The following is a 56027-nucleotide window of genomic DNA, read 5'->3' on the forward strand; positions in this document are numbered from 1 at the left end:
CCGCGTTGGTCGTGTGCACGCGCCACCTCGATGAGGTGCCTGGCACGACGCGGCACGGACGCGATGGTGTCCGGGTTGATCTGGTCGGCCGAGCGCAGTGCCTCCGCCGGGCGTCGCAACTCCACACCAAGCGTCGTGGCGTGCGCCGACATCACAGGACGGCTGAACGACGATTGCGTGTGCCGGTAGCCCACCGGGAGTTCCCGAGCGACCCGATCCGCGAGTCCCCATGCTTCCCAGGACTGCCCGTACCTGCCGCGGCGAGCATGCACGTAGGCGACCTCGGCTTGCAACGCGCCCCACATGCCTCGCCAGTCGTCGCCGCTGTGGAGGTAGGGCTCGATTTCCCGGGCACCGAAAGCAGCGACGTCCAGCGCTTCATCCCAGCGGCCGGCGTCACGCAACACCTGGACCTTCGCCCAAGCACCCCCGGCGATCGCAAGCGGGTCATCAGCCTCCATCGCCTCGTGCATCGCCCTGTCGGTGACGAGCCACACCAACTCCGGGGCAGGTTGGTACGCGCAGTAGAAGTCGGCGAGCCGGTACACCCCGGCGAGCACCCGCCGGGCATCTCGACGTTCCTCGCCACGGATCACACGCACTGCGCGCTGAGCATCCCGGATCAGGTCAGGGAGGAGCAGACCCAGCTGTGTGCGGTGATCAGGACTCGCGTGCCGGACCTGCCAAGCCTGCTCAAGACGAACCACGAGATGCGTGACGTCGGGCGGCGGGACCTCGCCCGGCAGGCGGTAGTCAGTCAGCGCGGCCTGCACGGCGGTGAGAGCCATGTGTCGCTCGCCCGCGAACACGGAGACCGGCACGGCGTGGCCGTCTCCGGTGAAGTCAGCGAGGTCCTGCACACCGAGGGCATGCGCGATACGGAGCAGCATCGGCAGGCGTGGCGCTTGCAGACGGCCGTTCTCGACCGCCTTCACCCACTCCGCGCTCCTGTCGACCAGGCCGCCGAGGACTGGGCGTGACATGCCGACGCGTTCACGCGCCGACTTGATGCGCTGCCCGGTCGTGGTGTGCGCAGGATCGGGAAAGTTCGAGGTCACCACAGGTCCACCTCATCGCCGGATGTGCCCTCACCGATGCGCCCTGTGGCCGAACTGGGCTCGCATCCGATGAGGATGTTGAGTTCCAAGGTAGCGCTGAGGGTTTCCCCGGAAGAGATGTGCAGAGCCTTCGCTGAGGAGTCCTGGACCAGGTGGACGACAGAGGCGAAGGTCCTCGACTCGTGAGAAGAACTCCTCACGAACCCACCCGATCGTGTGATGCGTCTCGACACGGGCAGCCGCAGACTTCACCGTGTTTGCAGGACGCAGGGCCATCATCCTGCTCCGAACAATGTCGGCGACGACGGCCCACTAACCCTTACGAGTGAAGGTCGGGCCCGTAAGTCACGGAAGGTAACGGCTGTCTTGATCCAAACGACGAAGGCAGTGGTTCAGCCCTCGTTGAACGACCGGGAGAAGCTTGTGATGGACTCCACCCGCGCTGTAATCCCAGCTCAGAGGCAGTGGATAGGGACAGCGGCCAAGATCGTCGTCGTGTTGCAGGTCGTCGCGATCGTCTACCTGCTCACGTCGGTCTGGGTCGCTGCCGGTGTCGCCGCCGCGATCGTCGTCGTCGCGTTCGCCGTCAGGTCGCTGTCCAGGGCGTCGGAGAAGGTCGACCAGATCTTCGACGAGGAACTGCACCGGCGCTAAGCGCCCGCCGGCCGTTCGCAGCCGAAGAAGCCCCGTGCGGGCAGGCCCTCGGGGAAGCGTTCGAGCGCCTCGCCTGCCGCCAGTGCCAGTGATTCCAGCGTCTGGGTCTCGGCCGGGGTGGCGGTGTGCGGAACGGCCCAGTAGCACCCGATCGCGCCGAGTGGTTCCGGCCGCAGGATCGGAGCCATCACGAGGCTCCGCACGAAAGTCGGGCGGTACGCCTCCTGCGGGATGCGCGCGTCGAACCTGATGTCCCTGATCGCCACCGTCTGCCGGTGGATCATCGCCCAGCCGCTGATGCAGTTCACCGCCGGGAAGCGCTGCCCCTTCCACAACGGGCTCATCGAGTCCTCGTCGGCGTAGTAGCAGAGTTCACCGTCCAGCAGCACCAACGTCGCGCCGTGGGCCGCGAGCGACACACGGGCCGTCGTGCGGACGATCCGTTGCACTTCCTCCAACGTGGTCGCCTCCGCGAGGCGGCCCATCGTTTCGGACATGCGTCAACGTTAAACCCGCGACCGTGGTGCACGGCAACTCATTCCTCCTGGTGAGGACCTAGGGTTGGGGTTGTGACGACGCACCCTTCTCCCACCGTTCCGGAACAGCTCTTCGACGACCCCGCCGCCGAGACCCGGTGGCGCGAGCGGTTCACCGCTCCCCGGATGAGCCTGCCGGGCTGGGCCGACGACGCACCGGACCGCACGCTCTACGTCTCCAACGCGAGCGGCGTCTGGGAGATCTACACCTGGGACCGCGCGACGGGTGAGCACCGCCGCGTCACCGACCGGCCGAACGGCACCTCGCACGGCACGCTGAACCCCGACGGCACCGAGATCTGGTGGTTCGACGACCACGACGGCGACGAGTTCGGCGTCTGGGTGCGTGAGCCGTTCACCCCCGACGGCAGCAAGGCCGAGCCCGCGCTCCCCGGCGTGACGCCCGGCTACCCGGCCGGTCTGGAGATCGGGCCGAACGTCACCGCCGTGGCCGCGTCCACCGACGACGGCACGACGGTGTGGCTGTCCCGCGAGGGCCGGTCCGAGGTGATCTACCAGCACGTCAACGACGCCGGTGTGGCCGCGATGGCGAAGGACGAGTCGCTGGTCGTGATCGCGCACTCCGAGCACGGCGACAACCGGCACATGGCGTTGCGCGTGCTCGACGCCGCCACCGGCGAGAAGGTCGCGGAGAAGTGGGACGGCAAGGGCAAGGGGCTCGACGCCATCTCGTTCAGCCCGGTGCGCGGTGACCAGCGGCTGCTGGTGCTGCACGAGCGCCGAGGCCGCGAGGAGCTGCTGATCTGGGACGTCGCCGCGGACACCGAGACCGAGATCGTCCTCGACCTGCCGGGCGAGGTCGCCGCCGACTGGTACCCGGACGCGTCGGCGTTGCTGATCGTGCACACCCACCACGCCCGCAACACCGTGCACCGCTACGACCTCACAACCGGCGAACTGTCCACTCTGGACACCGCTCCCGGCGTGATCGGCTCGGCGGGCGTGCGGCCGGACGGGACGATCGAGTACTCGTGGTCGTCGGCCGAGAAGTCCACGGTGATCCGCGCGCTGGCCACCGACGGCACGGAGAGCGTGCTGGTCGAGCCGCAGGGCGCGAAGCCGGCGTCGTCGCGCAAGCTGGAGGACGTGTTCGTCGGCGACGTGCACGCGCTCGTCTCCAAGCCCGAGGGCGAGGGTCCGTTCCCGACGGTCTTCCTCATCCACGGCGGCCCGCACTCCTCCGACGAGGACCGCTTCTCCGCCTACCGCGCGGTGTGGCTGGACGCCGGGTTCGCCACGGTGCACGTCAACTACCGCGGTTCCAGCGGCTACGGCTCGAAGTGGCGTGACGCCATCGAGGGCAGGCCGGGCCTGGTCGAGCTGGAGGACATCGCCGCCGTGCACGACTGGGCGGTCTCGTCCGGTCTCACCGACCCCTCGAAGTCCGTGCTGAACGGCGCGTCGTGGGGCGGCTACCTGACGCTGCTCGGCATCGGCACGCAGCCGGACCGCTGGGCCGTCGGCATCGCGGGCGTGCCGGTGGCGGACTACCTCGCCGCCTACGAGGACGAGATGGAGCCGCTGCGCGCGTTCGACCGGGCGCTGTTCGGCGGCTCACCGGAGGAGCTGCCGGAGCTGTACCGGGAGTGCTCGCCGCTCACGTACGTCGACCAGGTCACGGCGCCGGTGCTGATCCTCGCGGGCGAGAACGACCCGCGCTGCCCGATCCGGCAGATCGACAACTACCTCGACGCGCTCGCGGCCCGCGGCCACACCTACGAGATGTACCGCTACGACGCGGGACACGGCTCGCTGGTCGTCGCCGAGACGATCAGGCAGACGGCGGCGGAGATCGACTTCGCCCGCCGCCACCTCGCGAGGTAGTTCCGCGCGTGACAGCGCCGGACCCTCGCGGGTTCCGGCGCTGTCACGGTCGGTCAGCCGGCCCAGACCCTGCCCTCCCCGTAGACGCGGGACGGGCCCCACTCCTTCACGAGCAGGAGGTAATGCTCGTGGTTCTGCACGAGCGCCTCCCAGCAGAAGACCTTGTCGGTGCCGTCCAGCCGGTACCGGACCCGCGGACCGACCCGTTCGTCGATTCCGTCCGCGTCCCACATCTCGACCAGGATTTCCTTGCCTCGCCAGCCGGGGTCGGTGCTCCCCGTGCCGCGCAGCGTCACGCAGGCCCGGCCGGAGGCGGGCGGCGAGAAGTTGCGAGACCTGAGCGTGGTCTCGAAGTCGAACGTGAAGGTGAACGGCAGGGTCGCCGCCCGCACGGTCACCGCGGACGCGGTCCTGTCGGAAGCGGCCACCTCGGAAGCCGAGGCCGCCGGAACCACTGACATCACGGCCGCCGCGGCGACCGCCCCCAGAACAATCTTGTGCACGACTCCTCCTGAATCTTCGAAAAGACACAGGGGTCCCCAGACATCGCGTGACTCACTGCTGCGAACGGCGGCGCGACACCGCGATCCGAACTCATTCCCCCAGGTCCCCCAACCGGAACCATAACGAGATCACTCACGCCCGGCCGGGAATCCGGGGCGAATTCACCCGGTACAGCGACGAAGGCCCGCCCCTCGTGGGGCGGGCCTTTCGTGTCTTCCCGGCGTCAGGCCGACTGCGCCTGCCACATCCAGTGCGACTGCTCCAGCTCCTGCGTGATGCCGATGAGCAGGTCCTGGGTGACCAGGTCGTGCTTGTCGGTCTCCTCGATGCGCGTGCGCATGCGGGCGATGAGCGACGCCAGCGACGTCGTGATCGACTTGACGACCTCGTCCTCCTTGAGCCAGCCGGTCTCGATCTCGGGCACGCCGGACGACGCGGCGATGGTCTTCGCCGTGCCGTTCGGCGTGACGCCGATCGCGGCCGCTCGCTCGGCCACCTGGTCCGCGCCGTTGCGCGCCAGGACGACCAGCTCGTCGAGCTGCAGGTGGACGCTGCGGAAGTTCTTGCCGATCACGTTCCAGTGCGCCTGCTTCCCGATCAGGGACAGGTCGACCAGGTCGACCAGGGTCGCCTGCAGCACGGCTCCGACCGCGTCTCGGTCCTCGTCGGCCAGCGGGCTGGTGATCGGGTACTTGGCCATGGTGAACGCGCCTCCCTACACGGTGACGCTGAGCGCCACCTCGATGTTGCCGCGCGTCGCGTTGGAGTACGGGCAGACCTGGTGGGCCTGCTCGACGAGCTTCTCCGCGACCGCCTGGTCGAGTCCTGGGATCTTCACCGCGAGTTCGACGGCGAGCTGGAAGCCGCCTGCACCGTTGGGTCCGATACCCACCTTGGCGGTTACCTCGGAAGACGCAACTTGAACCTTCCCCGCGCGCGCGACGGCGGCGAGGGCGGAGTTGAAGCACGCCGAGTACCCGGCCGCGAAGAGCTGCTCCGGGTTGGTCGCGTCGCCGCCGGGGCCGCCCATCTCCTTCGGGACCGACAGGACCTCGTCGATCACACCGTCGGACGAGCGCACCTCGCCGTTGCGGCCTTCGCCGTAAGCAGTCGCCTCGGCCGTGTACAGCGTTTCCATTCCGCTCTCCCTGGTGTCGGTGAATGACCTTCACCCAGGAGAACGAATCGTGCGCGATTTAAATGCCCGAGCGTGAGCCAGTTCACGCGTTCGGGTGGGAGACCCCTAGCGCGAGCCCTGGCTCTGGGCGAACTCGACGACCTGGCGGCCGATCGTGCGCAGGTTGCGGTCGACGTCGCTGTCCGAGCAGCCGCCGTCGCCGTCGAACTTGACCTGGGCGGAGTTGATCGCGGCGCCGAGCGGGGTCGGCCAGCCGCGCAGGGCGTGCACGATCGAGCGGACGGCCGCGAGCGTGTTCACCGCGGCCTGCCAGCCGTACGCGGCGGTGATCGTGCCGATGGCGCGGCCGTCGAGGTACGGGCGTTCGTCGTCGCGCAGGTCCTCGATGTAGTCGAGGGCGTTCTTGACCAGGCCGGAGACGGTGCCGTGGTAGCCGGGCGACACGACGATCACGCCGTCGGCCCCGCGCAGGTCCTCGACCATCTTCATCGCGACGTCCGTGCGGTCGGGCACGGACGGGTCGTAGAACGGGAGCACCAGGTCGGGGCCGCTGTACTGGATCGTCCGCGCACCGAGCTCACGCGCGCCCGACAGGGCCACGCGCAGCGCCCGCTCGGACTGCGAGTCGGGCCTGATCGAGCCGCCGATGCCCACCACCGTCACCGTCATGACGCCGATCCTTCCACCTCCAGCTATCTGGAGATCCAGCACTACTCGCGAGTAACCTGCACCACATGTCGAACTTCCAGGCGGCCGTGCTGGCCCGCGCCCTGCGCTTCGCGTTCGGTCTTCCCGGTCCCGTGCGCCGCCTGATCGCCGGCACGCCCATCCGCCTGGACGGCCAGGACCTGCACCCCGAGGCGCAGCTGCTGCTCCGGCTGCAGGAGCTGTCGGGAACGGGCTGGCGCACGAGGACAGCTTCCGAGAGCCGCCTCGACCTGGAGTTGAGTTCGAAGCTCGTGGCGGGCCCGAAGATCACCGGGGTGGGTGCCCGCGACCTCTCGATCGGGGAGTTCGCCGGCCGTCTCTACACGCCGGACGGCCTCGCCCCCGGCTCGGCGCTGCTGATCTTCTACCACGGTGGCGGGTGGGTCACCGGCAGCCTGGACAGCCACGACAACCTGTGCCGGTTCCTCGCCAGGGAGGCGGTCGTGCGGGTGCTGGCCGCCGACTACCGGCTCGCGCCGGAGGCGCCGTTCCCCGCCGCGGCCGACGACGCCGCCGAGGTGCTGCGCTTCGCCGTCGCGAAGGCGGACGAGCTGGGCATCGACCCGAAGCGGATCGCGCTCGGCGGCGACAGCGCGGGTGGCAACCTGGCCGCGGTGACCGCGCACGGCGCCGAGGTCGGCCTCGCGTTCCTGCTGCTCTTCTACCCCGGCGTGGACGCGTCGGTGCGCCGCCGGTCGCGCGAGATCTTCGGCAACGGGTTCTTCCTCACCGACGAGAAGATGGACTGGTTCCTCGACCAGTACACCGCCGGTGGCAAGGACCGGCACGACCCGCGGCTGTCGATCATGCTGGCCGAGGACCTGTCGAACCTGCCGCCGACGTACGTCGCGACCGCGGGCTACGACCCGTTGCGCGACGAGGGCGAGGCGTTCGCCCACCGGCTGGCCGCCGAGGGCGTGCCGGTCGTGCTGCGCAGGCACGAGGGCCTGTTCCACGGCTTCGCGAACGTGCTCGGGGTCGGCGGGATCTTCCGCGAGGCCGTGTCCGAGGCCGTCGGGGCGCTGCGGACCGGCCTCGCGCTGGCGAACTCGGCTCAGGACGTGACCGGGACCGCCTGACGCTGCCGGCTGAACGTCCAGCCCAGACCGGCGATCACGAGCCCGGCGAGCCCGGCGGCGACGAACCCGAGCGGAGGTCCGCTGTTGTCGACGGCGAACCCCGTGAGCGGCTGGCCCACCGCGACACCGAACGTGAACGCCGAGCCTTGCAGGCCGAGCGCGAGACCGCGGGCGGCGGCGGGCGCGTGCCTGCTGATCAGCTCGGTCGACGCGGTGATGGTCGGCGCGCACACGAGGTTCATCGGGACCAGCGCGAGGGCGAGCAGCGCCACGCTGCCGTCCCCGAGGCCGACCGGGATCACCAGCAACGCCATGCAGGTCAGCAGGACCACGCCACCGGGCACCCGCCGCAGGCTGCCGTAGACGAGCCCGCCGAGGGCCGACGCGGCGCACATCACCACGAAGATCAGGCCGAGCCAGCCCTGCTTGCCCGCCTTCTCCAGCGAGGCGATCGCCGCGAGCTCCATGCCGGACAGCACCATCGTCGCCCCGAACGGGATGATCAACGCCGCCAGCACCGGCCCGCGCAGCCACTCCCGCACGCGCGGCTGCGGTCCGGAGACGTCCTCGTCCTCGTGCACCAGCCCCGGGTTCACGATGAACAGCGCGGCGCTCGCCGCCAGGATCGCGACGCCGATCGTGACCAGCGCCGTCCCGGTGGAGAACTTCGTGGCGAGCAGGACGCCCGCCGCGGGTCCGACCATGAAGGACAGCTCGACGGAGATCGAGTCCAGCGAGAACGCCGGGCGTCGTTGCGGCACGGGCACGAGCGCGGTCAGCGCCTGCCGCCCGATCGACATCATCGGCACGGCCACCAGCCCGTTGGCGAACGCCAGCACGAGCAGCACGTAGTAGTCCATCAACGGCGCCGTGACCCAGAACAGTCCTTCGAGGACGCTCAGCGCCAGCACGAACCGCAGGCCCTTGCTGTCGACGAGCTTGCCCATCAACGGCGACCCGAGACCGAGACCGATCATCGTCGCGAAGCCGACCGTCCCGGCGGCCGTGTAGCCCTTGTCGAGCGTGGTGACCACGTGCAGCGTCACGGTGACGCCCGCGGCCGTCGGGGGAATCCGGGCGAAGAGCATGAGCAACATCAGCGACCGGACCCCCGGCAGCGCCAGGACGGTTCTGAAGGGGGTGAGGTTCACGATGCCATCGTCACCCGGCTGGCAACCGGTTTGCGGTGCCGCGCGAGCGCCCAGGCGACCCCCGCGACCACCAGCCCGGTCACCCCCGCGACGGCGAACCCCGCGGAGGCACCGCCGCTGTCGATCGCCACACCGGCGATCGGGGCGCCGATCGCCTTGCCGACGGTGAACGCCGAACCCTGCAGACCGAGCGCGAGACCGCGGGCGGCAGGCGGCGCGAGCCTGCTGATGTGCTCACCGGACGCCGCGATCAGCGGCGCGCACATGAGGTTCATCGGCACGAGGAGCACGCACAGCAGCAGCACGTTGCCGTCGCCCAGACCGACCGGGATCTCCAGCGCCGCGAGGAGCACGAGCAGCACCAGCACGCTGGGCACCCGTCGCAGACTTCCGTAGACCAGACCGCCCACGATGGACGCCGCGCACATCGCGAAGAACACCACGCCGAGCCAGCTCTGCATGCCGATGCGTTCGAGTGACGCGACCGCCGCGACCTCCATGCCCGCCAGACACACGGTCGCTCCCACACACACGACCAGCACACCGAACAGACGCCCGCGCATCCACTCGACGAGCCGCGGCTTGGGTCCGTCCAGTACCTCGTCCTGGTGGACCGTCGGCGGGTTCACCCGGTACAGCAGCACACCCGCTGCCAGGATCGTGAAGCCGATGAACATCAGGGCCGCGTTCGTGGAGAACTTCGTCGCGACGAACACGCCCAGCGCCGGACCGGCCATGAACGACAGCTCGACCGAGATCGAGTCGACCGACAGCGCGACCCGGCGCCTGCTCTCGGGCACCAGCGCGGTGATCACCTGGCGGCCGATCGGCATCATCGGCACGCCCAGCAAACCGACCAGGAACGACGTCACCAGCAACGTCCAGTAGCCCATCAACGGCGCGCCGAGCCAGAACGCGGCCGACGCCGTGACGCTGACGGCCAGCACCGGGCGCAGGCCGCGCTCGTCGATCAGCCTGCCCATCAGCGGCGAGCCCAGCCCCATGCCGATCGTGCCCGCCGCCCCGACCAGCCCCGCCGCGCCGTAGCCCTGGCCGAGCGTGACCGCGACGTGCAGGGTGAGGACCACACCCGTCGCCGCGGGAGGCATCCGCGCGAAGAACATCAACAGCGCCAGCGGACGTACTCGGGGCAGCATCAGGACTTGCCGGAAGGGGGCGAGGTGCACCTCGTCATCCTCGCCCGTCCGGCAAAAGGTTTTACTTGCTAACGATGTGATTCGCCGTACAGGTCTTCCAGCGCCCGGTACGCCCTCACCACGAACGGCCGCGCCTTCGCGTACCTCGCCACGGCGTCCTCGTCCGGCACGATCGTCTGGCTCGGCCGCACGAGGTCGACGGTCAGGCTCGGGATCTCGTCCAGCGCCCGCCACGCCAGCAGCGCCGCGCCGACCGCCGAACCACCGCTGTCCTCGGTGAGGTGCAACGGCATCCCCAACGTGTTCGCGAGCGTCTGCGCCCAGATCGGCGCACGGAACGCACCACCCGTGATCCGCAGCGAGTCGACCCGCGGCACGGCTTCCAGCACCAGCGCCAACTGCTGGCACACGCCTTCCACCAGCGCCTTCGTGATCTGCGGCGGAGTGTGCTCGCGGCGCAGGCCGAGCAGCGCGGCGTGCGTCGTCGGGTCCCACCACGGCGCGCGTTCGCCGAGCAGGTACGGCAGCGCGACGAGCCCGTCGGAGTCGGCGCCCTCCGCCTGCGCGAGCAGGTCACCGACCGGAACGCCGAACGTCTCTGCGGCCCACTGCGCCACCACACCGCCGTTGCTGATCGCGCCGCCGCGGACCCACAGGCCCTCGCCGATCGCGTAGCTGAACGTGCGGCCCTCCTCGTCGACACCCGGCCCCTGCTGCGCCACCCGCAGCGCACCGGACGTGCCGAGCGACACCGCGCCCGCACCCGGCGTGGCGGCACCGACGCCGAGGTTGCCCAGCGGACCGTCACCACCGCCGACGACGACCGGAATCCCGCGCGGCAGCCCGGGGATCTCCGCGGTGAGCGGCATGGCGTGCGTGGTCTCGACGAGCGGCGGCAGCTGGTCGGCCGTCACCCCGGCGAACTCCAGCGACGGCTCGTGCCACCGCGACGTGTGGATGTTCATCAGACCCGTGCCGGAGCCCGACGAGTGCTCGGTGATCAGCTGCCCGGTGAGGTGCAGGTGCACGAAGTCCTTGATCCCGCACCACCTCACGGCGCGCACGCCGTTCTCGTGGAACCACGCGAGCTTCATCAGCGGCGTGAACGAGTGGATCGGCGCACCGGTCGCCTGGTGCAGCGCGCGGCCCTCCGCCGTGCCCCGCAACCGTTCCGTCTGCTCGACCGCGCGGTTGTCGGCCCAGCTCAGCACGTCCGTCACCGGGGAGAGCGACTCGTCCAGCCCCATGATCGAGTGCATGGCACCGGTCAGCGAGATCGCCCGCACGTCCTCCGACGCCAGCTCCCGGATCGCGTCGAACGCCGCGTCGAGCACGTGCCGCGGGTCGTGCGTGGCCTCAAGACCACTGGTGTGCATCGGATAGGCGCGTTCGGTCGAGGCGACGACACGGGCCTGCACGTCGACCGCGACGACCTTGGTCGCCGTCGTGCCGAGGTCCACGGCGAGAACGATCACGACTCACCCCGCACGGCGGTGAAGACGGCGAAGCTGGGCGACTTCCGCAGCGGACCCCAGAACTCCTCGCCGCGATCGTCGTCCGGCGTCACGCACGGCTGCCGCGTCACGTCGAGCAGCCCGGCCCTGTCCAACGCGCCGTCGAACACGCCGCCCTCCCAGAAGAACGAGTCGAAGTCGAACGGCGGGTCACCCAGCACGTGCACGCTGACCGGCTGCTTCACGTCCAGCGGCCCGGTGCGGGTGATCTCGTAGCCGTAGCGCCCGTACTGGGCGAGCAGGTCCCAGTCGGCGTCGGGGTTCGGCACCAGCGCGACGAGCCGGCCGCCGGGAGCGAGGTTGGCCTTCAGGTTGCCGATCATGGCGTCGAGCGCGGCCACGTCCTCCGCGTAGCCGAGCAGCCACACCGCCGTCACCACGTCGAACTCGCCCATCACGGGCAACGACGCCGCGTCGTGCTGCTCGTAGCCGATCCCGCGCGGTTCACGTGCCTCGACGTACCGGGCATACCCGATCATCTCGCCCGCCGAGTCGACACCGGCCACCCGCACCGCGCCGAGGTCGTGGAAGAGCCGTGTGTAGAAACCGGTGCCGCAGCCCACGTCCAGCACGCTCTTCCCGCGCAGGTCACCGACCGCGGAGAGCAGCGTGGCGCGCTCGGCCAGTCCGGTCGGGATGTGTTTGGCACGTTCGTAGATCGCGCCCAGCGCGTCGTACTGCTCGTCGCTCTCCGCCATGCGGCTCAGCCTAGGCGGTGCCGGACGAAACGATGTTGATCCGCACAGGGCTCCGATGGCAGGCTGTTGCCGGGTGGTCTTTGTCCCTGCCATATGCAGAGTGTCCGCGAAAGAGGGCGGACGAGGAGCCGGCCACCTCTCCCCCGCACGATCGACAGACCTCAGACCTACCTTTGTCCGCTGAGGAAGTTCGACGGCGCATTCACTTCTTTCACAGCAGCGCTGTGTTCAGCGCGCGCAGACAAAGGGAATTCCACATGCCAGCCCCTTCCTTCGGCGACTTCCAAAAATGGGTCATCGACGAGTTCCGCGCGAACGCGGGAGTCGTCGGCGATCCTTTCGAGGGCTCGTCCCTGCTACTGCTCACCACCACCGGCGCCCGAACCCGCCGCCGCCACACAACCCCGTTGGGCTACCTCGACATCGACGGCGTCCGCGTGGTCGTCGCCTCCGCCGGCGGCGCGGACCACCACCCGGCCTGGCTGCACAACCTCCGCGCCCACCCGATCGTCACCGTCGAGGTGGGCACCGAGAAGTACCCGGCCGTCGCGTCCGTCATGGAAGACCGCGCCCTGTGGGACGAGGTGGTGCGCCAGGCACCGGGCTACGGCGAGTACCAGCGGAAAACGTCCCGCGTGATCCCGCTGGTGGAACTCCGTCCACTCCCGACCGCCGGTGCCGAGCGCGTGAGCGGACTCGGCGACTTCGTGAAGGAGGCCCACGAGTGGCTCGACACCGAACTGGAAGCCGTCCTCGCGCAGGTCGACGAGCTCATCGCGACCGCGGACACCACCACACCGATGACACTGCCGCCGCGCACGCTCCACGACCAGATGCGCGAACGCTGCCTCGCCTTCTGCGGGGCGCTCGAACAACACCACAACGGCGAGGACCGCGGCGCGTTCCCGATGCTGGCGGCGGAGTTCCCCGCTCTCGCCCCGACGTTGGAGAAGCTCCAAGCCGAGCACGTGGTGGTGGCGGAGACGAACGCGTCCATTCGGGAGCTGGTGGAGGGGTACGTGCCCGGGGTCGCTGATCCGCGCGGGTTGCGGGCTGAGTTGCAGGGGCTTGTGAGCCGTCTCCGCGAGCACTTCGCGTACGAGGAGGCCACGATCCTCGACGCACTGAACGCGATCAACAGGTAAGAGAGAAGGGTCAGGCTCTCCGGCCAGGATGAGCCGAGGCTGCTACTTGAAGCTACTTGCAGCCCACGCTTGAGCGACGAGAACAACCTAAGCTGCGAGAACAGCTCACCGAACGCACTACTTGAAACCTACTTGAAGAGATGAGGCCCTTGCCGTGGAACGGCAAGGGCCTCCTCAAAGTCGTCAGCAGTCGTCCTGTTTCCACACCGCGTCTTCGCGAACCCACGGCTCGCTGCGCTGGTCGATCTCCGGTTTCGCGGCGTAGGTGTAGGTCACCCGAGCAAGGTCGCCGGCCTGCTGGTCGATCTTGAACGTCGAGATCTGCTGCGGCCCCAGGGTCTGCTTCGCCAAGGTGACGAGCTCGATGAAGGACAGGCGCGTCATGCGTTCCTTGCAACGCACCGACAGCATGTCGTACGCCTCGCCTTGGCCGTTGAGGTAGGCATCGGAATAGGCGCGTACCGCCGCCTCGATCTCTGCCGACGGATCGGTGGTGGTCGACGCAGCCACCGGCGCGCTGGTCGGCGAGTTCACCGCTGAACTGGTCGGTGAGTTCGCCACCGGTTGATCACTACCGCAGGCCGTGAGACCACCGAGAACACAGAAGACGGCCACCGCGGGCATGTAACGCATCACGCATGATTATCTATCGCGCCTGATTCGCGTTACTTCGCCCGGAAAGCCGTTCGTGCGCAGATATGAGAAAAGGCCCTTGCCGTGGAACGGCAAGGGCCTCCTCATCTCGCTCGTCAGATGCGCTTCGCGAGCACTTCCGCGATCTCGTAGGTGTTCAGCGCCGCGCCCTTGCGCAGGTTGTCACCGCACACGAAGAAGTCCAGCGTGTTCGGGAAGTCGAGCGCCTGGCGCACGCGGCCCACGTACGTCGGGTCCTCGCCCACGACGGCCGCCGGGGTCGGGAACTTCTTCGCGGCCGGGTCGTCGACGAGGACGATGGTCGGCTGCTCGGCGAAGATCTTGTGCGCCGCCTCGACGGTGACCTCGCGGGCGAAGGTCGCGTGGACGGACAGGGAGTGCGTGGTGACGACCGGGACCCGGACGCACGTCGCGGAGACCTTCAGGTCCGGGATGCCGAGGATCTTGCGGGCCTCGTTGCGGACCTTCAGCTCCTCCGACGACCAGCCGTCGTCCTTGAGCGAACCGGCCCACGGCACCACGTTCAGCACCAGCGGCGCCGGGAACGGGGAGTCCTCCGCGGACAGTCCGGCGGCGGTGAGGGCCTGCGCCACGTCGCCCGCGACGGTGCCCGCCTCCTTGCCGGCGACCGCGGCGATCTCCGCGTACAGGCGGTCGATGCCGGACTGGCCTGCGCCCGAGGCGGCCTGGTAGGACGCGACGACAAGCTCCTTGAGCTCGAACTCGCGGTGCAGGGCGCCCAGTGCCGCCATCATCGACAGGGTCGTGCAGTTCGGGTTCGAGATGATGCCGCGCGGGCGGTTGTCGACCTGGTCGGCGTTGACCTCCGGCACGACCAGCGGCACGTCGGCGTCCATCCGGAACGCGCCGGAGTTGTCGATCGCGATGGCGCCGCGTTCGGCGGCGATCGGGGCCCACTCGGCCGAGATCTCGTCCGGCACGTCGAACATGGCGATGTCGACGCCGTCGAACGCCTCGGGCGAGAGGGCGACCACCGTGAGGTCCTGGCCCCGCACGTTGATCTTCTTGCCCGCCGAGCGCGCGGACGCGATCAGGCGGATCTCGCCCCACGGCACGGAGGAGCGGGTGTTCATGATGTCGATCATCACGGTGCCCACGGCACCGGTCGCGCCCACCAGCGCGAGCACGGGGGCGCTCATCGGCCAGTCCCTGCGTAGACGACGGCCTCTTCCTCGCCACCGAGCTCGAACGCGTCGTGCAGGGCACGGACGGCGTCGTCGAGCTGGGTGTCGCGGCAGATGACCGAGATGCGGATCTCGGAGGTCGAGATGATGTCGATGTTGACGCCGGCCGTGGCCAGCGCCTCGCAGAACAGCGCCGTGACGCCGGGGTGCGAGCGCATGCCCGCGCCGATCAGCGACACCTTGCCGACGTGCTCGTCGTAGATGACCTGGTCGAACCCGATCTCGCCGCGGGCCTTCTCCAGCGCGGCCACCGCGCGCGGACCGTCCACCTTGGCGAGCGTGAACGTGATGTCGGTGCGGCCGGACGCCGCCTGCGAGACGTTCTGCACGACCATGTCGATGTCGAGCTCGGCCTGCGCCACGACCCGGAAGATCCTGGCAGCGATGCCGGGGTGGTCGGGCACGGCCGTCACGGTGATCTTGGCCTCGGACCGGTCGTGCGCGACGCCGGTGATCATCGCCTGTTCCACGGGAAGGTCCTCCACTGAACCGGACACGATGGTTCCGGTCTTGTTGCTGAACGAAGAACGGACGTGCACGGGGACGTTGTAGCGCCGGGCGTACTCCACGCAGCGGAGCATCAGCACCTTGGCGCCGCAGGCGGCCATCTCGAGCATTTCCTCGTACGTGATCGTGTCGAGCTTCTTCGCGTTCGGCACGATCCGCGGGTCGGCGGTGTAGACGCCGTCCACGTCGGTGTAGATCTCGCACACGTCGGCCTTGGTCGCCGCCGCGAGCGCCACCGCGGTGGTGTCGCTGCCGCCGCGGCCGAGCGTGGTGATCTCCTTGGAGTCCTGGGAGACGCCCTGGAAGCCCGCGACGATCGCGATGGCCCCCTCCGACGTCGCGTCCTGGATCCGGCTCGGCGTCACGTCGATGATCCGCGCTTTGCCGTGCACCGACGTCGTGATCACACCGGCCTGCGAGCCCGTGTACGAGCGCGCCTCGGCACCGAGCGAGTGGATCGCCATCGCGAGCAGCGACATCGAGATCCGCTCACCGGAGGTGAGCAGCATGTCGAGCTCACGGGCCGGAGGCACGGGCGAGACCTGGCGTGCGAGGTCGAGCAGCTCATCGGTCGTGTCGCCCATCGCGGACACGACGACCACGACGTCGTTGCCCGCTTTCTTGGTCGCGACGATGCGCTCGGCCACACGTTTGATCCGCTCGGCACTTCCCACCGATGAACCGCCGTACTTCTGGACGACGAGCGCCACCGACCTGACCTCCTTCGCGCGTCCTAAAACCCCACGTCGCTGGCAGCCTACCCGGACCACCTGGTGAGAACCTGGAGCCCGTGACGCGCGTGACTACTCTGTCCGGGTGTCGACGAGCACCGATGTCGTGGAGGCCCCAGCAGCCGTGCCTGCCAGCAGTGCGCGCTCGCGGATGGCCGAGGCGCTCAGACACCCGGTCGCCCTGTGGACCGCTCCCGCGCTGGTCTACCTGGCCGTGCGCCAGATCGGTTTGTTCGTCCTCCAACTGGTCGTCGAGTACCAGAACAAGACGACCGGCAGGGCCGACACGTCCGTCGACAACCTGAAGTCGTGGGACGGCGAGTGGTTCCTCGGCATCGCCGAGGGCGGCTACGACGGCGTGCCGATGCGCCTGACCGACGCCGCGGGTCAGCGGACCGACGAGACCCCGCTCGCGTTCTTCCCCGGCTACCCCGCCCTGGTCAGGTGGATCGGCGGCCTGCCGGGCGTGGACGTGGTGGGCGCGGCGTTCGCGGTCAGCATCATCAGCGGCCTGCTCTGCGCGTACGGGCTGTTCGTGCTCGGCCGCGTGGTGCGCGACGGCTCGGTCGCGTCCGGCCTGGTCCTGGTGACGCTGTTCGCCGCCTCGCCGATGGCCGTCGTGCTGTCGATGACGTACTCGGAGGCGACGTTCTGCGCGTTCGCCGCCTGGTCGCTGGTCGGCGTCGTGCGGAAGCGCTGGCTGCTCGCGGGGGTGTGCTGTGCGGCGGCGGGCTTGGTCCGTCCGACGGCGGCGGCCCTGGTCGTGGCCGTCGGCCTGGCCGCGCTGGTCGCGGTGATCGCCGACCGCGGCGACTGGCGCGCGTGGGCGGGTGGCCTCGTCGCCCCGCTGGGCCTGCTCGGCTACCTCGGCTGGGTCGCGGCCCGCACCGGCGACCTCACGGGCTGGTTCGGCGTGCAGCAGCGCGGCTGGGGCTCGAAGTTCGACGGCGGCGTCGCCACCTGGGACTTCGCGATGGGCCACCTCGCCAACCCGCGCTCGGTGCTGGAGACCGGCACGGTGTGGCTGCTGGTCCTCGCGATCGTGCTCGTCTTCTACGCCTTCCAGCGCCGCCTGGAGTGGCCGCTGATCGCCTACGGCATCGGCGTGCTGGTCATGGACCTGGGCTCGAACGGCCTGATGAACTCGAAGGCCCGCCTGCTGCTCCCGGCGTTCACGCTGCTCGTCCCGCTGGCCCTGGTCCTGGCCCGCCGCCGGCTGTCCACCGTGCTGACCGTCCTCGGCGTGGCGACCCTGTTCAGCGCCTGGTTCGGCGCCTACTCCCTCGCCGTTTGGCAGTATGCGATCTGATGAACGAGCTGATCACCAAACGCCGCAGCCCCCGCGCGTTCGCCGCCGACGCCACGATCTCCGACGACGACCTGCGCACCCTCATGGAAGCCGCCCGCTGGGCCCCGTCCCACGGCAACACCCAGCCGTCCCGCTTCATCGTGGGCAAACGCGGCACGCCGACGTTCGACACCATCTTCGAGACGCTGACCAGGGGCAACCGCAACTGGGCCTTCCGCGCCTCCGCCCTGTTGATCGGCTGCGTCGTCACCACCGACGACAGCGGCGAGATCCCGAACATCGAGTTCGGCCTGGGCCTCGCGATGCAGAACATCGCCCTCCAGGCCGTCGACCTGGGCCTGATCACCCACATGATGGCGGGCTTCGACCCCGAAGCGGCCCACACCGCCTTCGCCATGCCCGCGAACGTCCGCCCGCTGGTCGCCATGGCCATCGGCACGCAGGGCGCCCCGGAAGACCTCCCCGAGGATCTCCAGGCCCGTGAACAGCGCGAACGCACCCGTCACCCGCTGTCGGAGACGGTCTTCACCGGCTCCTGGGGCCAGTCACAGTTCAGTTGAGAAGTACTTCGTGGCGACGTCGTTGTGCAACGGGAACGCCAACGGCTCGCACTCGAAGATGATCTTCCGTTCGGACGCCTCGTCGTTGGGCACGAACGGCGGCATGTCGTCGGCGTTGATCGCGGGGGCGGTGGCGAACAACAACACCGTCCCCCCGTCCGGCGTCGACACGAAGTGCAACGGCCGCAGCTCACCGGGGTCGATCCGCACATAGGCTTCTTCTTCGAGCTCGCGAGCAGCACTCTCCTGCCACGACTCCCCGCGGTCCATGAACCCGCTGACGAACGCCAGCTGCCCCACAGGCGGAATCGCCCGCCGAACGGTGAGCAGCCCGGTCCGAGGCCCGTCCTTGACAGGCACCAGCACCACGACGACCGGCACGGGGTTGGCCCACACCATGTGCCCGCAGCCGTCGCACGAGCGGGGGTATCCAGCCGTGTCGGCGTACCGAGCACCGCAGCTGCAGCAAAAGTCGTCACGCGCCATGCACTCGAACTTAGTTGAGCGACCTAACGCGCTTAAGGACGTTCGCTCGAACGCCAGCCGAACACGAGATCGACCCCGCCGGCACCGAGCCCGCCACAGCGACGGGCCCACCACCAACGGGGCCGACCATCCTCAGGAGCACAAGACCGCACGAGCTCAGTAACGCGAGACCGCACGAGCGAGGATTCCGGTCACGACCAGCCAGAACACAGCGGCCAGACCGTAGTTGAGGAAGACGTCGAGGTTGTAGTTCCCCGTCTGGAACAGCCCGGGGAAGAACAGGGCAAGGGGATCGGCGAGAGACTTGATGAAACCGAAGAACGAGTTCGCCGTGTTCGCACCGAGCACGACCATCAAGATGTACAAGATCTCGATGAATGCGAAAAGGACGCCGATGCCGCTGATCACGCGGGAAGCCGTGCCGCGGCCACTGGTCGTACGTAATCTGGACATGTATGAACTTTTCCCAGGTTCAGCCCCCACAAAACTTGCAAGTTGACCAGCTTCCGGCATTCACCCCGATGCCGAAGGGATCTCGCAGAACGTGAGCGGCCACGCGGTGGGGCCCCGGATCAGCCCGCCACCCGCAGCTGATCACAAAAAACCCTCTGACCAGACGAAACCCCCACCCCGACCCACCCCCGAATCCCACGATCCGGTCCCCGAGTTCCATCCCCACCCCACCAGGGCTACGCTGTCCCCCGTGTGGCGTTCCCTCCTGCTTCGCTGCCGTGACGGGGTCTGATCAGACCGGCCCCCCGTCGCGGGACTCAGCGTTGCCGCCGGTCGTCCATCAACGACCCGCACCCGGAGCACCCAGATCATGACCTCGCAGGACGCCTACACCTCCGGCACCAGCCGCATCCGCAAGCCTGCCCGTTCGGCCCCCGCCTCCCAGCCGAGCTGGAACGCGCAGCTGGGCAGCAGCATGCCGTTCCACCGCTACCGCCCGTTCCACGAGGTCGTCGAGGTGGTCGACGTACCCGACCGCACCTGGCCCGCGAAGCGCATCGAGAAGGCGCCGCTGTGGTGCGCGGTGGACCTGCGTGACGGCAACCAGGCGCTGATCGACCCGATGTCACCCGCGCGCAAGCGCAAGATGTTCGACCTGCTGGTCAGGATGGGCTTCAAGGAGATCGAGGTCGGGTTCCCGGCCGCGTCGCAGACGGACTTCGACTTCGTCCGCGAGATCATCGAGGACGGCGCGATCCCGGACGACGTCACGATCCAGGTGCTGACGCAGTGCCGGGAGGAGCTGATCTCCCGGACGTTCGAGTCGCTGCGCGGCGTTCACCGGGCGATCGTGCACTTCTACAACTCGACGTCCATCCTGCAGCGGCGGGTGGTGTTCCGCGCCGACCGCGACGGCATCAAGAAGATCGCCACGGATGCCGCGAAGTTCGCGAAGCAGCTGGAGCGGGAGTACCCGGAGACGGACTTCCGCTACGAGTACTCCCCCGAGTCCTACACCGGCACCGAGCTGTCCTACGCGCTGGAGGTCTGCAACGCGGTCACGGACGTCATCCAGCCGACGCCGGAGAAGCCGCTGATCATCAACCTGCCGGCGACGGTGGAGATGGCGACGCCGAACGTCTACGCCGACTCGATCGAGTGGATGTCGCGCAACCTGGCGCAGCGCGAGTCGATCATCCTGAGCCTGCACCCGCACAACGACAGGGGCACCGGCGTGGCGGCGGCCGAGCTGGGCTACCTGGCCGGTGCCGACCGCATCGAGGGCTGCCTGTTCGGCAACGGCGAGCGCACCGGCAACGTGTGCCTGGTGACGCTGGCGATGAACATGTTCAGCCAGGGCATCGACCCGCAGATCGACTTCAGCGACATCGACGAGGTGCGCCGCACCGTCGAGTACTGCAACCAGCTGCCGGTGCCCGAGCGCCACCCGTACGGCGGTGACCTGGTCTTCACGGCGTTCTCAGGCAGTCACCAGGACGCCATCAAGAAGGGCTTCGAGGCGCTGGAGGCGGACGCCAAGGACGCCGGGCAGCACGTGGACGACTTCCAGTGGGAGGTCCCGTACCTGCCGATCGACCCGAAGGACGTGGGCCGCAACTACGAGGCCGTCATCCGGGTCAACTCGCAGTCCGGCAAGGGCGGCGTGGCGTACCTGATGAAGCAGGAGCACCACCTGGACCTGCCGCGGCGCCTGCAGATCGAGTTCTCGCGGGTGATCCAGGAGGTCACCGACACGCAGGGCGGCGAGATCGGCCCGAAGGAGATGTGGGACGCCTTCGCCGAGGAGTACCTGCACGGCCGGGTGCCGATGTACCTGCTCAAGCACCGCGCGTCCTCCGACGGCGACGGCCGCGAGGAGATCACCGCGACGCTGCTGGTCGACGGTGAGCAGCAGGAGATCACGGGTACCGGCAACGGCCCGATCGCCGCGTTCGTCGACGCGCTCGCGTCCATCGGCTACGACGTGCGGGTGCTGGACTACGCCGAGCACGCGCTGTCGGCCGGTGACGACGCCCGCGCCGCCGCCTACGTCGAGTGCGCGGTGGGCGACCGGGTGCTGTGGGGTGTCGGCATCGACAGCTCCACGGTCGCCGCGTCGTTCCGCGCGATCGTCTCCGCGGTCAACCGGGCGAACCGCTGACCTGGGGATGTGGCGTCCGTCCAGACCGGACGGACGTCACATCCTGTGGGCGGGCTGAAGAAACGCGCCGATCGGGATTGTTTTCGCCGGTCAGGAGCGTTGACCGAGCATGAGCACCGCCGCGAGCCTCGTCGTGCTTTTCCTGGTGGCCGTCGTGCCGCTGGCACCGACGGAGGTGGTGCTCATCGGTGCGGGTGTCCTGGCTGCGGCCGGTGAGGTGCCGCTCTACCTGGTGGTGCTGATCGCCGCGGCCGGCTGCCTGGCCAGCGACCTGATCAACTTCAGCGCGGGCCGCAGGCTCGGCATGAAGGCGCTCGCCAAGGTCAACCGCAACGCCAAGGCGCGGGCGATGGTGGTGTGGACGGCCGACCAGCTGGCGTCCAGGGGCGAGACGATCCTCATCGCGGCGCGGTTCCTGCCCGCGGGCGGCATCGTCGGCGCGTTGCTGACCGGTGCGCTCAAGTGGCCGCTGCGCCGGTTCGTCCCGGTCGCCGCCGTGGGTTCGGCGCTGTGGAGCCTCTATCCCGCCACCGTCGGGTACATCGGTGGTCAGCTCGTCGAGGAGACGTGGCTCGCGATGCTGTTGTCGTTCGGCGTGGCGACGGCCATCTCCGCCCCGATCGGCATGGCGATCCGTGCGCGCAACGCCAACCGCACCCTCTCGTACGCCGAGTCGTCGTCGTAGAGGACGGCGTACCGGTCGGCGGCGGCCAGCAGTGCGTCCACTTCGAACGCCAGCTGCGCGTCACCGCACAGCCGTTCCAGCAACGAGATCCAGCGCAGGTTGAAGAGCATCAACGCGTCGCGCACCCGGCCGGGACGGGCGGCGAACTCGGAGCGCGTGACGACGAAGAAGCAGCCGCCGGGGAACACGCGGCGCTTCGAGTAGTCGAGCCACCGCTCGCTCAGGTCCAGCACGGACCCGCCGGCGACGACGACCTCGCGCGCGAAGATGTCCGCGGCCGTGTGCACCGCCGAGAGCTGCAGCTCTTCCTTGGCGCCGAAGTGCGAGAACACCCCGCTCTTGCTCATGCCGAGCTCGACGGCGAGCCGTCCGATCGTGACTCCTTCGAGCCCGTCGACGGACGCGATCTCCGCGGCTCGGAGGAGGATCGACCCACGACTGTCCACGTCGGCAACGACATCACCGCCCGCTAGAGACAGCCTCGCCGTTCACCCGAACCAGCGACACTTCCCCGCCGCTCAAACGCCACGCGGGGGCCCTTCGTACTAAGTGACAGTACGAAGGGCCCCCGCGTGGCGTTGGGAAACGTGGAGGGTGGATTGGGTTAGCCGAGGGCCTCGGTTACCGAGGCCGGTCCCACCAGGGGGACGTCGGGTGACAGGCCGTCGCCCTCCTCGACCAGCTCGGGCTTCACCGCGTGCGGCTGGAGCTCGCCGGAGCGGATCTGCTCCGCCCAGTGGCACGCCACCTTGTGGCCGGGCTTGAGCTCGCGCAGCGCCGGGCGTTCGGTGTCGCACTTCGTCTCCTGCCGCCACGGGCACCGGGTGTGGAACCGGCAGCCGCTCGGCGGGTTCGCGGGCGACGGCAGGTCGCCCGCGAGCAGGATGCGCTCGCGCCGGTCCTCGACCTCGGGGTCGGGCACCGGGATGGCCGACAGTAGCGCCCGCGTGTACGGGTGCAGCGGCTCCTCGTAGAGGTCGTCCGCGGTGGCCTCCTCGACGATCCCGCCGAGGTACATCACGCCGACCCGGTCGGAGATGTGCTTCACGACCGCGAGGTCGTGGGCGATCACCAGGTAGGTGAGGCCGAACTGCTCCTGAAGGTCCTCCAGCAGGTTCACGACCTGGGCCTGGACCGACACGTCGAGCGCGGACACCGGCTCGTCGGCGACGATCAGGTCCGGGTTGAGCGCCAGGGCACGGGCGATGCCGATGCGCTGCCGCTGACCGCCGGAGAACTCGTGCGGGTACTTGCGCAGCGCCGACGTCGGCAGGCCCACGGCGGAGAGCAGCTCGCGCAGGCGCTTGTCGGTCTCCTCCTTGCCCTTGTCGAGGTCGTGCGCGCGCAGGCCCTCGACGAGGATCGACTCGACGGACTGCCGCGGGTCGAGCGAGGACAGCGGGTCCTGGAACACCATCTGGATCCGGCGCCGCATCTTGCGCAGCTCCTCGCCCCGCAGGGACGAGAAGTCCTGCCCGTCGAAGACCATCTTGCCGTCGGTCGGCTCGTTGAGCCGCAGCATCGCCCGCCCGAGGGTGGACTTGCCGCAGCCGGACTCGCCGACGAGGCCGTAGGTCTCGCCGCGCTTGATCTCCAGGTCTACGCCGTCGACGGCGTAGACGTAGCCGACGGTCTTGTCGAAGAACACGCCCCGCTTGATCGGGAAGTGCACCTTCATGTCCTGGACCGAGACCAGGGTCTCGCTCATACCGACACCTCCTCGGCGGCGGGAGTTCCCGGCACCACCGGGTTGTGGCAGCGGAGCAGGCGGCCGAGCTGCGCTTCTTCGGCGGGCGTCTCCCGCGTGCAGACGTCCAGCGCGTTGGGGCAGCGCGGAGCGAACGCGCAGCCCTGCGACCACGGGATGTTGTCCGCGACGGAGCCCTTGATCGGCGTCAGCTTCTCGCCGCGCGGGGCGTCGAGCCGCGGGATGGACGCGAGCAGGCCGTGCGTGTACGGGTGGCGCGGCTCGGCGAAGAGCTTGTGCCGCATGGCCTTCTCGACGACCTTGCCGCCGTACAGCACGTTGACCTCGTCGCACAGGCCCGCGACGACACCCAGGTCGTGGGTGATCATCACGAGCGCGGTGCCGAGGTCGTGCACCAGTTCCTTCATCAGCGTGAGGATCTGGGCCTGGATGGTCACGTCCAGAGCGGTCGTCGGCTCGTCCGCGATCAGCAGCTTCGGCCGGCAGGCCAGCGCGATCGCGATGAGCGCGCGCTGCCGCATGCCGCCGGAGAGCTGGTGCGGGTACTCCTTGAGCCGCCGGTTCGGGTCGGGGATGCCGACCTTGTCCAGCAACGTCTTCGCCTCGACCATGGCCTCCTTGCGGGCCATGCCGCGGTGCCGTTCGAGCACCTCGGTGACCTGGAGACCGATCGGGACGACGGGGTTGAGCGAGGACAGCGGGTCCTGGAAGACCATGCCGAGGTCGCGGCCGCGGCGGTCGCGCATCTCCTTGTCCGACAGCTTCAGCAGGTCGGTGCCGTCGTAGGAGACGCTGCCGGTGATCGTGACGCCGCGCTTGGGCAGCAGACCCATGATCGCCAACGATGTCACCGACTTGCCGCAGCCGGACTCGCCGACGAGACCGACGGTCTGGCCGGGCTCGACGTCGAAGCTGACGCCGTCGACGGCGCGGAACGGCTCCTCGCCCTTGCGCTGGAACACGACGGAGAGGTCACGTACTTCGAGCAGTGCCACGACGACTCACCGCCTGTTCTTCGGGTCGAGGGCCTCGCGCAGGGTCTCGCCCATGAGCGTGAAACCGAGAGCGACGATGATGATGCAGATCGCGGGCCACGCGGCGAGGTGCGGGTGGGTGTCGAACACCTTCTGCACGTCACCGAGCATCTGACCCCACTCCGGCGTCCGGTCGTCCGGGTTGCCGAGGCCGAGGAACGACAGCGCCGCCGCCTCGATGATCGCGGTGGCCAGCACCAGCGTCGACTGGACGATCACCGGGCCGAGCGAGTTCGGCAGCATGTGCCGGAACACGATCGCGCCCTTCTTCACGCCGAGCGCGGTCGCCGCCAGCACGTGGTCGCTGTGCCGCTGCGCGAGCATCGAACCGCGCAGGAGGCGTGCGAACACCGGGATCTGCACGATCGAGACCGCGAGGATCACCGTGAACTGGCTGGGCCGCGAGAACATCGCGGCGATCGAGAACGCGAGCAGCAGCGACGGCAGCGAGAGCATGACGTCGACGACGCGCATGACCAGCGAGTCGACCCAGCCGCCGAGGGCGCCCGCGAGCGTGCCGAGGATCAGGCCGCCGGTGAGGCCGAACAGCGTGGCGACGACACCGACGATGAGCGTCTGCTGCGAGCCGACCAGCACACGCGACAGGAAGTCGCGGCCCTGGAGGTCACCACCGAGCGGGTGCCCCGGCTGCGACGGCGGGATCTCGTTGCGCGCCTTGACGACCTGGTCGATCAGCATCGGGTCGGCCGGGTTGTGCGGCGCGAGCCACGGCGCGAGCAGCGAGACCAGGATGAACAGGCCGATGATCACCGCGCCGGTGAGGAACACCGGGCTGCGGCGCAACCGCTTCCACGCGCTCGCGGCGAGCGAGACGCCGGCGGTCGCGTCGATCTTCTCCTTCTTCGCGGAAAGTCCGAGAACCACGTCGCTCACCTCGTCCTGATGCGCGGGTCGATGAGCGCGTACGACAGGTCGACCAGCAGGTTGACCACGACGTAGACGATGGTGGCCATGATGATCAGCAACAGCAGCACCGGGTAGTCGCGCCGTTCGAACCCGATGGCGAGCGCCTCGCCGACCCCGGAGAACGAGAACACCTTCTCGGTGAGCACCGCGCCGGAGAGCAACGCGCCCGTCTGCAGGCCGATCGTCGTGACGACCGGCAGCATGGCGTTGCGCAGCACGTGCCGGCGGCGGATCACCGGTGCGGTGAGGCCCTTCGACTCGGCGGTGCGCACGAAGTCCTCGTCGAGCACGTCGAGGACGGCCGCGCGGGTGATCCGGAAGATCACCGCGAACGGGATCGTGGCCAGCGCGATCGCGGGCAGGATCAGGTGTTCCAGCGCGTTCAGGGTCGCGTCCCACTCGCCGGTGATCATGCCGTCGAGGGTGAAGAACCCGGTGACGCGGGTGGCGTCGATGGCGTCCTGACGGCCGCTGGACGGCAGGCCGAGCGCGGACGACGCCACGCCCTTGAGCACGTAGGCCAGGAAGAACACCGGCACGGCGACGCCGATGAGCGAGCCGACGACGCTGACGTTGTCGAACCAGCTGCCGCGGCGCTTGGCCGCGATGTACCCGAGCGGCACGCCGACCAGGATCGCGATGAGGATCGCGAAGAAGCTCAGCTCGAGCGTGGCGGGGAACCGCTGGAGGAAGATCTCGAGCGCCGAGTCACCGGGCTGGACACCGGTCGAGACGCCGAAGTCCCCGGTCGCGGCACGACCGAGGAACTTGAAGTACTGGACGAAGATCGGCTGGTCGAGGCCGAGCTGCTTGGTGAGGGCTTCTCGCGACTCCGGCGTAGCGCGCTCTCCCAGGAGGGCCGAGACCGGCCCTCCTGGGAGTACGCGCAACCACGCGAAGAGCAGCAGCGAGAGCACCAGCACCACGCCGACCAGCTGGATCAGCCGTCGAATGGTGTAGCGGAGCACTGTGAGCTACCCCGTTGTTCTCTTGTGGTGGGAGCTAGTCCGCTCAGCCCTTGGAGGCCGAACCGAACTTCTCGTCGGTCAACGGGCTGGGAACGACACCCTTGATGTCCGACTTCAACACCAGAGCGGGCGGGGAGTGCGAGATCGGGATCGCGGGGAGGTACTCCTCCATGATCTTCTTGTTGATCTCTTCGTACAGCTTGGTGCGCTCGGACTCGTTCGGCTCGGAGTTGGCCTTGGCCAGGTCCGCGGCGAGCGTGGCGCCCCACGGCGACACACCGGTGTTGAAGCGGTTGTCGGTGCGGCCGAAGAACGTGCCGACCCAGTTGTGCGCGGTGCCGTTGTCGCCGGTCCAGCCGAGCAGGAAGATGTCCGAGATGCCGTTGTCGACGTCGGTGAGGTAACCGCCGTTCCACGGCTTGGTGACGACGTCGAGCTTGATGCCCGCCTTCTCCAGGTCACCCGCGATGGCGCCCCACAGGTCCTTCGGGGACGGCATGTACGGACGCGTGACCTCGGACGGCCAGTACGCCTTCAGGGTCAGGTCGGTGGCGCCGGCCTCGGCCAGCAGCGACTTCGCCTTCTCCGGGTCGTACTTCACCTCGGTGATCGACTTGTTGTAGCCGTTCACGGTGTCCGGCATGAACTGCGTCGCGACCTTGGCGCCCTCGGGCAGCTGCGACTTGACGAGCTGCTCGCGGTTGATCGCGTACTGGAGGGCCTGGCGGACCTTCAGGTCGGCGAGCTTCGGGTTGTTCTTCTGGTTGATGCCCAGGTAGAACACGTTGAACGCCGGGCGGATCGCCACGTTGAAGCCGTCGGACTTGAGGCTCGCCCAGTCGGCCGCGTTCGGCAGGTCGTACCCGTCGATGTCACCGGCCTTGAGCGCCTGCTTGCGGGCGGTCTCGTCCGGGATGATCTTGAAGACGATCTTGTCCAGGTTGGCCTTCGTGCCGTGGTAGTCGTCGTTGCGGACGAGCTCGACGGTGTTGTTGGCCTTGTCGTACTTGCTGAACTTGAACGGGCCCGTGCCGGTCGGGTGCTCCGTCGCGTAGGCCGGGTAGGTGAACGCGTCACCGGCGGCCTGCACGTTGTCCGCGTCGTACTTCTTGAGCGCCTCGGGGCTCGAGATGGAGAACGACGTGAAGCCGAGGACCGACGGGAACTGCGAGGTGACCTCGTTCAGCTCGACCACGGCGGTCTTCGGGTCCTTGGCGGTGCAGGACTTGTACAGCGAGGGCTTGTCCGGCGTGTCCTTGAACCCGCCGAAGTTGTCCAGCCAGTACTGCGAGACGGCGTCGGACTGACCCGCGCCCTTCTGGTTGTACCAGCGCTCGAAGTTGAAGCACACGGCCTCGGCGTTGAACTCCGTGCCGTCGTGGAACTTCACACCCTCCTTGAGGGTGAAGGTCCAGGTCTTGCCGTCCGTGGAGGGCTCGTAGCTCGTCGCCAGCGCCGGCTCGACCTCGGCGGTGCCCGCCTTGAAGCCGACCAGGCCCTCGAACATCTGCCGGGAGACGCGGAACGTCTCACCGTCAGTCGCGTAGAACGGGTCGAACAGCTTCGGCGCGCCCGCGGCACCGAAGGTCAGCGTGCCGCCCTGCTGGCCGCCACCGCCGGAGTCGCGCTGCGATTGCGCGCAACCTGACAGGGCCAGCGCGCTGACGCTGAGGAAGCCGATCGCGGCAACCCAACGGCGGCGTGCCGTTACTGAGTGGACCATCAAACACCCCTTGGACAATCCGCACATCTCACGGTGTGGTCGCCGACGATAACCGTTGTGGATACCCCACCCGGGGTTACTCAGGTCACGATCCGGCCACTAGACCAGGCATTCTGATACGTCCGGCGCATGTTCGCTGACCCAACGTGAGCACGGCGGATGCGTCGAACGCTCTCCTAGGCTGTAGAAACGACTGCGAAACGTGGAGGAGGTCGCATGCACAGGCAGGTCGAGTTCCGCCTCCTCGGCCCCCTCCAGGTCCTGGTCGACTCCGAGTCACTGCTGGTCCGGGCGGGACGGCAGCGCGCACTGCTCGTGTCGCTGCTGCTGCGCGTGGGCACGTCGGTGTCCGTCGACGAGCTCGCGGCGAACGTCTGGGGGGACAACCCTCCCGCCAGAGCGCGTGCGACATTGCAGACATATGTCATGCGTCTCAGACAGCTGCTGGGACCGTCCGTCCCGATCAGGACCGTCCCCGACGGCTACCTCGTCGACGTCGACGAGAAGACGATCGACCTGATGCGCTTCGAACCCCTCATCGAGCAGGGCGAACAGGAGCGCGCGGCCGGAAACCCGCAGGCGGCGTCGGCCGCGTTCGCCGCCGCGCTGGGGCTCTGGCGCGGCCCCGCGCTGGCCGACGTGCCGTCGGAGGTGCTGCACCGCGACGAGGTGCCCCGGCTCGACGAGCGCCGCCTGCACGTGCTGGAACGCCGGGTCGAGGTCGACCTCGAACTGGGCCGCCACGGCGAGCTGGTCGCGGAGCTGTCCCGCCTGACCGGCGAACACCCGCTGCGCGAGCGGTTCTGGGCGCAGCTCATGGTGGCGCTCTACCGCTCCGGCCGGCAGAGCGAGGCGCTGGCCGCCTACCAGCGCGTTTCCCGGCTCCTGGCCGACGAGCTGGGCATCGACCCCGGTGACGAGCTGCGGCGCGTCCACGGCCGGGTGCTGTCCGGGTCGATCGGCGCGGTGGCCGCGCCGTCCTCGGGACCCGCTGTCGTCACCGCGAAGCCGGAACGGGTCGTGCCGTCGCAGCTCCCGGCGGACATCCCGGACTTCGTGGGCCGCGGCGAGGCCGTGTCGCTGGTCACGGCCCTGCTGCGGACCGCGCAGGGCGTCCCCGTCGTCACCCTGGCCGGGCCTCCCGGCGTCGGCAAGACGGCGCTCGCCGTGCACGCCGCCCACCGGATGCGCGCGGACTTCCCGGACGGCCAGCTGTACGTCAACCTGCGCGGATACGCCCCCGGCCCGCCGCTGAGCGCCGTGGACGTGCTGCCGCGGTTCCTGCGCGCGCTCGGCACCGAACCCGACCAGGTGCCGCTCGACCAGGACGAGCAGGAGGCCATGTTCCGGTCCACCCTGACCGGTCAGCGCGTGCTCCTGCTGCTCGACAACGCGTCGTCCGCCGAGCAGATCCGGCCCCTGCTGCCCGGCTCACCCGGGTGCGCGGTGCTCGTGACGTCCCGGGACACGCTGCGGGGTCTGGCCGTCTCGCACGCGGCGTCGAACGTGCGCCTCGACGTCCTCGACTGGCACGAGACGCGGTCCCTGCTCGCGGGCATCCTGGGCGAGAGCGAGGTGGCGTCCCAGGAGGACGCCGCGGTCGAGCTGGCGTCGTTGTGCGCGCATCTGCCATTGGCATTGCGAATAGCCGCGGCCAACCTCGTGTCGCGTCCGGAGCTGTCCATCGCGGACTACGTGGAGGAGCTGAGGGCGGGCAACCGGCTCGCCGCGCTGGCCGTAGAAGGCGACGAACGGGTCGCGGTGCACGCGGCGTTCGACCTCTCCTACGCCGCGCTGAAACCCGAGCTGGCGCAGATGTTCCGGCTGCTGTCGCTCGTGCCCGGCGGCGACTTCACGCCGGAGGTCGCCGCCGCGCTGTCCGGACTGACCACTCAGGACGCCCGGCGCAGGCTCGACCGCCTGGCCACCGCCAACCTGATCGCGAACCACGCGCCGTCCCGCTACCAGTTCCACGACCTGCTGCGCGACTACGCGGCCGAACGGCTGTCCGTCGAGGACAGCCCGGCGGACTCGCGGCTCGCGCTGCGGCGGCTGTTCGACTGGACGGTCCGCTCCGTCGACAACGCCACGTCGGTGATGAGGTCGACGCTGTTCCGCTTCCCGCGTGCGGACCCGATGGCGGGCGTCGTGCCGCGCACGTTCAGCACCAGCACCGAGGCACGCACCTGGCTCGACAGCGAACGCGCCAACCTCGTCGCGCTCGTGGCGCACTGCGTCGAACGCGACCCGGAGAACGCGCCGTGGCGGCTCGCCGACGCGTTGCGCGGCTACTTCTACACGCAGGGCCTGACGGCGGAGTGGCGCGAGACGGCCAGAGCGGGCCTGCTCGGGGCCCGCGCCCCGCGTGACGAGGTCGGCCAGCTCGCGATGCTCTCCTCGCTCGGCACCCTCTACTGGGTGACGGGCCAGCACCGCACCGCCCTCGACCACTACCAGCAGGCCATCGCGTTGCAGGAGCACCTCGACCTGCCGGAGGCGGAGGCGGCGGTCCTGTCGAACGCGGGCAGCGTCAACATCGACCTGGGCGAGCTGGAGCAGGCCGCCGAGCACCTCGAACGCGCGCTGGTGATCACCCGCCGCATCGGCGCCTTCCAGGTCCAGGCCAACGCCTTGTTCAACCTCGGCGGCGTCTACATGCAACTCGGCCTCCTCGACCGCGCCGCGGCGACGTTCGAGGAGGCGCTGGAGGCGGGCACCCGCATCGACTCGTGGATCAGCCAGGCGAACTCGATGCGCGCCCTCGGCGAGGTGCACGCGTGGCGCGGCGACCCGGACCGCGGCGCGTCCTACTTCGCGCGGGCCAGCGAGCTGTACGAACGCGCTGCCGCCCGGAACTTCAGCCACGCCCGGCACGAGGGCATGGCGATCACGCTGATCATGCGCGGCCGGTTCGAGGAAGCCGCGGTCGAGGCCACCGCCGCGATGCGGATCGCCCACGAGATGAACAACGTCAAGAGCGTCTGCGACGCCAGGAACCTGCTCGGTCGCGCCCTGGAGGGTGCGGGCCGCTACGAGGAGGCCGTCGAGCAGTTCACGTCCGCGCTCACCATCGCGACCGAGACGGGCTACCCGTGGGGCGGGTGCTCGGCCCGCCGCGGCCTGGCGTCGGCCTACCGGGGCGTCGGCCGGTACGCCGAGGCGCTGGAGATGGCCACCTCGGCGCTGGAGGGAGCGGGCCGCTCCCGGTTCCGGCTGGTGGAGATGGAGGTGCTGCTCGTGCTCGGGCGCCTGCACCTCGACACGGACGACCCCGCCGGATCACTGGAGTGCGCCCTGCGGGCCGCGTCCGTCGGATCGGACTCCGGGCACCGGTGGGTGTTCGGGCGGGCGCTGCTGCTGGCCGGGGACGCGTGTGCGGCTCTGGGCGACGTCGACAGCGCTCGTGCGCACTGGTCGTCGGCGTTGGAGGTGTTCAGCGCGATCGGCACGCCGGAGGCTTCCGTCGTGCGGGCTCAGCTCGAAGTGACGACGTAGTCGGCTCTGGCCCTCGTCTCGTCGACCGCGAACCAGCCTCGTTCGTACTGCTGCCAGCGGATCAGGTGTGCGCGTTGGTGTTCGCCGTCTCTGGCCGTGGCGCGGTCCAGGCGGGCCTGCTCGTCTGCGTGGTCGACGAAGACGCGGTAGCTCGCGTGGACGTTCGCCTTCCTGGCTGAGGAGAACCCCTCCAGGATGATCGTCCCCTGTGGACTGATCGTGACCTCGTCGCCCTCGCCGACGCACGGGAAGCCTTGGGACCAGTCGGTTTTCCGGTACCTCGCCTCGTGGCCGTCCGCGACTCGGAGCAGGGCTCGTTCGAGCGTCGGCCACCACCTCGTCGTCGGGTCGTCCCACGTGGCGAAGTGGTCGGTGCTGATGAGCTGGGCGCCCAGCTGCTCCGCGAGAGCTCGCGCGAACGTCGACTTGCCGGCACCCGAGGGACCGTCCACCGCGACCAGGCGGGTCGCGCCCAGTCGCGGTGGGGCCGCTGTCACATGCTGCGGCGACCAGATAGCGCACGCCCCAGCGTCAGCTCGTCCGCGAACTCCAGGTCACCGCCCATCGGCAACCCGCTGGCCAGCCGCGTGACGGTCAAGCCGGGGAAGTCCCTCAGCATCCGCACCAGGTACGTGGCCGTGGCCTCGCCCTCGGTGTTGGGGTCCGTGGCGATGATGACCTCGGAGATGTCCACACCGTCGGTCGGCGTGCCGATCCGGTTGAGCAGCTGCCGGATCCGCAGCTGGTCGGGACCGACCCCGCTCAACGGGTCCAGGGCGCCACCCAGCACGTGGTAGCGCCCCTTGAACTCCCGCGTGCGCTCGATCGCCTGGACGTCCTTCGGCTCCTCGACCACGCACACCAGCGCGAGGTCCCGCTTCGGGTCGCGGCAGATGCGGCACCTCGTCTCCGCGGAGACGTTGCCGCACACGTCGCAGAAGACAACGCCCTCCTTGACCTTCTGCAACGCCTGCTGCAGCCGCTCGATGTCGGCCGGCTCGGTCGCCAGGAGGTGGAAGGCGATGCGCTGCGCGCTCTTCGGGCCTACGCCTGGGAGCCTGCCCAGCTCGTCGATCAGGTCCTGTACGGGGCCCTCGTACATCGGTCGGCCGCTCTCTCAGCCGAGCAGTCCGCCGAGGCCGCCCTGGGCCAGCGGGCCGAGCTTCTGCTCCACCAGCTGCTGCGCCTTGACGTTGGCGTCCTTGATCGCGGCGATGACGAGGTCCTGGAGGGTCTCGATGTCCTCCGGGTCCACGATCTTCGGGTCGATGGCGAGGTTGACGAGGTCGCCGCCGCCGGTGACGGTGGCCGTGACCAGGCCGTTGCCCGCGTTGCCGGTGACCTGCGTCTCGGCCAGCTGCTGCTGGGCTTCCGCCATCTGCTGCTGCATGGACTGGGCCTGCTGGAGCAGGGCCTGCATGTCGAACTGACCGGGTTGCACCGCTGGTCCTCTCGCCTTGGGGTGGGGTTGTCCGTTCAGCGTACGGGGCTGGTTTTCCGGGTGCGGGGCTCCGCCCCGGAACCCCGCCGCTGATCGAGGACCTGGGGCCACAGCGGCGGCGGGTAGATGGCACGCCCGGGCGAGCCTTCCGTCAGACCAGGCCCAGGGTCCCTCTGGGCGGGCCTTCCGTCACGCCTTCTTCAGCGGGCGGGCGCCCAGTTCGTCGGCCAGGAGTTTCAGCAGGACCGTTTCCGGGTCCTGGGCCGCTGCCTCCTGGACTGCGTTCGGGTCTGCCGGGCGGGCGGCTTCGGCGAGCATCGCCTCTTCGTCGTCCGGTTCCGGCGGCAGGGGGTCGTCCGGCTCGGGGGGTTCCGGGGGCGGAGGGATGTCGTCCGCCGGCGGGCGGGGGGCTGGGCGCTGCGGGGGTTCCTGCTGGCGCGGGGGTTGCTGCTGGGCCTGCTGGCTCGGGCGGGTCGGGGGCCGGCGGGGGGCCTTGGCCGGGGTTGCCACCGGTGCGGTGGCGCCGGGGGCGCCGTGGGTGCAGCGGACCTGCCAGGTGCCGCCCAGGACCGCGGACAGGGCGTGCGCGATGGCCTCGGTGTTGCGGGGTTCCGCCAGGCGGCGGGCCAGGGGGGCCGAGGTGTGGGTGACCGTGACCACGTTGCCGTCGACCTCGCTGACCATCGCGTTGGTCAGCATCGCCTCGGTGCTGCGGCTCTTCGCCCTGACCGCGGCCAGCAGCTCGGACCAGACCCTGCGGACCGCTGTCGCGTCCATCTCGCCGGTCGTCGTCGCCGGGGCCGGAGCGGCAGGGGCGGGAGCGGGAGTGGCGGCGGGCGCCGGGGCTGCCTGGACCGGGGGCGTCGCCTGGGGCGTGGGCTGGGCGGCCGGGGTCGGGGCCGCTGCCCGGGCAGGTTCCGGTTGCCTGGCGGGTTCGGCGGGTGTGGCGGCAGGCGCAGGTTGCTGGGACCTGCGGGTGAAGACCGGGGCGTTCGCCGGGGCTGCCGCCTGGGGGTCGCCGGGGGTTGCCGCGATGGCGGCCGGGGGGCGGCGTTCCAGCTGTTCCAGGCGTTGGAGCAGGGCCGCTTCCGACTGGCTCACCGACGGCAGGAGCATGCGGGAGACCAGGAGCTCGAGGAGCAGGCGGGGGGCGGTGGCTCCGCGCATGTCCACCAGGCCCGCGTGGACGATCTCGGCGTAGCGGGTGAGGGTGGCCGGGCCCAGTCGTTCCGCCTGGGAGACCATCGTGGCCAGCTCGTCCTCCGGGACGCTGACCAGGTTGCGGTCGGCCGCGTCGGGGACCGCGCAGAGCAGCACCAGGTCGCGGAGGCGGTCCAGGAGGTCGCTCGCGAAGCGGCGGGGGTCGTGGCCCGCGTCGACCAGGCGGTCGATGGTGCCGAAGACGGCCGCGCCGTCGCCTGCCGCCAGGCCGTCGACCACGTCGTTGATCAGGGCCGAGTCGGTGACGCCGAGCAGGGTGATGGCGCGTGCGTAGGTGACGCCCTCGGGGCCCGCGCCGGACAGCAGCTGGTCCATGACCGACTGCGTGTCGCGGGCCGAGCCGCCGCCCGCGCGGATGACCAGCGGGAACACCGCCGGTTCGACCGCTACGCCCTCGGCGGCGCAGTTGCGTTCGAGCAGGGTGCGCATCACGCCGGGCGGGATCAGGCGGAACGGGTAGTGGTGCGTGCGGGAGCGGATGGTCGGGAGGACCTTGTCCGGCTCGGTGGTGGCGAAGATGAAGATCAGGTGGTCCGGCGGCTCTTCGACGATCTTCAGCAGGGCGTTGAAGCCCTGCGTGGTGACCATGTGCGCCTCGTCGATGATGAAGACGCGGTACTTGGACTCCGCCGGGGCGTAGAACGCCTTGTCGCGCAGCTCGCGGGCGTCCTCGACGCCGCCGTGGGAGGCCGCGTCGAGCTCGACCACGTCGACGCTGCCCGTGCCGTTGGGGGCCAGACCGATGCAGCTGTTGCACTCGCCGCACGGGTCGGGCGTGGGGCCGTTCACGCAGTTCAGCGAGCGCGCCAGGATGCGGGCCGACGAGGTCTTGCCGCAGCCGCGCGGGCCGCTGAACAGGTACGCGTGGTTCACCCGGCCTGCCGACAAGGCGGTGCGCAGGGGATCCGTCACGTGCTCCTGGCCGACGACCTCGGAGAACGTGGCCGGTCGGTACTTGCGATACAGAGCGAGGGCCACGCCCGGAACAGTACCGGTGGGCACCGACACAAAAAGGGGACCCCGTGCACCCACCAGAGCCCGCTTATCCTTGCTGCCTTCCGGCCCTGGGGAGGTTCGCGAGATGTGTGCCGCACGAGGTCCGACGCAAGTGTAGCGAACGGCCTCAGTCGAACGCATGTTCGAGTTGCCCACAGCGTTGTCCCCACCTGTGGACAACTGGGCGGTCGGACGAGTTTCAGCAGTTCAGGTGAACTTTTCGACTACGCGAGGCCGTTCGGGGACAACCCGTCCAGCACCACGCCGACCGCTTTGTCCACCACGGGCCCGTCACCCGGAGCGTTGGCCAGTGCGGTGATGAGCAGGTAGACCTCGGCCACGGTGACGTCGGGCCGCACCTCCCCCGCCTCCTGCGCGCGGGACAGCACCGCCCCGACCGCCTCCCGCAGCTCGGCGACCGCCGCCTCCACGTCGCCGGTCGAGCCGGTCTCCTCGCGCAACGCGATCAGCGCGAGCTTCGCCGGGGCGCCGGAGACCAGTTCGCGGAACGTCGTGCGGAACGCCTCCCCGGCGTCGGCGGCCTGCGCCCGTGCCCGCGCGGTGGCGGTGAGCAGGCCGAAGTGCCGCACGATCGTGGCGTCCACCAGCAGCCGCTTGGCCGGGAAGTGCCGGAACACCGTGCCGATCCCGACCCCGGCCCTGCGCGCGACCTCCTCGGTCGACCCGGCCTGACCGAACTCCCGGAAGACCTCGTCCGCCGCGGCCAGGACCCGCTCCCGGTTCGCCTGCGCATCGCTCCGCATCCCGACATCCTGCCCCTTGCATTCCGGAGTCGTCACTCCGTATGTTTCCGGAGTGACGACTCCGGAAAGGGGACACTCCGTGCTCTCGACAGCTGAACGGACTTTCCACGCCCTGCTCGACGGCGTCTGCCGCCTGCACGCGGGCGATGACGGCCAGGTCGACCGGCTGGCCGCGCTCTACGCCGAGCCGACCGACGTGCGGCACCCGATGGCTCCGCTCGGCGACACGCCGCTGGTCAGCCGCGAGGACCTCCGGCAGCACTTCGCCGCTGCCGGCGCCGGCCGCCTCGCCGGCCTGCGGGCGGAGGACGTGCGCGTCCACGCGACAGGCGACCCCGAGGTGTTCGTCGGCGAGTTCACCTACCGCGGCGAACCGGACTGGTCCGTGTCGAACGTCATCGTCTTCCGGCTGCGCGACGGGCTGATCGCCGAGTCGCGGGACTACCTCGACCACCTCGGCCTCGCCCGCGCCACCGGCGGCGTCGACGCACTGGCCGAGCGCCTCCGGGCGTGATCACCGCAGGAGGGCCGCCAGCCTGAGGCGCAGGAGCTCTCGTTCGGACTCGGTCCCGGCGAGCTCGATCGCCTCCCGGTAGGCCGACACCGCCTCGTCGTCCCGGCCCAGGCGGTGCAGCAGGTCCGCACGAGCCGCCCTGAACGGGTGGTAGTCGCGGAGCTTCGGCTCACCGGCGAGCTCGTCGAGCAACGCGAGACCCGCGGCGGCGCCGTCGCGCATGGCGACCGCCGCGGCCCTGTTCAGCGCCACCACCGGTGACGGCGCGAGCTTGGTCAGGACGTCGTAGAGAGCCACGATCTGCGGCCAGTCCGTGTTCTCGAAGTCCGGCGCCTCGTCGTGCAACGCGTTGATGGCCGCCTGCACGCCGTACGGGCCGTATCCGCCCGTGAGCGCGCGTTCGACCAAGGCGGTGCCCTCGTCGACCATGTCGCGGTCCCAGAGCGTGCGGTCCTGGTCCTCCAGCAGGTCGTGCCGCGCGTCCCGGCGGGCGTGGACGAGCAGCATCAACGCCAGCAGCCCGGTCACCTCCCGTTCGGCGGGCAGCAGCCCGTGCAGGATCCTGGCCAGCCGGATCGCCTCGCCGGCCAGGTCGGCGCGCTGGGCCGCGTACCCCTCGGTGAAGATCGAGTAGACGGCCTGCAGCACGCCGGGCAGGCGTTCCGGGAGCTCGTGCGGGTCCGGCACGCGGAACGGGATGCGCGCCTGGCTGATCTTCTTCTTCGCACGCACGATCCGCTGCTGCATGGTCGTGACCGGCACCAGGTAGGCCCGCGCGACCTCGGGCGTCGTGAAGCCCGCCAGGAACCGCAGCGTCAGCGCGCCCCGGTCCTCCTCCGGCAGCGCCGGGTGCGCGCACGTGAAGAACAGCTCCAGCCGCTCGTCCGGCAGCCCGTCCGCGACCGGCGGGTCCGCCCGGTCGACCTCGACCTGCAACACCGCGAGCCGGGCCGCGTGCACCCGGTCGCGCCGCAGCCGGTCGACCGCCTTGCGGCGCGCGGTCGTGAGCAACCACGCGCCGGGCCGGTCGGGAACGCCGTCCACCGGCCAGTGCCGCAACGCCGCCTCGATCGCGTCGGAGGTGAGCTCCTCCGCCAGGTCGAGGTCACCGAAGCGCTTGACCAGGGTGGCGAGCAGCCTGCCGCGCTCCTCCCGGAACACCTGCTCGACGTTCACGGCGGACTCAGAAGTCGAACTCGGCGATCGGCCGCACGACCACCGCGCCACCGTCACGCGAACCGGGACACTTCGCGGCCCACTCCAGCGCCGCGTCGAGGTCCGGCACGTCGATCACGTCGTAGCCGCCGAGCACCTCGCGCGTCTCGGCGAACGGCCCATCGGTGACGGTGCGCTTGCCGTCCGGTCCCACCTGGACGGTCGTCGCCGTGACGAGGTCGGCGAGCGAGTGCCCGGAGACGAGCACGCCCGCGTCCCGCATCTCCTTCTCGTAGGCCATCCAGTCCTCGACGGTGCAGTTCACCTGCTGGTCGGCGGCGGCGTAGATCATCAGCATGTACTTCACGGGTTTGCCCTCCTCGATCGGGTGTTACGGGACCACGACGAGCGGGCAGGCGCCAGATCGACACGGGCCGCGAACCTTTTCCACCCGGTCCACAGCTCGCCGAACCGGGCGTGCGGTGCGTCATCTACAACCGGACCATCTGCCCCGGCTCCTACGCCGAGGCGAGCTGTCCGTCTGCCCACTGACGGGCTGCGTCCGCCATGCGCTGTTTCCACGGCTTCGGATCGCTGGTCGCGATGTCTGCCCACATGTCGACGTTGGCGCGAGCGAACACGCTGACCGCAGCGCGAGGCGCCGACACCCATGCGCCCGTGCGGCTCACGAGCTGCTCGGCCTGCACGGCGGTGTGCCCGGCAGCGATCAGCCGCAGCGCGAGACAGCACGGGTCGATCCATGAGGCGCCACCCGCCGGCCACGCCCGATCGACATCCGAGCCGTGCCGTGAGCCTCGGCGCACCGGCCTACCTCACCGACGCACTCGGCAACGCGACCAAACTCGTCGTCCTGCCGATCGCACTCGGCGTCGTGTACCCGCTGCTGCGGAAGTCCGAGGCGAGCCGGCCCGACTGGCTGCCCCGCATCCTGCTCGGCTCCGCACAGCCGCCGACCTACTTCGGCAAGCACGAGACCCATAACGACGAACGTCCCGCGCCCATCAGGGGGCGGGACGTTCGTCGTTATGTGGTTGTGGGTTCGTCGATTGTTCAGGAGGTGCCGACGGTGACCATGCGGGAGTCAGCCCATGCTCGTGCGGCCTCGGCCATCTGCCGGTGCCAGTCCGACGGCTTGTGACTGACGATCTCGTCCCACAGGCGGATGTTGGCGAGGGCGAACACGTCGACGGCCGTTGGTGGCGCGTCTCGCCATGCACGAGCCTGCTGCACCTCTGCCTCGGCTTCGGCCGGGGTGTGGCCGGATGCGATTAGCCAGATGATCAGACAGCAGGCGTCGATCCAGGCGGCGCCACGAGTGGGCCATGCCCAGTCGACCATGCGCACCGTTCCGTCGGGCGTGATGAGGACGTTCGCCGGGTTGAAGTCCGTGTGCAGCAGGCTGCCACCAGCGAGAATCTCCGGGTCTTGACCGTCGAGGTACGACCGCCATCGCAGATGGTTTTTGATCGGCAGGTCGGGGCAGCGCAACACGGCGAGAAGGTCGAGAGCCTCAGTCACCAACGGCAGGTCCGGTGATCCGGGGCTGTAGTCCGGGTGTCGCCCCTCGACGTGCTCGAAGCCGAGGACGTTCCACCCCGCAACGTCTTCGATGTGCCACAGCAGTGCGGGCGCGATAGGCCACACATGAGCGTTGATCAGGGCCTCGCGACCTTGGGTGATCACGCCGGGCTGGTCAGTGCGGAGACCCTTCACGAACACGGTTCCCGACTCGGTCCGCAGGACCGCCGCGAGAGCCGAGTTGAGTCCCTCGGACACCGTGCGAGCCTTGAGAACCGGACCTGTGCGAGCGATCACCGCGGCGTGCAGAGCCTCCGGAAGGCTTTCCCAATCAGTCCGCTGCGGCATGGATTTCCCTTGCGCTGCTCGGCTTTCGTTGCCGCCGAGGCTAGCGGAAACAGCGGGTGGTCAGACGCTCGCCGCGCCTGACCACCCGTTGACTCATCAGGAGTACGGCGCGTCGTCCGATGCCGAACACGAGCATCGGTTGAACGTGCCGAGCTGCTCGACGTCGTCGACCATCTGCACCGCGTCTGCGGCGATGGGCAGCGGCTCCAGCTCGACAAGAATCGTCATGACCTTCCCTCCTCTCCGTGCTGGCAGTAGCGGGACAAGGGGGCTTTCGCCTCTTGGTAAAGCTTGGCCAGCGGGCGGCATGTCGAGCAGGTGCCCGACAGAGCACAGCCGGAGCAACCGCCCGTACGCAGTTGCAGCGCGTCGGCGATCTCGCCGAGCCTGGTCAAGCCGTCGAGACCCTCGTCGAGCAACGACACGTGCTCGTCGCGCCCGATCTTGCAAATCGTGGCCTTGCCGTGCGGATCGGTGGCGAAATGCGTATGTCCTGCGCCGCACCCGGCGAACACGGTGCGCTTGCGCGGAAACTCCGTGGCCTGCGAGATCAGCGTTTCGCCGCCACCGTAGATCGTTGGCGAAATATTCGAATAGGTGGCGTAAGAGACACCGAGGTTTTCGGCGAACGCGCGCATTTCGTCCAGCTCGTGCGCATTGTGCCTAGTGATGACCAGGCTCAGGTTGAGCGGCAGTCCGGCCTCGCGAGCCGCAGCAATGCCACGACTGAATGCCTTGAACGACCCGCGACGGCGGGTGAGGCCGTCGTATGATTCCTCGGTGGCGCCGTACACGCTGACCGTGAGCCGATACGGGCGACGACCAGAGAAGAGGTCCAGCAACGGTTTGGAAGCAAGTCGCGAGCCGTTGGTCGCTACGGTGATCATCATCCCGTAGTCCCACGCTCGTGCGTACACCTGCGGGAACAGCCGGTCAACGGTTGCCTCGCCGCCGGTGATCTGAAGCCACAAAACACCAGCGTCATGCATTACCTCGAGCACTCGCTCGCGGTCGGGCCATTCGAGCCCCGAAAATTGCTTCAGACCGAGATAGCAGTGCTCACAGTCGTAATTACACCCGAGATTCACCTCATACGACGCACGGCCGAACCCGTGAAGCGACGGCTCGCGCACCTTTACCGCCTGCGCGAGCGGCTCACCCGCAATATCAACGTCCCAGCGCTGACGCGCGGCGTCGACAAGCCACTGCGGGCACAGCTCGTTCGGGGACTTCGACGCGGTGAGCAACTCGCCGAACTTGGCCGAACCGATCTTTACGGCCCGCTGGTCATCCGGTTTCAGCACTAGGTAGTCGGTCAGGAATGGGCTTGCGATCAGCGCGTGCATCAACCTCTCCCGTGGTGGGCGCTCGGCGTCCCGTGCACCTCAGCCACCGTCGGCAGCGAGGCAGACGGGACAAGCGTGTTCAGGGTCAACCGGCCTCTTCGGCGAGTAGATCGGCACGAACGGTTCGCGGTCGCACAAGGGGATAACTTCCCCACCAGCGATCGACCGCGCCCGGTGCGCGTCGCCATCGCGCATCGACGCGTTGCGCCAGCGGTCGTCAGATTTGAGCGTGGCGGCCATGTTCTAGGCCGCAACCAGTTCGGGCAGCGTCCACACTGACGCGGCTGGGTCCCTCAGACGGACAGGCGACCTAGGGAACGGCCTTTCGGGTGAGATCGGGCGAGTTGTCTCGACCAACGCCTCTACCTCGGCCTTGATCCGTTCCTCAAGCTCGCCGACGGACATCGTTCCTTCCCCGGCTCCGGCGTGCTGCCCGTACGTCTTCGTGATGAACCACGAGACCACCAGGGCAGCAACCGACAGCACTCCGAGCACGAAAACGGCCGTGAAGATGAGAGCGGTACCGAACACGTCGAAATCTCCTTGTGTCCCATAGGGCTCGTCGCGGCTACTGCCGCAGGTGGTCACCCGGCGGGGACCACTGGAAGCGCTGTTCGAACGCGACGGCGAGAGGTTCGAACGGCATCGAACGAACAGGGCCACGCGCCATCGGCATCAGGGGGCTTTCCCACATCCGCTGAGGAGGCAGCCGAGTCGCAACCGCGTAGTCCTCGTGGAAGACGGCGACAACGTCGAGGTGCTGCCGATCCGAGCCCCAGCGCCAAAACTGCAACGCGTGGTCCACGCCGTCCCGATCGAGAAGGGGCAAGACGCCGAATCCGGCGCGCAGAAGGCGCTCGACATCTGGATGCGTGCTCACCGCGGTTCCCCTTCGAGTGGCGTGCGTCATTGCCGGCGCAGCTGCTGCGCCGGTGGAAGCGGAACTGGCGACCGCGTCCGTGTTCCCGTCGCCAGTTCCGCCCGATCACCATCTCGAACACCAAGCACGAACGCAAGCAATCCGAGCAATCTTGCGCATACTTGCCCCACTCGGCTTACGCGATGGCTACACAGAGCAGCATCCGAAGCCACAGGTCGCCCGGTATGGCGTTGACCCGGATGGCAATTGCGCAACAGGATGCTTGCCGGTGCGCAATCTCTGGAGGAGATCCTGAAACTGGAGTTCCTCGGCACGACCAGCAACAGCGGCTCGTGTCCGACCCTGTTCCTCACCGATCGCGGGACCTACGTAGTGCAGGGATACCGCGTCACGGACCCCGAGGCGATCGCAACCGCTGAAGCTCGTGAAGGCGGATTGCCCGACACCGAGACGCTCATCGAGATCCCGGTCGAGCTGCTGAAGTTCGCACCGCAGGGTGTGTGATGCCGGAACTGATCAGCGGCGCAGCGTTCGGCGCCCTCTTCCGCGAGTTCGAGAGTTCGGCTTGGCGATGGGAAGCGCAAGGCACCTACAACCAGCCCGACGAGGTCGAGCCGTGGCAACGATGGCGAGATGGTGTTCCTGTACTCGACGACCTCGAATGGCTGCGTTCATGGCTTGACGACATCCGGGCCGCTACCGAGGTTGGCAAGGTCTTCCAACGGGTCCGGATGCTGACCGAGCCGTTGACGGAGTACCTGCGGTGGCAGATGGAAGTGACACCGGCGAACGTGGACGCCGGGGAGGAGATCCGCCTGCTCACGCAGGCTGCGGCATCGAGGCTGGCTCTACCGGAGCATGACTTCTGGATCTTCGATCGTGTCCGGGTTGCAGTACTCCACTACGGTCCTGGAGGACTCATAGGTGCAGAGATCGTGACCGAACCCGCTACGGTGGCGCGGTACGAGCAATGGCGCAAGATTGCTTGGGCCGAGGCAGTCTCGTATGAGGATTTCGTCAAGACCTAGCCACCAACGAGGAGCCCGTGAGCACGCCAGAGGAGCGCCGCGCCGAGTTCGCCGACGAACTTCGGCGGGTCCGGCAAGACGTCGCCAAGTTGAACGGCAAGGACTTCGCCGCTCGGTGTGGTTGGCATGCTTCGAAGGTCTCGAAGATCGAAAACAAGCGTCAAGATCCCGACGACTCCGATGTCCTCGTATGGATGACCACGGCGGGGGCATCGGAGTCCGAGACCGAGCGCATGCGCGCATGGCTGCGCGGGATCAACATCGACGCGGCCTCGTGGAAACATCAGCTCCGCAAGGGACACAGCGACCGCCAGACCTACAGCAAGCAGGTTGAGGCGACCGCCAAACGCATCCGCGTGTTCGAGCTGATCATCGTGCCAGGGCTTGTGCAGATCGCCGACTACGCGCGGTGGGTCTTCGACGCCGCTGCGAGGTTCCAGCGAGTCCCGATCGACACGGAAGAGGCGCTGAGCATCCGCATGCAGCGGCAGCACGCCCTCTACGACAACGCAAAAGAGATCGAGCTGCTCATCTGTGAGTCGGCGCTGCTCTACTACGTGTGTCCTCCAGAGGAGATGGTTGCGCAGATCGACAGACTGCTCGCCTTGCTCGGACTCCGCGTCAAGTTCGGCATCATTCCGTTGGGCACCCGGCTTCCGGTCGTTCCGCCCAACGGCTTCTGGATAGTCGGCGAACGCGTGTTGATCGAGACCGTCGACACGGAGATCAACACCGAAACACCCTCCGACATCGAGACCTACAACCGTCTGATGGACGAGTTGTGGACTGTGGCGGTGATGGGTAACGACGCTCGCAAGATCCTCGTTCGTTGCTCCGAGGCCGTTTCAGCCGCCGCCACGGCTGACAAAGTTCCGCCTCAGGAGGTAATCAGCTAGATGGAACAGGTGCGCTTCAAGAAGTCGAGCTACAGCGGCGGAAGTCCCGAGGCATGCGTCGAAGTCGGGTTGGCGAGCGAGGGTGTTCACGTGCGCGACTCCAAGAACACGGCGAACGCGGTAACGCTGACGTTCGGGCCTGCCGCGTGGGCCGCCTTCATGTCCTCCCCGAGTGTCGCGGTCCCAACATCCGCCTGACGGGCCGCGCCGAGCTTGCGGGGGTCGACCCACATCGGGTCGCCCCCCTTCGTCTCGGTTGGGCCTGCTGACCTCCGCTACGTGGCGACTCGGTCGGACCTCAGTCCCCGCGCTCGCGCGCTACGCAGCGCCAAGCCTCGGAAGTAAGCACGTCGGGCCAGCAGCGCCCGCCGTTCTCTCTGCTCAGGTGCAAGGTTCCGATGCGGATCGACTTGATCCTCGAAACGCTGTAGAGCTGCGCGTCGAGCTGGTTCCGTTCGCAATGCGAGATCTTTTGTGTTCGCCCATGACGCCAGCGATAGCCATCAATCCGGCTTCACTACCGCCTGCATCCTGCCAACGGTGTAAAAAGTCATGCGGACGCGGTAAGCGTGCAGAGAGTCGGCGAGACCTGCTCGCTCACCAAGTCGGTTGAGCATCATTTTAATACCGTTGATCGACAGCGGTTTGCCGGTCCGGCGCGACAGCCAAAGGGCAGGGCCGAAGTCGGCGAGCGCCATATTGCGGAGTGCCTGAAGATCGGTACCCCTGCACGCCAGTAGAACCGCCGCGTGGTCCTCATCGCTCAATAAAGGAGTGAGCTTGTCCGGCACCTTCGGCGCCTCGGTCTCGTCGAACGGATTGCCGCCGGTGATCTGCTTCCGCTTCTTAAGCCACGTGATGTACACGCGCAGGTTGCGGTAATGGTGCGCCGCGTTCGCGGGCGAAGACTTGTCGACGATGTCGACGTGGAACGACTCGACGTCGTCCGGTTCGATGTCGTAGCCCTCGGTCTCAAGCCACTTCCGCCACCCCCGGGCGGTGTAGAGGTACCCCCTCAGCGTGTTGTCTGAGAGCCCCTGCGCCTTGAGTGACTTGCGCCACCTCTCGGCCTGCATGTCCCACACAGCGGCGCTCGTGCACGTCGTCGTCCCCATGTCTCAACCTCAGTAACCGTGTTGTCACCGAGCGCCGCGCAAGCCACGGGTCCAGCCGCCCCCTCGTCCGACCCCCCGTTTTGGGCCGTCGAACCCCCGTCCGGTAAGGTTCTCCACGGAGGATTCGCATAGCGGCCTAGTGCGCACGACTGGAAATCGTGTTGGGTTCACCCCCTCACGGGTTCAAATCCCGTATCCTCCGCTCGCTGACAGGGCGCCGGACGTTCAACGTCCGGCGCCCTTCGCGCGTTACGGTGACATGATGCTGCCAGAAGACCTGATGCTGCTGTTCGTCAACGGCCAGACCGGCAAGCTGCGCGTCGACTCGATCTCGGCGGACAACTCGCTCGCCGGCGCCCTGCTCATCGAGCTGGTCGAGTCGGGGCGCGTCGCGTTCGAGCCGGGCGGCAAGAAGCTCCAGGTGGTCGACCCTACGCCGCTGAGGAACCCGTTGCTGCAGGAGGCGCTCGGCCGGTTCGACAAGCCGATGAAGCCGCAGCGGGCCGTCGAGCGGCTGCGCAAGAAGGTGCGCGACACCGTGGCCGCGGAGCTGGAGAGCCGGGGTGCGGTGCGCGTCGAGCACCGCAAGGTGCTCGGGATCTTCCCCGCCAGGAGCTACGTCGTCACCGACGAGGCCAGGGCGGACGAGGTGCGGAGGGTCGTCGGCGACGTCGCGCGCGGCTATCGCGGGGCGGACGCGCGCACCGGGTCGCTGATCACGTTGCTGCACGCGGTGAAGTCCGTGCACAAGGTCGTCGAGGGCGACAAGCGCGACCTGAACCGGCGGGCCAAGGACATCGCGGCCGGCAACTGGGCCGGTGACGCCGTGCGCAAGGCCGTCGAGGCGATCCAGGCGGGCGTGGTCGCCGCGGCGACCGCTTCCGCCGCTGCCGCGTCATCCGGCGGATGACGCGGCAGCGGGAGCGGACTACTTCTTCAGGCAGTCGACGAGGTCCTCGAGCGCGAACACGATCTTGTCGACGTTCGCGTCACCCGTGGACGGGCGGGCGCGGACGATCTGCGGGTCGTGGTCGCTCGCCTGGTCGGCGAACTCGGCGTTGACGTGGACGACGTCGTAGCTGAAGCGCGTGATGTTCTTGCTCATCACGATGTGGTCGAGCGTCTGCGAGTTGCCCTCGAAGACGTAGCTGTACCGCTCGTTCACGGGCAGCGACTCGATCAGCGCCTTGAGGTTGCCGTCACCGGTCAGCGTCTTCAGCGCGGGTGAGAACTGGTAGTCGTTCAGGTCGCCCGCGATCACCACGTTGGCGCCCTTGTCGATCGCGCGCACCTGGTCGGCGAACGTCTTCAGCGCCGCGGCCTGCTTGGCGCGCTGCACCTCCGACGAGCGGTTCGGCGGCTGGAAGCGGCCGTGGACCGCGTCGTCGCCGCCCTTGGAGTTGAAGTGGTTCGCGACGACGAAGACCGTGCGGCCGCGGAACTTGAACTCACCGGCGAGCGGCTTGCGGCTGCTGGCCCACGCGTCGTTCAGCGGGTCGATCCGGCCCGGTGACACGGAAAGCGCGGCGCGGCCGTTCTTCTTCACGACCTGGACGGGCGTCTTGAAGTCACCGCCGGGACGGTCCACGAAGGACACCCGCTTGGGGTTGAAGAAGAAGCCGACGCGGATGTTGCCGCCGGGCTCGCCGCCGTCCTTGAGGTTCTCCGGGTCGATCTGCCGCCACTCGTAGCGCGGGCCGCCCTTGGCGACGATCGCGTCCGCGAACTTGCGCAGCGTCTGGTCCGCCGCGACGACACCGTCGTTGGTCGCGCCGTTGTTGTCCTGGATCTCCTCCAGCACCAGCACGTCCGGGCTGCGCAGGTTCGTCGTCACGCCGTCCGCGAGCCGGTCGAACTTGGCCTGGTCGTCCGACGGGTCGAGGTTCTCGACGTTGTAGGTCGCGACCGAGAGCTCCGACTCCTTCTGCTGCGCCGTGACCTCGCGCTGCAGGTTGGACGACATGTGCGCGCCGAGCGTGAGCGCCGCCAGCGTGTAGCCGCCGTAGTTCGTGTACTCCAGGGCGCCGACGGTCGCGCCGGCGAACACGTCGCCGACGTTCGCGGCGGGCAGCGTCCCGGCGGTCTTGATCTTCAACCGGCCGCTGTTGGAGCTGTCGTAGCCGGTGTAGGTGGTGCCGCCGCGCTGGTTGCGGTTCTGGTCGGGGTTGACCGTCACCCAGACCTCGCCGAAGGTGTTGCTCGGGCCGACCACGCGGGCGTCGTCGACCTGGACGAGCGTGCCCTCCAGCGACTCGAAGTAGTCGAGGGCGTACTTCGCGGGCTCCAGCGGGAGCTGCTCGATGCTGCCGCCCGGCGTGGGAACGTAGGCCGCGGGGACGTTCTTCAGGACGACCGGCGCAGGGACCGGGTTGCCCTGCGACAGCACGACCGTGGTCGGCGAGGTGATCTCGGTGAGGGTCTGGTTGGAGCCCGTCTCACCGCCCGGCCGGTACTCGGCGATCGTGCCGCTGACCAGCACGCTGTCGCCGACGGACACGGTCGGCGCGCTGCCGGCCGTGTAGACGAAGACGCCCTCGCTGGTGCGCGGGTCGTCGTCGGCGCCGGTGACGTCCTGGATCCAGAAGCCGCGGTCACCGGAGGCGCGGGTGCCGGTGACGACACCGGGGACGTTGGTGACCTTCTGGCCGAGCAGCGGAGAGATGCGCGTCGTGCCCTGGATGTCGTGGATGCGCTTCTCACCGGGCGTGGGGTCCGGGTCGGGATCGGGGTCCGGGTCGCCGCCGCCCGGCGTCTCGCCCTTCGAGTTGACCGGGCTGGGGTTGCCGACGGAGAAGTCGGCCGAGTTGTCGTCGGTGTCGGGCAGGCCCGCCTTGCGCGACGCCGAGGTGGTGTTGCTGAGCGCACCCGTCGCGGCGGTCTCCCGGACGGCGGCCGAGCCGAAGCCGACGAGGTCCTTGATCCGCGGGTCGGCGGCGCAGTCGGCGGCCGTCTTGCAGGTGAGCGCGGTGGTGCCGCTGACCAGCGCGATGGTGCCGCCGGTCGCGCTCATGGCGATCGAGCCGGTGGCGTCGGGCGTGGGCAGCTCGACGGTGCCGCCGCTGCCCTTCGACTCGGCGACGAGGAACGTCCCACCGGGCGCGATGGAGCCGGAGAGCGGGGTGACACCCCACAACGTGTTCGCACCGGGGCTCGCCGAGATGTACTGGACGCTGAAGCCGTCGAGCGAGAACGGGGCGGTGCCCTTGTTGGCCAGCTCGACGAAGTCCTGCGTGAGGGTGGCGCCGGAGTTGCCGCCGCCTCCGTAGACCTCGGAGATCAGCGCGTCGGTGCTGGGTGCGGCGGCGGCGGGCGCGGCGGCGAGCACGAGTGCCGCCACCGCTGTCCCGACGACGGGCAGGGTGGGTCTCAAAACTTCCTCCAGGGGATGCGGCGGACCGACGCATCCTTCCTCGATCAGGTGAGCTTTGGTAGCCGTTGTTACTAACGGTTAACCGGTTGGCCCAACAATGATCACTCGAACAAGTGTTCGATCATGGTGTATGCTGGATTTCGGAACGCCGGCCGGTGAACCCCTCCCAGGCACCGGCCGGTGTCCCTACGTTGGAAACCATGGGGATTCCTGACTACGAGCGCCGCCGCGCCGAGATCGTCCACCAGACCGAGCTGCTCGTCTCCGTCCTGGAAGGCGCTGACCTGGGCGTTCAGGTCCCGTCCATCCCGAACTGGACCCTCAACCAGCTGCTGCGCCACCTCGGCCACACCCAGCGCTGGGTCGCCATGATGCTCCGCGAGAGGGTGCCGGAGGTCGACTTCTCCCGCAACCGGGCGCACGACCTCGACACGTACGTGGACGAGAAACCGGCCGACCTGGTCCCGTGGCTGCGCGAAGGCGCCACCGCCCTGTCCGACGTGCTCGGCGAGCTGGACCCGGACGAGATGATCGCCCCGTTCGGCGGCCTCCCGGGCCCGCACATGTGGTCGCGCCGGGCGACGCACGAGGTCGTCGTGCACCGCTGGGACGCGTACGACACCCTCGGCGTCTCGTACGCGCTGGCCCCGGAGATCGCCCAGGACACGCTGCGCGAGTGGACCGACATAGCCGTGCCCCACGCGTTCCGCCGCCGCCCGTCCGAGACCGCCGCACTGGCCGGCACCGGCACCGTGCACCTGCACGCCACCGACGCCGAAGCGGAGTTCGTGATCGACTTCACCGGCGCGACTCCGGTGGTCCGGGAGGGGCACGAGAAGGCTTCGGTGGCCGTCCGCGGCCCCGTCGTCGACCTGATGCTGGCCGTCTACCGGCGAGGACCGGCCGACGGGCTCGAGGTGTTCGGGGACCGCGACCTGCTCGACCTGATGCTGGACAAGGTGAGGTTCTGATGGACTACCCGGCCTGTGTCGTGTCGCAGACCGCGCTGCTGGTGCCCGCGCTGGACCGCGCGGACCTGAGCGTGCAGGTACCCGCGACACCGGACTGGACGCTGAACCAGCTGCTGAGGCACCTCGGCCACGCCCACCGCTGGGTCGCGGAGATGATCGAACGACGGGTGCCGAAGACCGACAGATCGTTCAGCAAGGCCCACTCCGTCTCCGGCTATGCGAACGAGACAGCCGCCGAGCTCGGCCCGTGGCTCCTGGAGGGCGCGACCCTGCTCTCCGACGCGCTGTCGAGCGTCGACCCCGACGCCCCGATCGCGCTCATGCTCGGCCTACCCGGCCCGCGGTTCTGGAGCCGCCGCATGGCACACGAAACGGTGGTCCACCGCTACGACGCGCTGGACGCCCTCGGCCTGCCGTTCTCGGTCTCCGACGAGATCGCCCGCGACACGGTCGCCGAGTGGATGGAGACGCTGCTGCCGTTCATCTTCACGATCCGGCCGGAGACCGCCGAACTGCGCGGGGCGGGAGCGTTGTACTTCGAGACGCCGGTTTGTTCTTGGACCGTCGACCTCTCCGGACCTGTCGCGTCCGAGGGCGAGCGGGAGTGGGACGTGGCGGTGCGCGGGTCCGTCACCGACCTGGTGCTGGCGTTGTACCAGCGGCGTGGGGTGGAAGGGCTGGAGGTGACCGGGGACGTCGGGCTGGCGGAGAAGTTCCTGGCCTCGGTGAGGTTCTGACCAGTCGCATGACGCACGTCACAACAGCCTCGTCGTGCGTCCTCAATAGGAGCCAAACGCTATTCTCGTGGTGCGCGACCCCGTCCGACGAAAGAGCCCCTGGGCTCGGCTTTTGCCTAGTTGGGCGGGGGTTCGTGCATTTCGGGGCCCGGTCAGGGTGACGTAGACGCGGAAGTCGATCAGCTCCAGCGCCTGACGCAGCTTCCCCGTTCCGGTTCCTCGATCAGCAGGGTGCCGACAGCGAAGTTGCTCTGTACCTGTCCGAGGTGCCGGGCACTGCCGCGTGAGTCCTGCGCTGCCCGACGGCTGCGGTCTCACCAGCCAACGCACGTGAGACGGCAACTGGGCCGAAACGTCGGAGCCCCGGTTGCCATGTCTGGCAACCGGGGCTCTGAGCAGCGGTGGCGGTGGGATTTGAACCCACGGAGGCTTGCACCTCACACGCTTTCGAGGCGTGCTCCTTCGGCCGCTCGGACACGCCACCGGTAAGAACAATACACAGTCCGATCCACCGGGTTAACGCTGGGTCCGGAAGAAGCGTTCGAGCAGGTCAGAGCACTCGTCCTCCAGAACGCCGCCGCGGACCTCCGGCCGGTGGTTGAGCCGGCGGTCGCGTACGACGTCCCACAGCGACCCCACGGCGCCTGTTTTGGGCTCCCAGGCGCCGAAGACGAGACGAGAAACACGGGCGAGGACCAGGGCGCCGGCGCACATGGTGCACGGTTCGAGTGTGACGGCGAGGGTGCAGCCGTCGAGGCGCCAGCCGTCGCCGTAGTGGCTGGCGGCTTCGCGCAGGGCCAGGACCTCGGCGTGGGCGGTGGGGTCGCCGAGGGCTTCGCGGGCGTTGCAGGCTTCGGCCAGGACGGAGCCGTCCGGGGCGTAGACGACGGCGCCGATCGGGACGTCCGCGCCGGAACGGGCGGCTGCTTTCAGCGCCGTTCTGACCATGTCCTCCGCTGACGGGGTCACGCCTGGATGGTGTCGAGCAGCTGGGTGAACTCGTCGATGAAGCCGATGCGCTGGGCGATCATCTGGAGCTGCTCGTCCGGGTAGAGGTCGACCTGGTCGACGATGATCTGCAGTTCGTGGGAGGGCATGCCGAGGTCGGACAGGACGCCCAGGTCACCTTCCGGCCAGATCTCGTTGTCCTCGTCGTCCGGGGGGTCCACGCGCAGCAGGTCCAGGACGTCGGCGGCGATGTCGTAGTCGAGGGCGGCTGCCGCGTCGGAGAGCAGCAGGGCCACGCCGCCGGGGACGGGGCGCAGGACGATGAAGAACTCGTCGTCGACGGCGAGGAGCCCGAACACGGCACCGGTCGACCTCAGTTGGCGCAGCTGTGTGATCGCCGCGTCCAGCTCCGACAGCGCGGAGCTGTCCATCTTGCTGCACCGCCAGCGGCCGTCCTCCCGGACGACCGCGACCGCGAAGCCGTTGACCGGCTCCTGCTGTGTCATGTGCACACCGTAGGGCTCCGGCGACCTTCCCGGTAGCCGAGGTGGTGCCACTATCGAGAGATGAGCACATCAACGCCGGACCCCCGTCTCGTCGGACTGCTCGAAGGGGCGCGTGCGCTGCAGCCCCGCACGGTGGCGCTGCGCAGGCAGATCCACCGCCAGCCTGAACAAGGACTTCAGAACCCGAAGACGCAGGCGGCGATCCTGCACGCGTTGGAGGGGCTGCCGCTGAAGATCACCAAGGGTGAGTCGACGACCTCGGTCGTGGCGGTGCTCGAGGGTGACCGGCCGGGGCCGACGGTGCTGCTGCGCGGCGACATGGACGGGCTGCCGTTGCAGGAGGACACGGGGTTGCCGTTCGCGTCCGAAGTGGACGGGAACATGCACGCCTGCGGGCACGACACGCACGTGGCGATGCTGGCCTCGTCGGCGCGGCTGCTCACGGACCGGCGCGACGCGTTGCGCGGGCGGGTGCTGTTCATGTTCCAGCCGGGTGAGGAGGGGCATCACGGCGCGCGGTACATGATCGAGGAGGGCCTGCTCGACGACGGTGTGGAGAAGGCGTTCGCGCTGCACATCACCTCGACGCTGCGGTCGGGCGTGGTGACGTGCCGTCCCGGGCCGATGATGGCGTCCGCGGACACCTTCCACGTGCACGTGAAGGGCCGTGGCGGGCACGGCGCGATGCCGCACAACGCGCTCGACCCGGTGCCGGCGGCCGCGGCGATGGTCGGGGCGATCCAGACGATGCTCGGGCGACGGGTCAGCGTGCACGAACCGGCCGTGGTGACGGTCGCGCAGATCAACGCGGGCACGACGACCAACATCATTCCGGAGGTGGCGACGCTCGACGGGACGATCCGGACGTTGTCGGAGGCGACGCGCGCGCTCGTGCACAAGGAGCTGAAGCTGGCCGTGAAGCACACGGCGGCGGCGTACGGGTGTCACGCCGAGGTCAGCATCGTGCCGGGTTACCCGGTGACGGTGAACGACGACGTCGTGGGGCAGCACGTCGTCGACCTGGCCGCGAGGGCGATGGGTCCGTCGTGGAGCGAGCCGATGCAGGACCCGCTGATGGGCGCGGAGGACTTCTCCTACGTGCTGCAACGGGTGCCGGGCGCGATGGCGTTCCTCGGGGCGTGCCCGCGCGGCACCGATGTGGAGAACGCGGCGCCGAACCACTCGAACAGGGTGCTGTTCGACGAGGCCGCGATGGAGCACGGGGTGGCGACGTACGCGGCGTTCGCGCTGGACGCGCTCCGGTAGCCGCCGGTCCGCCCCTGAGCAGGACGGGGTTTCGTCCGAGCACCACTCGCACGGAATGATGGTGCCCGTGCGAGACGTGTGCGTGATCGGACTGGGACTGATCGGCGGCTCGGTGCTGCGGGCCGCGAAGGCCGCCGGCCGCACGGTGTGGGGTGCGACGGCCGGCAAGGAGGACGCGGACAAGGCTCGCGCCGAGGGCTTCGACGTCGTGCCGGTCGAGGAGGCCCTCGGCCGCGACCCCGAGGCGCTCGTCGTCCTCGCGGTGCCGTTGCCCGCGCTTCCCGACCTGCTGCGCAAGGTCCCCGCCGGTACCCGCCTCACGGACGTGACCAGCGTGAAGGGGCCCGTCCACGACGCCGTCCACCGGTACGCGAAGGACGCCAGGTTCGTCGGCGGCCACCCGATGGCGGGCACCAGCCGCAGCGGCTGGGACGCGGGCAGCGCCACGCTGTTCCAGGACGCCGCCTGGGTCGTGACGCCGGAGGAGGCCGACGACCACCTCAACGACGTCATGCGGCTCGCGCTCGACCTCGGCGCCCACGTCGTGCCGACGACGCCGGAGGAGCACGACGAGGCGGTGGCGCGGATCAGCCATCTGCCGCACGTGCTGGCGGCGGTGCTGGCCGCGGTCGGGGCGGGTGGCGGGCCGCTCGCCCTGGCGCTCGCGGCGGGCAGCTTCGGAGACGGCACGCGGGTCGCGGGCAGCCGGCCGGAGCTGGTGCGCGCGATGTGCGAGGGCAACCGGGGCGCGCTGCTGACGGCCGTCGACGACGCGCTCGGACGACTCGGCGCGGCCCGCGGGTCGCTCGCGTCGACAGGAGGGCTCGCGAAGACCGTCGAGGCTGGTCACGAGGGCCGAAACATGCTGGTCAACCAGCCGAAACGGACTCCTGTCACGATCGACCTGACCAAGCCGGGCGCACTGGCGGCACTGCGCAACCTCGGCTCCCGCGGCGGGCGCGTCGTGGGGCTGGACGGCACCACAGCGGCCGCGGAAACGTCGTAGGGTCGGGCCCGTGGATCGACGGACGCTCGCCGGAGGGCTGGGTGGCCTCGTCCTGGTCGTCGGCGCCGTCGTGGCACTGCGGGCGGGTGACGCCCCGGACACGCTGAAGCGCGAGATCGCCGACGGCGTCGAGGTCGTCGCGTCGCAGGAGCCGGTGAAGCCCGCCAACGCGCGGACGCGTGCGCTGGACGCCGACGCGTTGCAGGTCGCGTGGAACGGTTCCGCGTCCGCCTACGAGGTCCGCTGGAACGGCAACACCCAGCTCGTGCCGGGTCCCGAGGTCGAGCTGGCCGGGCTGAACCCCGGCCAGGTGACCGACGTCGAGGTCAGGGCGGTCAACGCCACGGGCAAGCGGTCGGAGCCGCTCAGGATCGCCGCGACGCCGGGGGAGCTCTACGACGACAGCTGGGACGACCAGCTCGTCGGGCAGACCGACAGGTTCGACGGGCCGGAGTCGCTCGACCCGCGCAGGTGGCGGGTGGAGGCCGAGCCGGAGTGCCTGGGGCTGCGGCCGTTCGGGTCCGGCAAGCGTGTGGACGTCGACTGCTCGATGGCGGCGTTCCAGTCGAACACGCCGATCAGGTTCGGCGTCCCCGCGAGCGACGGCGCGGTCGGCCGGGCGATCATCGGCGTCGCCGGTGCGGTCGAGTCGAGCCACGTGCGGCTGACGCTGCTGCCCGACCCGTGGCAGTACCTGGCGGAGACCGACGTCCCGCCGCGCGACGCGGTGAGCCTCGACATCACGACCCAGGGCACGCGGATCGTCGCCGACCCCGGCCTGCCCCGCACGGACAGGCAGGTCGACCTCGGCGACGCGCCGATCACCGGTCTGGTCGCGGGCGTGCGGCACCGGTGGGAGATGCGGGTGCTGCCGGACGCGGTGCTGGCGCTGCGCGACGGCGTCGTGGTCGCCTACGAACCGGTCGCGATCACCGCTCCGCTCGTGCACCCGCGGGTCCGCGTCGACGGTGGCGGGTTCCTGGACACGTTCGGCGTCGGCGGCGTGCCGGAACGCGTCGTGCCCACCGAGGTCGTCCCCCTCACGCGGGACGTCGAGGTGCCCTCCGACGCGATCACGGCCAAGGTCGTGGCACGCGAGCAGGGCGGCGGGGTGCGGGTGACCGACGCGACCGGCGTCGCGAAGGTCGCGGCGGCACCGGACGCCCAGCTCGTGCTGGTCCGCAGACCGGAGAGCCGCCCGAAGGCGCTGCCCCGGCTCGCGGACCGCCCCGGCGGCATCAAGACCGGTGCTCCCCGGCTGCACGTCATGCACGAGAACGGCGCCAAGCCCCCGCAGCGGCTGGCGGGCTCCGGCCGCGTCCTCGTCACCGCCGAGGTCAACGCCATCGGCCACCGCGGCATCGAGCTGGAGCTGGACGGCAGGCGGATCGTCGCGCTGCCCACGAACGAGCAGGGCGCGGGCGTGCCCGGCAGGCACGAGTTCTGGCTCGACGCGGCCGATCTGCCCAGCGGCTCGGTCGCTCGGCTCAAGCTGAGCGTCCTTCCGGCAGACGATGGCGAACCCGTTACCACGGAAACCGTGTTCGAGCTGGGGTGAACGCCCTAGCGTGACTGCTGTGAAGCGGGTCGCCTTCGCCGTAGTGGGCCTCGCGCTGGTGGTCGGCGTGCTCGTGCTGCGCGACCCCGGTGCGGGTTCCGACCTGCCCACGGCTCCCCCGCCGCCGACGAAGCTCAAGCCGTACGTCGCCGACCAGGTGCTGGTGCCGAGCCCGCAGGGCCGTCCGGCCACACCGGCCGGGGTCGTCGCGCGCGGCGGGCACCACCGGATCACGCTGACCTGGAACGGCGACGCCCCCGCCTACGAGGTGCGCTGGGGCGACAGGACCAAGCTCGTGACCAGGCCGGGCGCCCAGCTCAACGGCCTGGAGAACGACCGCGAGCAGCAGGTGGAGATCCGCGCGGTCGACGCGTTCGGCCAGTACTCCCAGCCAGCCCTGACCAGCGCGACTCCCCGCGCCGACCGCGAGCGGTTCACGTTCGCCGACCGCTTCGACGGCTCCGACGAGCCGGACCCCCGGCTTTGGAGGCTCTCCAAGCGCACCGACTGCGCCCGCGCGACCTCGGGTGACGCCGACGACCACGACCGGCTCGTGATCAGCAGCAGCTGCGGCACGCGGGCCGCGACGCTGCGGTCGCGCACGCCGTTCGTCCGCTCCGACGGCGAGA

Annotated in this window: 57 protein-coding genes, 2 tRNA genes, 1 other RNA gene and 1 pseudogene (2 of these 61 cut by a window edge); 22 read left to right on the forward strand and 39 right to left on the reverse strand. The window is 69.3% G+C overall.

Features of this window, described 5'->3' with window-relative positions; all coding sequences use genetic code 11:
* Window positions 1-1058, reverse strand: partial view of a helix-turn-helix domain-containing protein gene (locus BLT23_RS34635; protein WP_281248935.1) — the 5' portion only. 172 nt of this gene lie to the left of the window's left edge; 1058 of the gene's 1230 nt are visible here — the first part of the coding sequence; the start codon lies at window positions 1056-1058; the stop codon falls past the left edge of the window.
* 495 nt (window positions 1059-1553) lie between these two features.
* On the opposite strand from BLT23_RS34635, the gene BLT23_RS41125 reads away from it, so the two are divergent.
* On the forward strand, window positions 1554-1712 hold the full coding sequence (locus BLT23_RS41125) for a hypothetical protein (RefSeq protein ID WP_176947062.1): 159 nt from the start codon (window positions 1554-1556) through the stop codon (window positions 1710-1712).
* Here the strand turns inward: BLT23_RS41125 and BLT23_RS34645 are convergent.
* Window positions 1709-2209, reverse strand: coding sequence for a GAF domain-containing protein (locus tag BLT23_RS34645; RefSeq protein WP_090057917.1), 501 nt, complete (start codon window positions 2207-2209; stop codon window positions 1709-1711). The genes BLT23_RS41125 and BLT23_RS34645 overlap by 4 nt on opposite strands.
* 72 nt (window positions 2210-2281) lie before the next feature.
* Here BLT23_RS34645 and BLT23_RS34650 point away from each other — a divergent pair, with 72 nt between their 5' ends.
* On the forward strand, window positions 2282-4093 hold the full coding sequence (locus BLT23_RS34650) for a S9 family peptidase (RefSeq protein WP_218133971.1): 1812 nt from the start codon (window positions 2282-2284) through the stop codon (window positions 4091-4093).
* 53 nt (window positions 4094-4146) lie between these two features.
* Here the strand turns inward: BLT23_RS34650 and BLT23_RS34655 are convergent, their stop codons facing one another.
* The 4 genes from BLT23_RS34655 to BLT23_RS34670 all read right to left on the reverse strand — a co-directional run bounded on the left by BLT23_RS34655 (window position 4147) and on the right by BLT23_RS34670 (window position 6404).
* Entirely contained in the window at window positions 4147-4596 is a 450-nt protein-coding gene (locus BLT23_RS34655; protein WP_090057921.1) for a hypothetical protein, read from the reverse strand.
* A 224-nt stretch (window positions 4597-4820) separates the two neighbouring features.
* The gene (locus BLT23_RS34660; protein ID WP_090057924.1) at window positions 4821-5297 is read right to left on the reverse strand and encodes a Dps family protein; all 477 of its coding nucleotides are present in this window, start codon (window positions 5295-5297) and stop codon (window positions 4821-4823) included.
* 15 nt (window positions 5298-5312) lie between these two features.
* Complete coding sequence (locus tag BLT23_RS34665; protein WP_090057929.1) at window positions 5313-5735, reverse strand: organic hydroperoxide resistance protein; 423 nt, start codon at window positions 5733-5735, stop codon at window positions 5313-5315.
* A 105-nt stretch (window positions 5736-5840) separates the two neighbouring features.
* Window positions 5841-6404, reverse strand: coding sequence for an NADPH-dependent FMN reductase (locus BLT23_RS34670; protein WP_090057934.1), 564 nt, complete (start codon window positions 6402-6404; stop codon window positions 5841-5843).
* A gap of 65 nt (window positions 6405-6469) precedes the next feature.
* Between BLT23_RS34670 and BLT23_RS34675 the strand changes: the two genes are divergently transcribed.
* The gene (locus tag BLT23_RS34675) at window positions 6470-7522 is read left to right on the forward strand and encodes an alpha/beta hydrolase (RefSeq protein ID WP_090057939.1); all 1053 of its coding nucleotides are present in this window, start codon (window positions 6470-6472) and stop codon (window positions 7520-7522) included.
* On the opposite strand, the gene BLT23_RS34680 is transcribed toward BLT23_RS34675, so the two are convergent.
* The 4 genes from BLT23_RS34680 to BLT23_RS34695 are packed head-to-tail and all read right to left on the reverse strand — an operon-like array spanning window position 7498 to window position 12042.
* Window positions 7498-8673 (reverse strand): MFS transporter, encoded by a 1176-nt coding sequence (locus tag BLT23_RS34680; protein WP_090057943.1) that lies wholly within the window; start codon window positions 8671-8673, stop codon window positions 7498-7500. The two genes, BLT23_RS34675 and BLT23_RS34680, sit on opposite strands and share 25 nt — an antisense overlap.
* A complete protein-coding gene (locus BLT23_RS34685; RefSeq protein ID WP_090057948.1) occupies window positions 8670-9860 on the reverse strand; it encodes an MFS transporter in 1191 nt (396 codons plus the stop codon). The genes BLT23_RS34680 and BLT23_RS34685 overlap by 4 nt, the downstream gene beginning before the upstream one ends.
* Window positions 9861-9898: 38 nt before the next feature.
* Window positions 9899-11305 (reverse strand): gluconokinase, encoded by a 1407-nt coding sequence (locus BLT23_RS34690; RefSeq protein WP_090057951.1) that lies wholly within the window; start codon window positions 11303-11305, stop codon window positions 9899-9901.
* Window positions 11302-12042 (reverse strand): class I SAM-dependent methyltransferase, encoded by a 741-nt coding sequence (locus BLT23_RS34695; protein ID WP_090057956.1) that lies wholly within the window; start codon window positions 12040-12042, stop codon window positions 11302-11304. The genes BLT23_RS34690 and BLT23_RS34695 overlap by 4 nt, the downstream gene beginning before the upstream one ends.
* Before the next feature lie 257 nt (window positions 12043-12299).
* On the opposite strand from BLT23_RS34695, the gene BLT23_RS34700 reads away from it, so the two are divergent.
* Window positions 12300-13187 (forward strand): nitroreductase/quinone reductase family protein, encoded by an 888-nt coding sequence (locus BLT23_RS34700; RefSeq protein ID WP_090057961.1) that lies wholly within the window; start codon window positions 12300-12302, stop codon window positions 13185-13187.
* A 183-nt stretch (window positions 13188-13370) separates the two neighbouring features.
* On the opposite strand, the gene BLT23_RS34705 is transcribed toward BLT23_RS34700, so the two are convergent.
* The 3 genes from BLT23_RS34705 to BLT23_RS34715 form a co-directional block, all read right to left on the reverse strand.
* On the reverse strand, window positions 13371-13823 hold the full coding sequence (locus BLT23_RS34705) for a hypothetical protein (RefSeq protein ID WP_218133972.1): 453 nt from the start codon (window positions 13821-13823) through the stop codon (window positions 13371-13373).
* A gap of 113 nt (window positions 13824-13936) precedes the next feature.
* Entirely contained in the window at window positions 13937-15001 is a 1065-nt protein-coding gene (locus BLT23_RS34710; RefSeq protein ID WP_090057965.1) for an aspartate-semialdehyde dehydrogenase, read from the reverse strand.
* Window positions 14998-16263: an aspartate kinase gene (locus BLT23_RS34715; protein WP_090057968.1), complete on the reverse strand. Its 1266-nt coding sequence runs from the start codon at window positions 16261-16263 to the stop codon at window positions 14998-15000. The genes BLT23_RS34710 and BLT23_RS34715 overlap by 4 nt, the downstream gene beginning before the upstream one ends.
* A gap of 106 nt (window positions 16264-16369) precedes the next feature.
* Here BLT23_RS34715 and BLT23_RS34720 point away from each other — a divergent pair, with 106 nt between their 5' ends.
* Both BLT23_RS34720 and BLT23_RS34725 read left to right on the forward strand, forming a co-directional pair.
* Window positions 16370-17593, forward strand: a complete 1224-nt coding sequence (locus BLT23_RS34720; RefSeq protein WP_245744502.1) for a hypothetical protein — start codon at window positions 16370-16372, stop codon at window positions 17591-17593.
* Complete coding sequence (locus tag BLT23_RS34725) at window positions 17593-18153, forward strand: nitroreductase family protein (RefSeq protein ID WP_090057971.1); 561 nt, start codon at window positions 17593-17595, stop codon at window positions 18151-18153. The genes BLT23_RS34720 and BLT23_RS34725 overlap by 1 nt, the downstream gene beginning before the upstream one ends.
* Here BLT23_RS34725 and BLT23_RS34730 read toward each other — a convergent pair.
* Window positions 18139-18639, reverse strand: a complete 501-nt coding sequence (locus tag BLT23_RS34730; RefSeq protein WP_090057975.1) for an NUDIX domain-containing protein — start codon at window positions 18637-18639, stop codon at window positions 18139-18141. The two genes, BLT23_RS34725 and BLT23_RS34730, sit on opposite strands and share 15 nt — an antisense overlap.
* A gap of 156 nt (window positions 18640-18795) precedes the next feature.
* On the reverse strand, window positions 18796-19092 hold the full coding sequence (locus BLT23_RS34735) for a hypothetical protein (RefSeq protein ID WP_090057978.1): 297 nt from the start codon (window positions 19090-19092) through the stop codon (window positions 18796-18798).
* Window positions 19093-19462: 370 nt separating this feature from the next.
* Here BLT23_RS34735 and leuA point away from each other — a divergent pair, with 370 nt between their 5' ends.
* Window positions 19463-21253 carry a 2-isopropylmalate synthase gene (gene leuA / locus BLT23_RS34740; RefSeq protein WP_090057994.1) on the forward strand — a complete coding sequence of 597 codons (1791 nt, stop codon included), beginning with the start codon at window positions 19463-19465 and terminating at the stop codon, window positions 21251-21253.
* A gap of 109 nt (window positions 21254-21362) precedes the next feature.
* A pseudogene (locus tag BLT23_RS34745) lies at window positions 21363-21782 on the forward strand (DedA family protein); the annotation flags it as partial.
* A 20-nt stretch (window positions 21783-21802) separates the two neighbouring features.
* On the opposite strand, the gene BLT23_RS34750 reads toward BLT23_RS34745, so the two are convergent.
* The 6 genes from BLT23_RS34750 to BLT23_RS34775 all read right to left on the reverse strand — a co-directional run bounded on the left by BLT23_RS34750 (window position 21803) and on the right by BLT23_RS34775 (window position 28298).
* Window positions 21803-22384 carry a TetR/AcrR family transcriptional regulator gene (locus tag BLT23_RS34750; protein ID WP_245744503.1) on the reverse strand — a complete coding sequence of 194 codons (582 nt, stop codon included), beginning with the start codon at window positions 22382-22384 and terminating at the stop codon, window positions 21803-21805.
* 158 nt (window positions 22385-22542) lie between these two features.
* Window positions 22543-23646 carry an ABC transporter ATP-binding protein gene (locus tag BLT23_RS34755; protein WP_090058000.1) on the reverse strand — a complete coding sequence of 368 codons (1104 nt, stop codon included), beginning with the start codon at window positions 23644-23646 and terminating at the stop codon, window positions 22543-22545.
* Window positions 23643-24641, reverse strand: coding sequence for an ABC transporter ATP-binding protein (locus BLT23_RS34760; RefSeq protein WP_090058003.1), 999 nt, complete (start codon window positions 24639-24641; stop codon window positions 23643-23645). The genes BLT23_RS34755 and BLT23_RS34760 overlap by 4 nt, the downstream gene beginning before the upstream one ends.
* A 6-nt stretch (window positions 24642-24647) precedes the next feature.
* A complete protein-coding gene (locus tag BLT23_RS34765) occupies window positions 24648-25565 on the reverse strand; it encodes an ABC transporter permease (protein ID WP_176947063.1) in 918 nt (305 codons plus the stop codon).
* A 5-nt stretch (window positions 25566-25570) separates the two neighbouring features.
* Window positions 25571-26575: an ABC transporter permease gene (locus BLT23_RS34770; RefSeq protein WP_090058008.1), complete on the reverse strand. Its 1005-nt coding sequence runs from the start codon at window positions 26573-26575 to the stop codon at window positions 25571-25573.
* A 43-nt stretch (window positions 26576-26618) separates the two neighbouring features.
* Complete coding sequence (locus BLT23_RS34775; RefSeq protein WP_090058011.1) at window positions 26619-28298, reverse strand: ABC transporter substrate-binding protein; 1680 nt, start codon at window positions 28296-28298, stop codon at window positions 26619-26621.
* Window positions 28299-28514: 216 nt separating this feature from the next.
* On the opposite strand from BLT23_RS34775, the gene BLT23_RS34780 reads away from it, so the two are divergent.
* Window positions 28515-31793, forward strand: a complete 3279-nt coding sequence (locus BLT23_RS34780) for an AfsR/SARP family transcriptional regulator (protein ID WP_090058013.1) — start codon at window positions 28515-28517, stop codon at window positions 31791-31793.
* Here the strand turns inward: BLT23_RS34780 and BLT23_RS34785 are convergent.
* The 6 genes from BLT23_RS34785 to BLT23_RS34810 form a co-directional block, all read right to left on the reverse strand.
* Window positions 31772-32245, reverse strand: a complete 474-nt coding sequence (locus tag BLT23_RS34785) for a uridine kinase family protein (protein ID WP_245744504.1) — start codon at window positions 32243-32245, stop codon at window positions 31772-31774. The genes BLT23_RS34780 and BLT23_RS34785 overlap by 22 nt on opposite strands.
* Before the next feature lie 41 nt (window positions 32246-32286).
* Entirely contained in the window at window positions 32287-32895 is a 609-nt protein-coding gene (recR, locus tag BLT23_RS34790; protein WP_090058015.1) for a recombination mediator RecR, read from the reverse strand.
* A 15-nt stretch (window positions 32896-32910) separates the two neighbouring features.
* Window positions 32911-33213, reverse strand: a complete 303-nt coding sequence (locus tag BLT23_RS34795; protein ID WP_090058219.1) for a YbaB/EbfC family nucleoid-associated protein — start codon at window positions 33211-33213, stop codon at window positions 32911-32913.
* A 210-nt stretch (window positions 33214-33423) separates the two neighbouring features.
* On the reverse strand, window positions 33424-35433 hold the full coding sequence (locus BLT23_RS34800; protein WP_090058018.1) for a DNA polymerase III subunit gamma and tau: 2010 nt from the start codon (window positions 35431-35433) through the stop codon (window positions 33424-33426).
* Window positions 35434-35463: 30 nt separating this feature from the next.
* An RNA gene (ffs, locus tag BLT23_RS34805) (signal recognition particle sRNA small type) lies at window positions 35464-35560 on the reverse strand.
* A gap of 115 nt (window positions 35561-35675) precedes the next feature.
* Entirely contained in the window at window positions 35676-36215 is a 540-nt protein-coding gene (locus BLT23_RS34810; protein ID WP_090058021.1) for a TetR/AcrR family transcriptional regulator, read from the reverse strand.
* A 79-nt stretch (window positions 36216-36294) separates the two neighbouring features.
* On the opposite strand from BLT23_RS34810, the gene BLT23_RS34815 reads away from it, so the two are divergent.
* Entirely contained in the window at window positions 36295-36729 is a 435-nt protein-coding gene (locus BLT23_RS34815) for a nuclear transport factor 2 family protein (protein ID WP_090058025.1), read from the forward strand.
* Here BLT23_RS34815 and BLT23_RS34820 read toward each other — a convergent pair whose 3' ends face one another.
* From BLT23_RS34820 to BLT23_RS34850, 7 genes are all read right to left on the reverse strand, one after another.
* A complete protein-coding gene (locus BLT23_RS34820; protein WP_090058029.1) occupies window positions 36730-37905 on the reverse strand; it encodes an RNA polymerase sigma factor in 1176 nt (391 codons plus the stop codon).
* A 7-nt stretch (window positions 37906-37912) separates the two neighbouring features.
* Window positions 37913-38251: a YciI family protein gene (locus BLT23_RS34825; protein WP_090058033.1), complete on the reverse strand. Its 339-nt coding sequence runs from the start codon at window positions 38249-38251 to the stop codon at window positions 37913-37915.
* A gap of 704 nt (window positions 38252-38955) precedes the next feature.
* The gene (locus BLT23_RS34835; RefSeq protein WP_090058039.1) at window positions 38956-39771 is read right to left on the reverse strand and encodes a phosphotransferase family protein; all 816 of its coding nucleotides are present in this window, start codon (window positions 39769-39771) and stop codon (window positions 38956-38958) included.
* A gap of 96 nt (window positions 39772-39867) precedes the next feature.
* Entirely contained in the window at window positions 39868-39999 is a 132-nt protein-coding gene (locus BLT23_RS42135; protein ID WP_281248936.1) for a hypothetical protein, read from the reverse strand.
* Window positions 39996-41117 carry a radical SAM protein gene (locus BLT23_RS34840; protein ID WP_090058043.1) on the reverse strand — a complete coding sequence of 374 codons (1122 nt, stop codon included), beginning with the start codon at window positions 41115-41117 and terminating at the stop codon, window positions 39996-39998. Before BLT23_RS34840 ends, BLT23_RS42135 begins: the two co-directional genes overlap by 4 nt.
* A gap of 243 nt (window positions 41118-41360) precedes the next feature.
* Window positions 41361-41648 (reverse strand): hypothetical protein, encoded by a 288-nt coding sequence (locus BLT23_RS34845; RefSeq protein ID WP_090058046.1) that lies wholly within the window; start codon window positions 41646-41648, stop codon window positions 41361-41363.
* 37 nt (window positions 41649-41685) lie between these two features.
* Window positions 41686-41997, reverse strand: a complete 312-nt coding sequence (locus tag BLT23_RS34850) for a hypothetical protein (RefSeq protein WP_090058049.1) — start codon at window positions 41995-41997, stop codon at window positions 41686-41688.
* 246 nt (window positions 41998-42243) lie between these two features.
* On the opposite strand from BLT23_RS34850, the gene BLT23_RS34855 reads away from it, so the two are divergent.
* The 4 genes from BLT23_RS34855 to BLT23_RS34870 are packed head-to-tail and all read left to right on the forward strand — an operon-like array spanning window position 42244 to window position 44119.
* Window positions 42244-42501 carry a hypothetical protein gene (locus tag BLT23_RS34855; RefSeq protein ID WP_342713722.1) on the forward strand — a complete coding sequence of 86 codons (258 nt, stop codon included), beginning with the start codon at window positions 42244-42246 and terminating at the stop codon, window positions 42499-42501.
* Complete coding sequence (locus BLT23_RS34860; protein WP_090058225.1) at window positions 42501-43025, forward strand: DUF6879 family protein; 525 nt, start codon at window positions 42501-42503, stop codon at window positions 43023-43025. Before BLT23_RS34855 ends, BLT23_RS34860 begins: the two co-directional genes overlap by 1 nt.
* A 17-nt stretch (window positions 43026-43042) precedes the next feature.
* Window positions 43043-43921, forward strand: a complete 879-nt coding sequence (locus BLT23_RS34865) for a helix-turn-helix domain-containing protein (protein ID WP_090058053.1) — start codon at window positions 43043-43045, stop codon at window positions 43919-43921.
* Window positions 43922-44119 carry a DUF397 domain-containing protein gene (locus tag BLT23_RS34870; protein ID WP_090058056.1) on the forward strand — a complete coding sequence of 66 codons (198 nt, stop codon included), beginning with the start codon at window positions 43922-43924 and terminating at the stop codon, window positions 44117-44119.
* Between the two features lie 305 nt (window positions 44120-44424).
* On the opposite strand, the gene BLT23_RS34880 is transcribed toward BLT23_RS34870, so the two are convergent.
* Window positions 44425-45036 (reverse strand): tyrosine-type recombinase/integrase, encoded by a 612-nt coding sequence (locus BLT23_RS34880; protein ID WP_090058064.1) that lies wholly within the window; start codon window positions 45034-45036, stop codon window positions 44425-44427.
* A 117-nt stretch (window positions 45037-45153) separates the two neighbouring features.
* Here BLT23_RS34880 and BLT23_RS34885 point away from each other — a divergent pair.
* Both BLT23_RS34885 and BLT23_RS34890 read left to right on the forward strand, forming a co-directional pair.
* Window positions 45154-45238, forward strand: a tRNA-Ser gene (locus tag BLT23_RS34885).
* Between the two features lie 57 nt (window positions 45239-45295).
* Window positions 45296-45946 (forward strand): GOLPH3/VPS74 family protein, encoded by a 651-nt coding sequence (locus tag BLT23_RS34890; RefSeq protein WP_090058068.1) that lies wholly within the window; start codon window positions 45296-45298, stop codon window positions 45944-45946.
* Between the two features lie 18 nt (window positions 45947-45964).
* Here the strand turns inward: BLT23_RS34890 and BLT23_RS34895 are convergent, their stop codons facing one another.
* The gene (locus BLT23_RS34895) at window positions 45965-48406 is read right to left on the reverse strand and encodes an endonuclease/exonuclease/phosphatase family protein (RefSeq protein WP_245744505.1); all 2442 of its coding nucleotides are present in this window, start codon (window positions 48404-48406) and stop codon (window positions 45965-45967) included.
* 200 nt (window positions 48407-48606) lie between these two features.
* On the opposite strand from BLT23_RS34895, the gene BLT23_RS34900 reads away from it, so the two are divergent.
* Together BLT23_RS34900 and BLT23_RS34905 are read left to right on the forward strand one after the other, a co-directional pair.
* Window positions 48607-49377: a maleylpyruvate isomerase family mycothiol-dependent enzyme gene (locus BLT23_RS34900; RefSeq protein WP_090058074.1), complete on the forward strand. Its 771-nt coding sequence runs from the start codon at window positions 48607-48609 to the stop codon at window positions 49375-49377.
* Entirely contained in the window at window positions 49377-50114 is a 738-nt protein-coding gene (locus tag BLT23_RS34905; protein ID WP_090058077.1) for a maleylpyruvate isomerase family mycothiol-dependent enzyme, read from the forward strand. The genes BLT23_RS34900 and BLT23_RS34905 overlap by 1 nt, the downstream gene beginning before the upstream one ends.
* A gap of 399 nt (window positions 50115-50513) precedes the next feature.
* On the opposite strand, the gene BLT23_RS34910 is transcribed toward BLT23_RS34905, so the two are convergent.
* From BLT23_RS34910 to BLT23_RS34920, 3 genes are all read right to left on the reverse strand, one after another.
* Window positions 50514-50598, reverse strand: a tRNA-Ser gene (locus tag BLT23_RS34910).
* Window positions 50599-50630: 32 nt separating this feature from the next.
* On the reverse strand, window positions 50631-51062 hold the full coding sequence (locus BLT23_RS34915; RefSeq protein WP_090058229.1) for a nucleoside deaminase: 432 nt from the start codon (window positions 51060-51062) through the stop codon (window positions 50631-50633).
* Window positions 51063-51079: 17 nt separating this feature from the next.
* Complete coding sequence (locus BLT23_RS34920) at window positions 51080-51568, reverse strand: tRNA adenosine deaminase-associated protein (RefSeq protein WP_090058080.1); 489 nt, start codon at window positions 51566-51568, stop codon at window positions 51080-51082.
* Between the two features lie 60 nt (window positions 51569-51628).
* Between BLT23_RS34920 and BLT23_RS34925 the strand changes: the two genes are divergently transcribed.
* From BLT23_RS34925 to BLT23_RS34940, 4 genes are all read left to right on the forward strand, one after another.
* Window positions 51629-52834 (forward strand): M20 metallopeptidase family protein, encoded by a 1206-nt coding sequence (locus BLT23_RS34925; protein ID WP_090058083.1) that lies wholly within the window; start codon window positions 51629-51631, stop codon window positions 52832-52834.
* 67 nt (window positions 52835-52901) lie between these two features.
* Window positions 52902-53840, forward strand: a complete 939-nt coding sequence (locus BLT23_RS34930; protein WP_090058232.1) for a prephenate dehydrogenase — start codon at window positions 52902-52904, stop codon at window positions 53838-53840.
* A 10-nt stretch (window positions 53841-53850) separates the two neighbouring features.
* On the forward strand, window positions 53851-55398 hold the full coding sequence (locus BLT23_RS34935) for a hypothetical protein (protein ID WP_090058086.1): 1548 nt from the start codon (window positions 53851-53853) through the stop codon (window positions 55396-55398).
* 19 nt (window positions 55399-55417) lie between these two features.
* A protein-coding gene (locus tag BLT23_RS34940) for a hypothetical protein (protein ID WP_090058090.1) crosses the window boundary here: on the forward strand, window positions 55418-56027 show its 5' end (the start). 1112 nt of this gene lie beyond the right edge of the window; the window shows 610 of its 1722 coding nt (coding positions 1-610); it begins with the start codon at window positions 55418-55420; its stop codon lies beyond the right edge, outside the window.

The organism is Lentzea fradiae (assembly GCF_900100955.1).
Classification (GTDB): domain Bacteria; phylum Actinomycetota; class Actinomycetes; order Mycobacteriales; family Pseudonocardiaceae; genus Lentzea; species Lentzea fradiae.

What these genes read in the sequence shown, in the direction of transcription:
- BLT23_RS34900 (WP_090058074.1), top strand. Translation starts at nt 48,607, where the DNA reads ATGGGGATTCCTGACTACGAGCGCCGCCGCGCCGAGATCGTCCACCAG.
- BLT23_RS34695 (WP_090057956.1), bottom strand. Translation starts at nt 12,042, where the DNA reads ATGGCGGAGAGCGACGAGCAGTACGACGCGCTGGGCGCGATCTACGAA.
- BLT23_RS34725 (WP_090057971.1), top strand. Translation starts at nt 17,593, where the DNA reads ATGAACGAGCTGATCACCAAACGCCGCAGCCCCCGCGCGTTCGCCGCC.
- BLT23_RS34670 (WP_090057934.1), bottom strand. Translation starts at nt 6,404, where the DNA reads ATGACGGTGACGGTGGTGGGCATCGGCGGCTCGATCAGGCCCGACTCG.
- BLT23_RS34645 (WP_090057917.1), bottom strand. Translation starts at nt 2,209, where the DNA reads ATGTCCGAAACGATGGGCCGCCTCGCGGAGGCGACCACGTTGGAGGAA.
- BLT23_RS34915 (WP_090058229.1), bottom strand. Translation starts at nt 51,062, where the DNA reads ATGGTCAGAACGGCGCTGAAAGCAGCCGCCCGTTCCGGCGCGGACGTC.
- BLT23_RS34700 (WP_090057961.1), top strand. Translation starts at nt 12,300, where the DNA reads ATGCCAGCCCCTTCCTTCGGCGACTTCCAAAAATGGGTCATCGACGAG.
- BLT23_RS34660 (WP_090057924.1), bottom strand. Translation starts at nt 5,297, where the DNA reads ATGGCCAAGTACCCGATCACCAGCCCGCTGGCCGACGAGGACCGAGAC.
- BLT23_RS34920 (WP_090058080.1), bottom strand. Translation starts at nt 51,568, where the DNA reads ATGACACAGCAGGAGCCGGTCAACGGCTTCGCGGTCGCGGTCGTCCGG.
- BLT23_RS34870 (WP_090058056.1), top strand. Translation starts at nt 43,922, where the DNA reads ATGGAACAGGTGCGCTTCAAGAAGTCGAGCTACAGCGGCGGAAGTCCC.
- BLT23_RS34810 (WP_090058021.1), bottom strand. Translation starts at nt 36,215, where the DNA reads ATGCGGAGCGATGCGCAGGCGAACCGGGAGCGGGTCCTGGCCGCGGCG.
- BLT23_RS34860 (WP_090058225.1), top strand. Translation starts at nt 42,501, where the DNA reads ATGCCGGAACTGATCAGCGGCGCAGCGTTCGGCGCCCTCTTCCGCGAG.
- BLT23_RS34710 (WP_090057965.1), bottom strand. Translation starts at nt 15,001, where the DNA reads ATGAGCGCCCCCGTGCTCGCGCTGGTGGGCGCGACCGGTGCCGTGGGC.
- BLT23_RS34675 (WP_090057939.1), top strand. Translation starts at nt 6,470, where the DNA reads ATGTCGAACTTCCAGGCGGCCGTGCTGGCCCGCGCCCTGCGCTTCGCG.
- BLT23_RS34755 (WP_090058000.1), bottom strand. Translation starts at nt 23,646, where the DNA reads ATGAGCGAGACCCTGGTCTCGGTCCAGGACATGAAGGTGCACTTCCCG.
- BLT23_RS34925 (WP_090058083.1), top strand. Translation starts at nt 51,629, where the DNA reads ATGAGCACATCAACGCCGGACCCCCGTCTCGTCGGACTGCTCGAAGGG.
- BLT23_RS34905 (WP_090058077.1), top strand. Translation starts at nt 49,377, where the DNA reads ATGGACTACCCGGCCTGTGTCGTGTCGCAGACCGCGCTGCTGGTGCCC.
- BLT23_RS34795 (WP_090058219.1), bottom strand. Translation starts at nt 33,213, where the DNA reads ATGCAGGCCCTGCTCCAGCAGGCCCAGTCCATGCAGCAGCAGATGGCG.
- BLT23_RS34880 (WP_090058064.1), bottom strand. Translation starts at nt 45,036, where the DNA reads ATGGGGACGACGACGTGCACGAGCGCCGCTGTGTGGGACATGCAGGCC.
- BLT23_RS34735 (WP_090057978.1), bottom strand. Translation starts at nt 19,092, where the DNA reads ATGTCCAGATTACGTACGACCAGTGGCCGCGGCACGGCTTCCCGCGTG.
- BLT23_RS34730 (WP_090057975.1), bottom strand. Translation starts at nt 18,639, where the DNA reads ATGGCGCGTGACGACTTTTGCTGCAGCTGCGGTGCTCGGTACGCCGAC.
- BLT23_RS34890 (WP_090058068.1), top strand. Translation starts at nt 45,296, where the DNA reads ATGATGCTGCCAGAAGACCTGATGCTGCTGTTCGTCAACGGCCAGACC.
- BLT23_RS34840 (WP_090058043.1), bottom strand. Translation starts at nt 41,117, where the DNA reads ATGCACGCGCTGATCGCAAGCCCATTCCTGACCGACTACCTAGTGCTG.
- BLT23_RS42135 (WP_281248936.1), bottom strand. Translation starts at nt 39,999, where the DNA reads ATGACGATTCTTGTCGAGCTGGAGCCGCTGCCCATCGCCGCAGACGCG.
- BLT23_RS34665 (WP_090057929.1), bottom strand. Translation starts at nt 5,735, where the DNA reads ATGGAAACGCTGTACACGGCCGAGGCGACTGCTTACGGCGAAGGCCGC.
- BLT23_RS34775 (WP_090058011.1), bottom strand. Translation starts at nt 28,298, where the DNA reads ATGGTCCACTCAGTAACGGCACGCCGCCGTTGGGTTGCCGCGATCGGC.
- recR (WP_090058015.1), bottom strand. Translation starts at nt 32,895, where the DNA reads ATGTACGAGGGCCCCGTACAGGACCTGATCGACGAGCTGGGCAGGCTC.
- leuA (WP_090057994.1), top strand. Translation starts at nt 19,463, where the DNA reads ATGACCTCGCAGGACGCCTACACCTCCGGCACCAGCCGCATCCGCAAG.
- BLT23_RS34835 (WP_090058039.1), bottom strand. Translation starts at nt 39,771, where the DNA reads ATGCCGCAGCGGACTGATTGGGAAAGCCTTCCGGAGGCTCTGCACGCC.
- BLT23_RS34780 (WP_090058013.1), top strand. Translation starts at nt 28,515, where the DNA reads ATGCACAGGCAGGTCGAGTTCCGCCTCCTCGGCCCCCTCCAGGTCCTG.